Here is a 51,480-nt window from a genome sequence, read left to right on the forward strand (position 1 = left end):
AAACCCCGCCCTCCTCGACAAGATCGCCGAGATCGAGCAGGCAATTGACCGGCTCATCCTCACCGAGCCCGAGGGCTGACGCGCGCCGCGGCTGCCCCGACCGCCGCAAGACCAGCTGGTGGTGACAGGCCGGCTGCCCGATCCGCAGGTCCCGCACCTGTGGTGAGGGGAACCGCGCCAGCGTTTCCACCACCAACCCGAGAGGACGCCCCATGTTCGGACGTAAGAGCAACCCCGAGGCGCCGGCTGGCCGCGAGGTCGTGGCCCGCCGGCTTCAGCAGGCCGGCCTGACCGTGGCCGGCGAGCGCGGCGGCCGTGCCGCGAACCGGGTATCGGAGGCGCTCGGCTGCGGCCGCATCGACCTCTGCAACGACCCGAACTGCCTGGACTGCGCCCCCGCCAGCTGACCGGCTGCCCGATCCGCCCGTCTCGCACGGGCGGTGAGGGGAACCGCTCAGCGTTCCGCCACCTATCGAGAGGAACCGATCATGAGCTGGGGTAAGTCGATCGACCGCGTGGACGACGCACACGAGGCATACGTCAAGGCCTGCCAGACGCACGGCGCCGACTCGCCTCAGGCGCAGGCCGCCGACCAGAAGGCCGACGCCGAAGAAGCCCGCCACATCCGCGAGCACTACAAGCCCGGCTTCCGCCACTGACCCGAGACGGCTACCGCGTCCACCCACCCGTTGACCCGGCCAGCCGCCTCTACAGCAACCGACGCTGACCGGCTGCCTGCGGGCCCCGTCTCGAACGGGGCCCGTGGAGAACTGGCGCAGCACCACCCCACCGTCCCGTCTCGACCCCCGAAGAGGTCGCCATGATCCGCAAGCTTCGTTGGCCGCTGCTGGCCGTCGCCCTCGTCGTGATCGGCGTGTGGCCGGCCGCGGCGACCCCCATCGCGCTCGCTGCTGCCGGTGCCGCCACCGTCATCGCCGTGATCCCCGGCCCCGCGCTGCTCCTGCTCGCGGCCATCGCCTGGCTCAAGCACCGGCCCGCCCCCGCGAGGGCCGCCTGATGGCCACCTGGCGCAACGAGCAGACCGGCGGCTCCGGCCGCCCCGACGACCACCGCGGCCCCGGAAACGACCGCGGCTTCCAGGCCAGCGCCCCCGGCGACCACCACTGGAGCGGCCGCACCACCACCCCGGACGGCAGCCGCCAAGGCATCGACACCCGCATGTACCGACGCGCCCACGTCACCGCCAGCTAGACCGAGAGGACACCGAACAGTCATGAGCACCTTCGAGTACACGATCAGCTTCATCGCCGTCGTCATCAGCGTGATCATCGCCGTCCTGACGCCCTTTGTGATCGCTCGCACGAGGGCACCTCGCGCCCGGTCGCGCTTCGACCGGCACTCCTGGTAACCCCCCACCCCCGCCAGCGCTTCCGAAAGGACACCGATCACCGTGACCGCCACCTCCGTCGAGAGGGTCAACGGCACGCCGCTGCCCGCGGAGCCCCGGTTCGAGTACGACCCGGTCGCACACGCCGAGGCGGAGGCGATCCGAACCCGCGCCGAAGCCGAGCGCGAGGCCCTGCTCGTCGCCGCGCAGGCCAAGGCCGAAGCCGAGAAGATCCGGGCCGCCGAGGAGGCGGAGAAGCAGCGGATCGCCAACGAGCGGGCTGCGATGCGCCTGGAGAAGGAGCGCGCCGACCACGTCGCGCACCTCGCGAAGAAGGAAGCCGAGGCTGCCAAGGCCCACGCCGAACGCGAGAAGGCCGAGCAGGCCGCCGAGGACCAGGCCGCCGACGAAGCGGCTCGCGCCGCCGAACAGCAGCGCGCGGAGCGCTGGTGGAAGTGGGGTGCCCGCGGCATCTATGCCGTCGGCCTGATCATCGCCGCGCCGGTGCAGTTCATGCACTTCTGGGACCCGCACCGAAAGTTCCTCATCGCCGCACCGGCACTGCTCGAAGGCTTCGCCCTCGTCCTCGCGTTCGGCGCCGCCTGGGCAGTCGCCCACCGGCGCGACGTCCGCCCCTACCGCATCGGCATCATGACCGGCGCAGCGATCGCCGCCGGCATCAACCTGTACGGCGGCGTCACCGACAGGGCGATCGGCCTCAACGCCGGACTCATCGGCGCCATCGCCTCCCTCGGCGGACCGATCGTCCTCATGGCCTACGAGCACGGCATCGCCCAGAAGGTCGACGGGATCCCGTCCGCCCGCGAGCGCCGGGCGGCCAGCCGCGCCAAGGCCGAGGCGGACGCAGCCCGGGAGAAGGCGCGCACCGAGAAGCAGGCCGCCGACGCGAGGGCCGCAGCGGAGAAGGCGGCCCGCGATAGGGCGGCCGAGGAGGAGCAGCAGCGCCGCGACGCCGACCGCAAGCAGCACCACCCCGAGGTGTGGGCCGTCGCCGAAGCGCTCCGCTCCGCCCGCGGCTCGCAGTACGTCACCGAGCAGATCTGGGCCGAAGCCTGGCACCGGGTGACGGGCTGCAAGACCGTCGGGATCACGCTGGAGATGGAGGCCGCCTCCCGCGCCCAGCAGGCCCGCGTGAAGACCGCCACCGAGATGCCCATAGAGGGATCGTTCTCGCTGGTCGATTCCCATCGACCCGCGCGCGCCCCGCGCGACCCGGATGCCCCCGACGGGCGCCGCAACAACGGCGGCACTCCGCCCCGTCGCACGTCCGGCGACAGTCAGCCGCCCAGCCCCATCGCCCGCACCCAGGCGCGCCTTGAGCGCACCACCGAGAAGAAGGACTGAGGACCCGCCATGGCCACCCCGCTCCGTACCGAGCAGACCGTGTCGGTGCCCGTCCAGCCGACCGCGACCGCGCCCATGGACGCGGCCGTCGACAAGCGGCCCGCCACCCCCCAGCGGCAACTGCCCGCCTGGATCCACTCCAAGGCCACGCTCGCCCGCCGTACCGCCCGCGCGGTCGGCCACCACCCGACGGTCGTCTGGATCGGATGGTCGGCCCGCGGCTGGTGGCACATCGCCCGCATCGAGCACGACAAGATGGTCGGCGACTACCCGCAGATGATCCGCACCGCCCGTGCGCAGATGAAGGCCGCCAACGGTGACATGGGCAAGGAGGCAGGCGCCGAGGCCGTCATCCAGCGGCGCACCCAGCAGCTCAAGGAGCGCCGCAAGCGCTACCTCATCACCCGCGGTATCGCCGCCGCCCCCATCGCGGCCGCCGGTGCCTACAGCTTCGCCGGGCTCGGCGTGTGGGTGAGCGCCCTGTACGCGATGGCCGCCGTCACCGTCGGCGTGTGGCGAGGCCGGCCCGTGGGCGTGGACCCCGGACGGATCGACAACCTGCCCGCCGACGGCGACCCCTTCCCGATCGCTGACGCCCGCAACCGCACCGAAGCCGCCGAAGCCGTCCGCCGCGCGCTCGCCTCGGAGGGCATCGCGGTCAAGTCGGTGGAGGCCGACCGCAGACATGCCTGGGGGTGGGAGGTCACCGTGCACCTGGCGAAGGGGAAGCCCGCCGACATCGTCACGAAGGCGCCCGACCTGGAGACGCCGCTCGACCTGCCGGAGAACGGGCTGCTGTGCCAGCCGGTCCGCAAGTCGCGCGGGCGGGTGGTGCTGCGGCTCGTGCAGTCCGACCCGTTCGCGAACATGCCGGGCGCGCCGGAGCGGAAGGCGAACGGCTACCGGATGCGGGACAAGCAGACCATCGCCTACCGGATGGACGGGCAGACCTTCGACGTGTCCCTGCTTGGCGTGCACGTCATCGTCATCGCCTCGTCCGGAGGCGGCAAGTCCGTGATTATGCGGACCCTCGCCGACACGCAGACCGCCTGCTCCGATGTCCTCGTCGGCGACCTCGACCCCGGCGGCAACGGTCTCGCCCCGCTTGCCGAGGCGCTCGGCGTGCGGGAGGTCGGCATCGACGCCATGGGGCAGATCGAGGCCATTCTGGAACAGGCCCTGAAGATCGCCAAGGGGCGACCGGGCCTGTTCACGAAGCTCGGCATGAAGGAGAACTGGGAGCCCAGTCCGGAGCGGCCGGCGATCGTCCTCTTCATCGACGAGTATCCGCAGCTGTCCGACCGCGCTAAAGAGCTCGCCGTGAAGATCCTCCAGGTCGGCCGCAAGTCCCGCGTGCAGCTGGTCCTGGCCGCGCAGGAGGCGACGAAGGACTCCATCGGCAAGGCCATTGCCGACTCCATCGCGCTGCGGATCGTCGGTCCGTGCAGGCACCAGGACGTCATCCAGGTGTTCGGCGCGGGAGCGATCTCCGAGGGTTGGCGGCCCGACCGGCTCGACCCCGCCGAAGGCGACGCCGAGGGCGACGACCTGCGCGACGCCTCGCAGGCCTACATCCGCGGTGCCGGATCCCGGGAGCCGCTCAAGCACAAGTTCCTGTTCCTCGACGGGAAGGAAGGCGGTCGCCGGGCCCGCGAGCGGGCGGCCGCCGGCCGACCGTCCGTCGACGCCGAGTCGCTGGCTGCGGCCGGACTCGACCACTTCGGCGCCAGCGAAGCCGACCGGCTCCGCACCGACCTGCCGAAGATCGTGATGATGGTGCGGGGAGCTTTCGCCGCCGCCGACGACCCGAACTTCCTCTCCACGCTCACGATCTGGGAGTACCTCGCCGCGCACGACGCCGACGCCTGGGCGCTCGACCTCTTCGGGAACGACGAGATCAAGGCGCGGCGCGCGGCCGCACAGAAGGTGTCCGCCGAACTGAAGCGGGCCGTCGACGCCCTAGACCTGGACATCGACATGTCGACCGTCCAGGTCACCGGCGGGGCCCGCGGCTACCACCTCGACACGATCAGGCAGATCACCGGAGAAGCGGCCGCCGAAGCCGCCTGAGAGGTCGTGATGGGGTCGTGACGCCGCAGGTCAGGGTCGTGACGCCAGTCGTTATGGGCCGTGATTCGCAGCCCCGAGGTGGTGACCGCGTCACGACCCATCACGACCCCCATCACGGCCCTGACCTGCACCGTAACGACCCATCACGACCAGCGTCACGACCCGGAATGAGAGGGAGATCCCGAAATGGCCATCGAGTTGAAGATCGCGTCCATGACCATCAACGGGCACCCCCACACCTGCCCCGAGTGCTCCACCGCCGCCTTCACCCTCGACGGCCGCGGCCTCTTCGACGCCTTCCCCGCCTGGGGAGCCTGCTCCAACTACCACAGCTGGGAACACCCCCTTCTCACCGTCGGCGACCTCAAGCAGATCCAGGCCGCCCGCACCGGACGCGAACGCGCCGAGGACGAGGACACGTTCGCCGTCGAGATCGGCGGCGCAGTCCTCGCCGGGACCCTCCAGCCCGAACTCACCGCCGACGACATTCGCCAAGCCGTGAAGCGCGTGTACTGGCAGAAGCTCCTCAAGCCCGCCCTGCGCCGCCGCAAGCGGGCCGCGATCCGCGCCGTGAAGCGCCCCGCCAAGAACGCGGTCGCCGCAGCCAAGGCCGCAGCGCTCACCGCCGCCTGGGACCTCCAAGCCGGCGGCCACCAGCTGGACCCCGACCACACCCCCGAACCGATCAACCCGTGCCCCGCCTGCGACGGCAAGGGCCGCTTCAAGCTCGACAGCCACTTGCACGACACCACGACCGTCCGCTGCACCGTGTGCTCCGGCACCGGCGAAATCGACTAGGAGACCCCCGACCATGCACCAGCTGCCCGAGCCGCCCGCCGCCCCCGCGGCCGGGCAGACCCCCGACCTCTCCGACGCCGTGCTGCAGGCCGCCGTCGACCACGTCATCGAGGAAGCCAAGCGCCGCGACACCGCCCCCAAGGTCGTCATCGGCACCACGCCGCCCGTCCCGCAGCCGGGCCGGCCGCCGATGAGTCAGCAGGCGACCGACGTCAGCGCCCTCATGCTGTCCGGCAGCGTCCTCACCGCCACCCTCGGCGGATCCGCCACCGCCATCCTGTGGGCGTCCGGCCACGCCGACCCGGCCGTCGTCGCCGTGGTGTTCGGCGCGCCCGCCTTCCTCGCCCTCGCCATCGCACGCCTACTGAAGCGGGCCAAAGACGCGGCGCCGCCCGACGTGCACCACCACTACAACGGGCCCGTCACCCACCAGACCACCCACAGCCGCACCACCGGCGTGTGGGCCAAGACCGACAACCGGCAGTAGGAGAACCCGATGGAGCGCTACCACTCCCTGTACTGGATGTACACGATCCTCGCCCCGCTCATCCTGGGCGTGATCGCCCTCGTGCTGATCCTGCTCCCCGGAGACCCCAGCACCGCGGGCATGCTCATGGCGCTGGCCGTATACCTGTTGATCGCCGTCGTCGGCGGAGCGATCGTGACCCGGCGCATCGACCGCTGAGCCACACCGACAACCGGCAGCAGGGCGAGCCGCGTTGTCGGTGGCGATTGAGACCATCAAACAGAACCGACCCGAAGGAGACTGGCGTGCCAGGCGGACGACCCCTGATACCGCAGCACGAGCAGCGGCACCGCGCCGTACAAGGGCCATGGACGAGGTACCTCAAGTACTTCGACCCTGGCGATCCCGCCAAGCTCCCCATCCTCTACGCCTTCCGCGACCTCGAACTCGTCGGGGTGCCGGTCACGGCCGAGACGGCAGAGATCGCGGTCAAGCTCGGCCGGCTTCAGCACGAGAGGAACATGCAGCAGCGCGCAGAGCGGGAGCAGCAGCTGGAGGACGATCGGGCCGCCAACGCGGCCAGCGTCGCCTTCCAGAAGCTCCTCGAAGATCAGCCTGACGGAGTCGTCTACTACATTCGCCGCGGCAATCTCATCAAGATCGGCACGACTCGAGCCTTCGTCAACCGCATGCGCAGTCTGATGCCCGACGAGGTGCTCGCCATCGAACCGGGCAGCTACAGCCTGGAGAACCAGCGGCACCAGCAGTTCGAGGAGACCCGATTCGGGCGAGACCGCCGCGGGACCCGAAACGAGTACTTCCACCCCTCGCCCCGGCTGATCGATCACATCCGAAGTCTGCGGGCCCAACACGGCACCCCGGACCAGGGCATGCTCACGATCACAGACGGCCGGGCCTTGCTGAACGAGCAGGAAGCGTGAAGTAGTTGACAAAGGGATCGGAGCGAAGCGATCCTGTGCTCGCATAGAACTTCTGTCGCAGGGGCCACCTACGGGTGGCCCTTCGTCATTTCCGAGGAGGTGTCCATGCCTCCAGCGCTTGTCTCCGCGGCCGACGCCGCCTATTACGCAGGTCGCCCGGTCGGCACCATCTGGCGATGGGCGAGCGAAGGGCGCATCGGCCGCTACGGCAGCGGCAAGAGCGTGCGCTACAACGTCTTCGAGCTGAACAAGGCCCACCGTGACGAGTACACCGGTGAGCTGCTCGAACCCGGCAAGCCGCCGCAACTGCCCGCCGAGGCCCGCGCCGCCTGATCGTCCCGCCGTCCCTGCCACCCCGTCGCGGACGGCGGGACTGCAGTCTCCGCGAGCGGCACCCGCAGTACCACAGCCGACGCGAGCCTACGGCCACAGCGGACCTGACCGCACAAGGGCAGGTAACCCGCGTCCGCAGGGGCCGCACTGAATGCGGCAGCGGCGCTCACCGCCACAGGCGTCACAGTGCTTGGCGGTAGTGCAGGTCTGGCCGCCCTGGTGACGCTCACGGCCAGCGGCACGATCCTGTCCAACCATGACGATGTCGACGTCACCGTCGGCACGCCTTACGGTCCTTGGGTGGCGGGGCAGCCGCACGCAGGGGTAAGCGCCGTGCAGGCGCCCAGCTTGGGTAATTGGGAGGTGAGAGCGCCATGTTGATCCCTGCTTCCAGCACCGAGTACCTGCACGTCCCAGTCACGGCCCCGGTCGGGGTCGACATCACCGGGACGCCGCCCAAGCTGGCCCTCCTGCCCGTAACCAACCGCAGCAACCCGGAGCCGGGCGACTGGCACACCGGCACCTGGGGCGATGGAGAAGCCCTGCTCCTCGTCGGCCCCGGCGGTGGCGCCCTCACTCTCACCGCAGGCGACTACTGGGTCTACGTGTCCTTCGACCCGCCAGGCAGCGAGAACATCGTCCGCATGTCCGGCTACCTCGGGATCACCTAGCGGCAGTCAGCACAGCGACAGGCCCTTGTTGAGGACCTCGGAGATATCGACCTTCAGTCCGTAGCCCAGGTCCTTGTCCTCAGCCCAGATCGGGGAGATATCCGGATACCCGGCACCCTTCGCCGTTCCGTTCACCGCGTATCGCGGACCTCCCGCAGGCTCGAACGTCACAGCCCCAGCCTCACACTTCAGCAAGCCGGCACCCACTGTGAACGGCCACTCCGAGAACCGTGCTGCCGTGACCGGAAGCCCGCCTCCGTCAGCAGCCCTCGATCCTGTCGCGCGCGCCGGTCCGGGATCACCATCGTTCGTATTGGTGCTACCACCTGACCCAACCGATGAGCAGGACGCGAACGCCACCAGTATGACCAGCAGGAACACGCCCGCACTGATCCACTCACCACGGCTGTACTGACGTCTCTCAGTCATCCGATCCCCCTCGCAGTCAAGACCGTCACGTTACGGGCAGGAGGGTGATCACGATGGCCAGACGTGGAAGCTACCGGGTGTGCACCGTGCCTGGATGCCCGGAGTACACGACCGAGGGCCGCTGCCCCGAGCACCGGCGTGAGGCAGAGCAGCGGCGCGGCAGCGCAAGGCAGCGCGGCTACGGCAAGCAGCACGAGACGCGCTTCCGTCCTGCAGTCCTGGCCCGGGATCCGCGGTGCGTGTGCGCCGACGAGAGCCACGGCCACGGTGAACGCTGCGGCAAGCCGAGCGTCCATGCCGACCACTGGCCGCTCAGCCGGCGCGAGCTCGTCGACCGTGGCCTCGACCCCGACGACCCGAGGCACGGCCGCGGCCTGTGCGGCCCATGCCACAGCAGCAGCACCGCACGGGAGCAGCCAGGAGGATGGAACCGATGACCACAGCGAAGCCCAAGGCCGACGCAGTGGAGGCCACAGTAGAGCCGGCGACTGTCGAGGGGGCCGAGAGCCCGGTGCCGAAGTGTGGTGCCCCGCACTTCCTGCCGGCCCTCGCTCACGTGCGCTGCCAGCGAGACGCGCAGGACCCCGACCGCGCGCCGGGCGCTTCGGATCACCAGCATCGCCACCAGGACGGCGACACCCTGTACCAGTGGTGATCGCTTGGCCGGCGCCGGCCGCCTCACGGTGATTGTCACCGAGCGTGACGATCATGGTGGGGGGACCCCCTGATCCAAGATCCACGGGGGACCGCCGGGGAGGTGGCTCCTAGGTCTGCCGGGTTCAGAGGCTAGGTGATCATGCTCCGCCGTCACGCAAGGTGACGGCGCTTTCGCCGCGCAACGCGGCCAGTTGGAGTGATCGATATGCCGAAGGGTGGAGCACGCACCAGGTCCGGGCCGGCCCCCGACCCGACCGCGCTGCGGCGCGAGCGAGACGCCGGCGAGTGGACGATCCTGCCTGCCGAGGGCCGCGAAGGCGCAATGCCGGACTGGCCGTTCGAGGATGAAAGCGTCCGTGAAGCCGTGCTATGGGCCACGATGTGGGCAAAGCCCCAGGCTCTGATGTGGGAACGCTACGGCCAGGAACTGGAAGTGGCGCTGTACGTCCGTCGTCTCGCAGAGGCAGAGAAGCCGGAATCGGCAGTCGTTTTGTCGACGCTGGTCCGGCAGATGGCCGACTCGCTTGGCCTGACGACGCCTGGGATGCGTGGCAACCGGTGGCGCATCGACCGGCCCAGTGAGGGAGACGAGATGGCGACCGGCCCGAGCGCGTGCCCGAACGCGACACCGGCCTCGGCCCGTGCCCGCTTGCGCGCGGTGGCTGGAGGCGGCGCCTGATGGCCCGGCGACGAAAGGCAGCGGAGACGCGTGCAGTCTTGGTCAAGCCGGGCGACATTCTGCTGATCGGCAACGTGGGCGAGAGGGATCCGAATTCGCTGCGAGGATTGAACGTCCTCTGGGGGGAGCTCGGCATCCGGGTGGCCGTCTTCGAGAGCGACATCGACATAGACGCGGTGGCCGGTGGTAGCGGCTGACGACGGAACCTGGCCGCTCGACTTTCCGACATTGTTCGTCGTGCCCGACTGGATCACTCGGCACTGCAAGTTGCAGTCGGTGGGCGGACTGGACCCGGAGCCTCAGCCGTTCGAGATGTATGACTGGCAGCTTCGCATCACGGCGAACTTCTATCGGATCAGGCCGACGGCCGAGCCGGGCCAGCTGGCGACCGCGTTCCACTATCGACGGGCGCAGGCCGTGGCTCCCCAGAAGTCCGGCAAGGGCCCGTGGGCGGCGTCGATTGTCGCCGCCGAGGCTGTCGGACCGGTCCTGTTTGCCGGGTGGGCAAGCGGCGGAGAGAGGTACCGGTGTTCGGATCACCGATGCGGCTGCGGTTGGGTGTACGAGTATGAGCCGGGCGAGCCGATGGGCAGGCCCTGGAACAAGCCGCTGATTCAAATCACCGCGACTTCTGAGGACCAGACTGACAACACGTACAGACCGCTCCAGGAGATGATCCGTAACGGTCCGCTGGCCGAGGTCATGCGGGTGGGCGAGCAGTTCATCCGCCTGCCGAACGACGGCCGCATCGACGTCGTCACGTCCTCGGCTCAGTCCAGGCTGGGCAACCCGATCACGTTCGCACCGCAGGACGAGACCGGGATCTGGACCGACGGAAACGGCATGACCAAGGTCGCCACAACCCAGCGCCGCGGCCTGGCTGGCATGTCGGGCCGTTCGCTGGAGCAGACGAACGCCTGGGACCCCACAGAGAACTCCGTCGCCCAGAAGACGGCAGAGACCAAGGTCAAGGACGTCTACCGGTACCACCGGCTGCCGCCCAAGGATCTGGACTACGCCAAGAAGCCCGAGCGACGGAAGATCCACGCCTCGGTGTATCAGGGCAGCCGCCATATCGACCTCGACTCCATCGAGGGCGAGGCCTCGGAGTTGATGGAGAAGGAGCCGGCGGAGGCGGAGCGCTTCTACGGCAACCGGATCACGGCCGGTATGGGCACCTGGCTGCAGCAGGACCGCTGGGACGCCCGCATCGCCCTGGAGGACGTGCCGGACGGTACGGCCCTCGCGCTCGGTTTCGACGGCTCCGACGTCGACGACTGGACCGGTATTCGCGCCGAGACCCTGGACGGCTACCAGTTCACCCCGACCTACGGCCCAGACCGCAGGCAGTGCATCTGGGACCCGGAAGAGTGGGGCGGGCAGGTGCCGCGGCTGGAGGTCGACGCTGCGGTGGACGAGCTCATGGGCCGCTTCAACGTGGTCCGCATGTACGGTGACCCGCCGTACTGGACCAGCGAGATGGCGGCCTGGCAGGCCCGATACGGCGAGAAGCGCGTTACGGAGTGGCAGACGTACCGCGTCGCGCAGATGCATGCGGCCTGCGAGCAGCTGCTCACGGACGTCACGAAGAAGGACACGACCTTCCGTCATGACGGCTGCGAGACGACGTCCATCCACATCCGGAACACCCGCAAGGCGGCACGGCCGGCGAAGCGATACGTCCTGCGTAAGGCGACGCACGTCCAGAAGATCGACCTCGCTGTGGTCTCGGTCCTGGCCCACGAAGCTGCCTGCGACGCCATCGCCGCCGGCGAGGCCCGGACCAAGAAGCGCCGTGCGCGCGGATTCTGACGAGATGGGGGTCCGGATGCTTCAGTCGCCAGCCCAGTCCCCCGAGTGGTGGCGGGACCGCTTGTACGACGCACTGTGCAAGCGGTCGGAGGAGACGAAGGTCTTCGACGACTACTACGAGTGCGAGCACCCGCTGCCGCACCTGCACGAAAAGGCCCGGGCCCCTTTCCGGCGATTGCTGAAGATGTCGCGGGCGAACTACATGGAACTCGTCGTCGACGCCTTGGTGGGGCGGCTGGAAGTGGCCGGCTTCCAGTCGGACGTCGACGGGGACGCGGACCAGGCGGCGTGGGCGCTGTGGCAGGACAACAACTTGGACGGCGGCTCGTCGCTGGCGTTCCTGGAGGCCGCGATCCGCGGCAACGCCTACATGCTGGTGTCACCGGACAAGGTGCGCGGCTTCCGTATCACCCCGGAACACCCGACGCAGGTCATCACGGAGGGCAAGCCGGGGGAGCCCGGCGAGATGGCTGCGGCGCTGAAGTTGTGGGTGGACGACTGGACGGCCAAGCTGTGCTGCACCGTGTACCTCCCCGACCGGATCTACAAGTTCGAGGCGCCCGAACCCAAGTACGGAGAGAGGACCCAGAAGCCGAATTGGGTGCGCCGCGAGGTGGCTGGTGAAGAGTGGGGCGGCAAGAACGTCCTCGGCGAGGTCCCGTTCGGCGAGCTGGCGAACAGGCCCCGCATGCTGAAGCCGGGCGCCTCCGAGCTGCGGTCGGTGACCGGCATCCAGGACCGCATCAACAAGACGATCGCCGACCGGATGATGACCCAGGAGGGAGCGGCGTTCCCCGCGAAGTGGGCGACCGGCCTGGAGATCCCTGTCGACGAGAACGGCCAGGAGATCGAGCCGTTCGACGTCGCCGTGAACAAGATCCTGATCGCGGAGGAGGCGGGGGCCAAGTTCGGCCAGTTCGCCGCGGCTGATCTGACCGGCTACCTGAGGGCCAAAGAGGCTGACGTCCACGACATCGCCGCGATCACGTCGACGCCGCCGCACTACCTGCTCGGCTCGATGGTGAACCTCAGCGCCGAGGCGCTGAAGGCGGCCGAGGCGGGTCTCATCCACAAGATTTATCAGCGTCGCCGCTTCCTCGAAGAGGGGCTGGAGCGCACGATGCGCCTTGCTGGGTTCGCCTCCTCGCAGGCCCGCATCGTCTGGAAATCCCCAGAGTGGCGGACCGAGGGCGAGCTCGTGGACGCGCTGGTGAAGATGGGCACGCTCGGCGTTCCGCGCGAGGTGCTGTGGGAGCGCTGGGGCGCTACTCCGCAGGAGATCGAACGCTGGCGTCAGCTCAACGAGGACAGCCTCGATCGGGCGATGGCCGGGGATCTCGCCGCGGAGTACGGGCCGAAGCCGACCGAGGCGGCGCCTGGGCCCGTCGGGGAGTGACGCATGGCGCTGACCGGTCGCCAGATCGCATTGCGGCACTACCGCAAGCAGGCGCGCGTGGCCCGCCTGACCGCCAACCAGGTCCAGCGGCTGTGGAGCCTGCTGGACGCCTCGGATCTGAGCGGATCGTGGGATGCCCGGATCGGCCCGCGCATAGTCCAGGCCGTGACGGCCGGGCAGCTGCGGTCGGCGGCGATGGCAGACGACTACGTCGACGCCGTGGTGGACGCAGAGGGGGCAAATCCGCTTCGTGCCGGACGGGTGCGACCCTCGGCGTTCGCCGGGCTGGCTGCGGACGGGCGGGCTTTGGACTCGCTGCTGTACCTGTCGGTGATCACGACCAAGCAGGGCATCGCGGGGGGTATGGCCACGGAGGACGCCCTGACGCGAGGACTCAGGCAGGCGTTGACGCTGTCCAGTTCGGAGGTCACGCAGGCTGGCCGCGGAGCCGTGGGCGCCTCGATGGCCGGCAAGCGCACCATTCAGGGGTACGTGCGGGTGGTGCAGCCGCCCGCATGCAGCCGCTGCATCATCCTGGCGGGCAAGGAGTTCGGCTGGAACAGCGGATTTCAGCGACATCCGAAGTGCGACTGCATCCACCTGCCCACAACCCTCATTGCCCGCAACCAGCATCGCGGTCGGGTCGGCGGCGACAGCTTCACGCCCACGACCAGGCCGGGAACCGGCCCTCAGGGGTTCATCGACCCGCAGGCCTACTTCAGCAGGCTTTCTCGCGCCGAGCAGGACCGCGTCTTCACCGCGGCCGGCGCGAGGGCGATCCGCGAGGGCGCCGACATGAGCCAGGTCGTCAACGCCCGCCGCGGCATGTACACCACCACGACATACGGGCGCAGAGTGCGAGCCACCCGAGAAGGGGCCACGACGCGCGGCTTCTTCTACCGGCAAGAACGCAGCCGGGACATCGCGCGGGGCCGCGTGCCGGCCGACATCGGCCGCTCCTATCGGCTCACCAGCCCCCGCCTGCTGCCCGAGGAAATCTTCGAGCTCGCCGAGAGTCGAGACGAGGCGATCGCCATGCTGCGGCGCTTCGGCTACCTGACCTGACCGCGCGCAAGGCCCGGTCATTGATCCCGCAACGGGAGTGTTCCGCATGTCCGAAACCGCAACCGAATCCACCGCACCCGAGGGCGGACAGCCCTCCGAACCGGGCGGCCCCGCCACCCCAGCCGTCGACGCCCCGCTCGGCCCCGCCGGCGAGAAGGCGCTCGCCGAGTGGAAGCAGCGCGCGAAGGACGCCGAAAGGGCGAGCCGAACGCAGGCCGCTCGGCTGCAGGAGATCGAAGACCGCGACAAGTCCGAGGTCCAGAAGGCCAGCGAGCGGGCCACTGCGGCCGAGCAGCGCGCCGCCGCAATGGCGCAGCGCGCGGCCAAGGCCGAAGTCCGGGCCCTTGCCGCGTCGACGTTCGCCGATCCGTCGGATGCCGCCGCCTTCCTCGACCTGGCCGACTTCGTCGACGACGTGGGCGACATCGACAGCAAGGGCATCGAGAAGGCCCTCGCCGATCTGCTCAAGCGCAAGCCGCACCTCGGCAAGGAGCAGCCCGCTGCGCCTTCCTTCGACGGTGGCGCGCGCACGACCGCGGGCGCACCAACCGACATGAACGCCCTGATCCGCAGCAAGGCGGGCCTCGGCTGATCCATCCCCGGCAGGGCGAGGTCCGGCCGGCTGACCAGGAATGAGGAGGCCGGACCATGGCCTACACCAACGTGACCTCACGGACGGACGCTTCGGCGCTCATCCCCGAAGAGGTCTCCAAGGAGATGCTCGGCAAGGCGCTCGAGCAGTCCGCCACCCTGAGCCTGTTCCGCAGGGTGCCGGTGGGGCGTGCGCAGGTCCGGTTCCCGGTCCTGTCGGCCCTTCCGACCGCGTACTTCGTGTCCGGCGACACCGGTCTGAAGCAGACCACTGAGGTGAACTGGACGAACAAGTACCTGAACATCGAGGAGATCGCGGCGATCATGCCGGTCCCGGACAACGTCCTGGCCGACGTGGACGCCAATGTCTGGGACGAGGCCATGCCCCTCCTGACGGAGGCGTTCGGTCGCACCCTCGACGCCGCGGTGTTCTTCGGCACCAATGCGCCGTCCTCGTGGCCGACGAACATCGCCTCTGCGGCGACCGCCGCCGGCAACAACGTCACCGCCAACTCTGCGGCAACCGCCGGCGCCTTCTACGGCGACATCGACAACGCCTACGGCCTGGTCGAGGCCGACGGCTACGAGGTCACCGGCTTTGTCGGCGCGACCTCGGTGAAGTCGAAGCTGCGCAAGGCCCGCGACAGCCAGGGCCGCAAGCTCGACGAGACCCGCGTGGCGGGCAACCTGTCGTCCATCGACGGCATGCCCATCGTCTACCCGATGCGCGGCCTGTTCGGCACCACCACCGGCAGCCCGACGCTCTTCATGGGGGACTGGAGCCAGTTCGTCATAGGAGTCCGCCAGGACATCACGATGAAGATCCTCACCGAGGCCGTCATCCAGGACAACACGGGCGCGATCGTCTACAACCTGGCCCAGCAGGACATGACCGCCATCCGCCTCACCTTCCGGATCGGCTGGCAGGTCGCGAACACCATCAACAACGACCAGTCGGTCGAGGCCAACCGCTACCCGGTCGCCCGCATCGACCTGCCGTAACCCGACTCGCCCACAAGGAGATCATCATGGCGGACACCGCACCCCTTCAGCGGGTCCTGGAACAGGACGTGGCTCCTGTTGCCACGGCCGGCAACGACCTGGACAGCGTCGTTTCGCAGGCTCCCTTCGACTGCACCGTCACCAAGGTCGAGTTCGTGCCGGCCGCCGCGATTACCGGCGCCAACACGAACACTCGTTCCGTGACCCTCTTCAACAAGGGCCAGGGCGGGGCCGGCACGACGACGGTCGCCACTCTCCAGTTCGACTCCGGCGTCAATGCGTCCGCGAGCGACGAGAAGGCCATCACCCTGTCCGGCACGCCCGCGAACCTCGTCCTCGCAGCGGGGGACACGCTGCTGTGGCGGTCCCTGCACGTCGGCACCGGCATCACCGACCCGGGCGGCCTCGTCCGGGTCACCGTCACCCGGAACTGAGGAGCAGACCCATGGCAGAGCGCAAGTCCCAGCCGCCGCAGGACGCGGCGCAGAAAGAAGTGCAGAAGGCCGTCGACGAGGCCGAGGACAAGGGGTACCTCGGCGTCGAGGTCGATCCCACGCCTGACTCGCACTACACCGTGGCCGGCGTCCTGGAGGGCAAGCCGACTCCGGAGACCGACCCGGAGCATGCCCGCGAGGTCCGGCAGAAGCTCGACGACTCCGCGCGCCAGAGCTGACGGGGGAGGTCGCCGTGGCTCTTCCCCCGTTCGCTACGGCGGCCGAGCTGTCCGCGCAGATGCAGACGCCAGTCGACGCCGCGGCGGCCGATCTCGCACTGGCGTCTGCGTCTGCGGCGATCCGTCGGTGGACGCGCCAGACCATCAGTCGCGTCGCCGACGACGTCGTGTCCCTGCGAGTGGTCGACCCCTGCGCCCTGGTCCTGCCGCAGCGCCCCGTCGTCTCGGTGTCCCAGGTGCTGGTCAATAGCGTGACCCTGGTCGACTGGGTGCTTTCGGGGGAGCGGCTGCTGCGAACGGGCGGCTGGCATCATCTGCCGGGCACAAGCAGCTACCCCGATCCCGGCCTGGTGCAGGTGACCTACACCCACGGCTGGGAGGAGATCCCGGACGACGTGCGGGCTGTATGCCTGGACCTGGCTTCATCGACGCTCGCCAACCCGGCGATGCTCCGACAGGAGTCGATTGACGACTACAGCCGCACCTTCGCCTCGGAGACTCTGGGAACGGGGACTTTGTCGGCGACGCACAAGGAGATGCTCGCTGACTACCGGCGCCGCATCGGCACGGTAGGCCTGCGATGAGCAGCCTGGACACGCTGCTCGCCGCAGGCCGCAGAGCCGCCGAGGACCGCATGAGAGACACGGTCCGGCTGTACGCGCAGGCGGCAGACGGCTTCGACCGGACGACTGGCACCACGGTGCCGGGCGCGCAGACGGATCTCTACGCCGGCAAGGCGAGGGTGAAGGCCATCGCGGCGTCGACCGGCCAAGAAGCCGAGGCCGCGGAGCGGGAGATCGTGCTCCGCGAGTACGAAGTGCAACTGCCCTGGGCGACGCCGCTGCCAGAGGGGGCCCGGGTGCTGCCCGGGATGCGCATCGAGGTGGTCTCGTCACCGGACGCCCGCATGAGCGGGCTTGTCCTGTGGGTGACCGGTGCCGTGTTCTCGGACCAGACGACGGCCTGGCGGATCCGAACGGAGGATCGATCATGAGTGTGCGCTTCGACATGCGCGATGTCCGCCGTCTTGAGCGGCACCTGGCGCGCAGCGTCCCCCGTATCCGGCGAGACGCGCGCGCGGTGGTGAGGCGGGGCGCGGTCAACGTCAAGAAGGACTGGCGGGCCAACGCCCGCCAGACCGCCGGCAAGCACGGCCGCCTCTACCCCGGGTCCGTCGGCTTCGACTTGGCCGCTTACGGCCCGGACATCTTTGCTGCCACCATCGGCCCGAACAAGGCGGGCCCGCAAGGCGCACTGGGAAACCTCCTGGAGTACGGATCGGTGAAAAACCCTCCGCACAATGACGGCGGGCGCGCCCTGGCGTCGGAGCTGCCGCGATTCACCGCGCAGCTGGAGATCCTGGCCACGCGCGGTCTGGCCTGGTGGTGAGCGGATGCCGACGCCAGCAGCCCCGCAGATTCTGCCGCATGTGGACGCGGTACAGGCGGCGCTCGAGGCGGCCAGCCTCGTCGTCTATCTCGGCGGGACACCGACGTCGGCCGGGTGGTCGCCGCCGGACAAGTTCTGTGTTCTCTACCCGGACCCGGGAGAGGCCGTCCGTGAGTCCTTGGCCGACGCTCGGACCGACTTCACGACCACCTTTCAGGTGACGTGCGTCGGCGCTTCGATGGAGCGGGCTCTGTGGGTCGCGGACAAGGTCCGGCAGGCGCTCTCGGTGCAGCTTGCCGTGCAGGGGCGCGCCTCGTGGCGGCCGGAGGATCTCGGCGGTCCTCCGGTGCAGCGCGATGACGACGTCAATCCGCCTCTGTGGTTCGTGCCGGTGCAGTACCGGATCATGTCCATCCCTGCTTGATCGGAGACATTCCAATGGCGCTTCTCGCCCAGCAGGTCATTGCCCGAAGCGGCCTGACCCCGACCTACTCAGCTGCCGCCGCGTCTACCACCGTTACGTGTGGTGACCGCAGCTTCCTGCACGTCAAGAACACCAACGGTTCCAGCATGACCGTCACGGTCACGTGCACGGCCCTGGTCGACGGGCAGCAGGCCGCCGACCTCGTTGTCACGGTCCCTGCAACGACGGGCGACAAGATGATCGGGCCGATCACGAACAAGCTCTTCGCGTCCGCCGCTGACGGCGTGAGCGCGTCGATCACCTACTCGTCGACGACGAACGTCACGGTCGCCAGCCTCACCATCTGACGCACGCTCCAGTCCTGCCCGCCCCGTCGCGCGGGGCTTTTTTCATGCCCTGAGGAGGGTTCATGTCTGACCTGATCAGCGACGGAATGACCAAGGTGGTCTGGGCGTCGTCCATCTCGAACATCAACGCGCCGACCACGACCGAGCTGAACGCGGGCCAGGATTTCACGACCCGTGTCACCCCGGACGGCCTGAAGATCGACCCGTCAACGGCGGACGTCGACACGTCCTCGCTGGCGTCGACGTTCGACACGAAGACCGTCGGCCGTGTCGGCTACGACGCCGAGGTCACGTTCAAGCGCGGCACCACCGGCGGTGAGGATCTGCCGTACACGACGCTGAAGTACGGCGTGTCCGGCTACCTGGTTGTCCGCCGCGGCGTGGCTTACGGGACGGCGTGGGCGTCCTCGCAGAAGTGCGAGGTCTACCCGATCACCTGCGGCGAGCCGCAGAACAGCAGCCCGGCCGCCAATGAGGTGATGAAGTTCGTGTCCCCGATGAAGGTCACGGGCCCGCCCGCGACGGCCGCGACGGTGGCCTGATGCCCAGCATCCAGGACATCCTCCAGCAGGCGAAGCCCCGGGAGCGCACCGTCCAGGTGTGCATCCGGGGGGACCTGGCCAGCGAAGTCGAGCGACTCACGGACGAGCTGTCGAAGGTGTCGCAGGACTGGCAGCCGGAGAGCATCGCTGACGAGCACCCGGGTCGCAGGATCGCCGTCGAACTGCAGAAGGCCCGCGCCTCGGCCCGGGCCGCAGAGCAGCCGTTCGTGCTGCGCTACATCGGTGACCGCGCCTACCACGACCTGCTTGCCGCGCATCCGTCGGACAAAGACAACGAACTCTTCGACGACCACACATTCCCCAAGGCGCTGATCGCCGCATCGTGCGTAGACCCGCAGATGACCCCGGAGCAGGCGGACGAGCTCTTCGAGGTCATCAACCAGGGGGAGCAGAAAAAGCTGTTCGACGCCGCCTGGGAGGTCCACAACGGCGTCGGCGCCTCCCCTTTCTCGCTGGCCGCCTCCGCGCTCCTGGCGGGCCTTGGCGGCGACAAGTAGAAGCCGCCCGGGCGTGGGGCGTACCCCGCAGCGTCTTCATGGGTCGCATCGTCAGGGCGGGCGAGCCGCTGTGGCTGCCGGAAGATCGGGCCTGGGCGCTGGCTCTGCTGGAGGTCGAGGCCGACTGCTGCCCGGAGTGCCGACAGCCCTGGGGTGAGGCCACCGACCGGGACAACGAGTTTGCCTACAGGGTCGAGTTGATCCGCTGTCACGCGTGCACGGCATCCGCCAAGGCGGTGCGCGCCTACCAGGGCAAGGGCGGTTCCTCTGAGGGGCTCCACGTCCACATCGAGCGCACCAGGGGGTGACCTGTGGCGACTCGCACCGTCAATGTCCGCCTGGTCGCGGACGTCAGCAACTACACGCGTTCGATGCGGACGGCGGCCCGCAGTACGTCACAGATGGCCAACGCTGGCGCGATCGTCGGCACCGCGCTGGTGGCCGGGTTTGCTGTCGCCGCGGCTTCGGCGGCGAAGTTCGACAAGGCACTGTCGAACGTCAGGGCAGTGTCGGGGGCGAGCCGCCAGGAAATGGGGCAGCTGCGCGCGGCCGCACTGGAGGCGGGCCGGACGACGTCTTTCACCGCCACCCAAGCCGCTGACGCCGAGGCGGAACTGGCGCGTGCCGGCGTCTCGGTCGCGAACATCACCGGCGGCGCCCTGAAGGGCGCTCTGGCGTTGGCCGCGTCTGGGCAGGTCGACCTGACCGAGGCGGCCGTCGTCTCAGCACAGGCCATGAACACCTTCGGCCTGGCGGGCAAGGACGTCACCCACATCGCCGACCTGCTCGCGGCAGGCGCGAACAAGAGCGCGGCGGACGTCCACGGCCTGGCCATGTCGCTGCGCATGGGCGGCCTGCTCGCCCACCAGACCGGCCTGTCCATCGAGGACACGGTGGGCACGCTGGCTGCTTTCGCTGACCACGCCCTGATCGGCTCGGACGCCGGCACCTCGCTGAAGGTCATGCTGCAGCGGCTCGTGCCTCAGTCCAAAGAGGCCAAGGGCATGATGGACAAGATCGGCTTCTCTGCCTACGACGCCAACGGCAAGTTCGTGGGGCTCACGGAGATGGCCGGTCGCATGAAGACCAGCTTTAGCAAGCTCACGCCGGAGGCCCGCAACGCGGCCATGGCGACGATCTTCGGCGCAGACGCCGTGCGCTCCGCGACGATCCTCTATGAGCTCGGCTCCGACGGCATCGCCAAGTACGTCAACTCCGTCAACGACCAGGGTGCCGCCCAACGGATGGCCGCCGTCCAGACCGACAACCTGATCGGCGACTTCGAGCGGCTGCGCGGCGCGCTGGAGGTCGCTCTCATCGAGGGAGGGTCGGCCGCCAACGGGTCGCTGCGGACCATGACCCAGTGGATCACCCGGCTGATCAACGCCTACAGCAGCCTGTCTCCCGAGATGCAGCACGCCGTGACGCTCTTCATGGGCTTCGGCGGGGCCGCGTCCCTCGCTGCTGCCGGCGTGCTGCTCCTGCTGCCCCGCATCGCAGCGACCCGGGCCGCTCTGGTCTCCATGGGCCTGACGGCCGCCCGCACGCGGATCATCCTGGGCACGCTCGGGAAGGTCGGCGCGGTGGTGGCCGGCATGGAGCTGCTCTCCTACGCCTCGCAACAGGTTCGCGACCAGTTCAAGGACTCCCCGCCGTCGGTGTCCAAGATGGCTTCGTCGCTGGTCGATCTGGGCAAGAACGGCAAGGTCAGCGGCGAGGCCCTGGACAAGCTGGGCGGTCACCTGGACGGGTTCGGCGAGGCCGTGAAACGGGTGGCGCACCCTGATTGGGAGGCCCGCACCACCGACGTCGTCAACAGCCTCACCCTCGGCCTGACCAAGGGCATGATGGAATCCCAGATCCCGCTGGACGAGGCACACGACAAGATCACGGCGGTCGACGAGGCGCTGGCACAGCTGGCCCAGTCCGGGAACGCGCAGCTCGCTTCGGACGCGTTCAACCGGCTGGCCGGCGCGGCGGCCGCCGATGGCACCAGCAAGGAGAAGTTGCTCACGCTGATGCCCGAGTACACCGACGCCCTGGCGCAGGTGGACGTCCAGAGCAAGACGTCGGCGGTGTCCCAGGAGGCGCTGGCCAAGCAACTCGGGGTGACCGCCGACGAGCTGCAGGACCAGCGCAGCGAGGCTGAGAAGCTGGTCGACGCCCTGAAGGCCCTCAACGGGGTGAACATCAGCACGGCGGAGAAAGAGATCGGCTTTCGGCAGTCGCTCGCCGACTTGACCGAGGCGGTCAAGGACAACGGGCACTCCCTGGACGTGACCTCAGAGAAGGGCCGCAAGGTCAAATCGGCGTTCCTCGAGGCTGCGCAGGCCGCCATGGACCACGCCCAGGCGGTGGCCGAGCAGCAGCAGTCGCAGCAGGCCGGGCAGGCTGTCCTGGAGAAGGACATCAGCCTGCTGCGCCAGCAGATGCGGGCGGCGGGCTTCTCCAAGGACGCCATCGACAAGCTGGTCGGGGCCTACCTCCAGCTGCCCGTGTCGGTCACCACCGCCGTCAAGGCGGAAACGGGGAAGGCCGTCGCCGATCTGCAGGGAGTGCAGAAGCAGCTGCGGAGCACCAAGAGCCGGACCGTCACGGTCAGCGCACTGACGTCGACGGCCGAGAAGAACCTGATCAACCTGGGGTTCAAGGTCACCCACATGAAGAACGGGAAGGTGTCCGTCACCATCCCGACCGGCCCGCCGATCGGCGCCGTGAACTCCATCCAGGGCGCGATCAACAACATGTCCGGGAAAACCATCGGGATCGGCGTGCTCCGGACCGAGTACCTGACGACGGTGAGGAGGCCTCCCGTCACCAGCCCGACGAGTCCGTATGGGTTCGGGACCCCGCAGGCGAACGGCAGCGTGCTCTCGTTCTACGCCAACGGCGGCATGCGCGAGAACCACGTCGCGCAGATCGCTCGCAAGGGCTCATGGCGGGTGTGGGCGGAGGACGAGGCAGGAGACGAGGCCTACATTCCCCTGGCCCCTGGCAAGCGGCCGCGTTCACGGCAGATCGCCGCCGAGACGGTGAAGCGGCTCGGCGGTCAGGTGCAGTGGTTCGCCGGCGGCGGCTTGCCCGGCTTCACCTACGCACCGACCGGGTCCCCGGTCCTGGGCGGCCCGTCGGACGCCAAGAAGCGGTACGACGACCTGGTGGGCCGCCTCGCGGACGCGTGGAAGGAGTACCGGCAGGCGATCGCCGAGCGCGACAAGGTCCTCAAGGACAAGAAGTCAACGAAGGCGGAGCGGGCCGCCGCCCGCAAGGCGGTCGCGCAGGAATACGCGACCGTCAAGGGCCTCGACGCCGCTCTAGGCCTCAAGGCCGGCACGGCCGCGCCGAAAACGTTCAACCTGGCCTCGTACCAGAAGCAGCTGGTCAACTCGCTGAAGGCGACGCAGGCATGGCGGGCAAGCCTGACACAGATCGGCCGACGGGGCGGCGAGGAGGTCCGCGCCCTCCTGGAGGGGATGGGCGAGGACGGCTACGCCCTCGTCAACACCCTGGCCCGGGCGAACGATAAGCAGTTCCGGGACATCACCGCCCGCCTGAAGGCGACCGGCGAACTCGCAAAGGCAACCCTGGCCGACTTCACCAAGCAGCTCGGGGCGAGCACGAAGGAGTCGCAGGCCTTCTCCAAGGACCTGCAGACGCTCGCCTCGCGCGGCTTCGGCAACCTCGCCCAGGCCCTCGCCGCGCAAGGCGACTCTGCTGCCATGTCACTCGCCCACGAGGCAGTCGGCAACAGCAAGAGCGCCGCCGCCGCGGACAAGGCCGTCACGACCGCCCAGAGCGCCCTGAGTGGTGAAGACCTGGCCAACGCGGTGACCCTGCTGTCGACGCTGCGCGGCGGGCCCGGGCGCGGCTTCGCAGACCTCATCGCGGCGGGCCTGGACGTGGCCACCATCCGCGACCTGGTCCCGAAGATGACGGCGCAGATCAAGGCGCTGCCGGAGCTGAACCGGGCGACGTTCGTCCGGCAGTGGGTGCAGCAGGGCGGCAAGGCGATGGCGCTCGGCGGGATCCTCAACCGACCGAGCATGGTCCTCGGCGGCGAGGCCGGCGTGCCAGAGGCGTGGATCCCGCTGAACCAGTCCGGGCGCTCGCGGACGCTGCTGGCCAGGTCGGCGGCCGCCATGGGCTACCAGCTGGTACCCGCCGGCCGGTACAGCAGCAGCGACGCGCACACGGCCGCGGTGGCCCGCGAGGTGACGCGGCAGATCACCGTGAACCTGTACGGAGCCAAGCAGTCCACGGCCGAGCAGGCGCACGACGTCGCCCGCTACATGTCGTTCGTGGGCTGAGGAAGGGGCTTCAATGCCGTACACGCCGGGCATCTCCCTAGGCGGCCTCAGCGCCACGCTCGGCAGTGTGGCGCTGGGCACCGTCGACGCCAGCGGCGTCGCCTGGGTCCTGCAGACGCTGGAGGGCTGGGACAGCCCGGACGTGCGGGCGGAGTTCACGGATCGCGAGGGCGACCACGGGGCGTGGGCCTCGCCGGTCTACCTCGGTTCGCGCCCGATCACGCTGGCCGGAACGATCGTGGCTCCCTCGCAAGCCCTGCTTGAGGCGGCTATGGAGCAGCTGCGCGCGGCAGCCGGACTGACGGACACCCAGCTGACGGTGTGGGAGACCCTCCCGAAGCAGTGCACAGTGAGGCGGAGCGGCAAAGTGCTGCTCCAGTACGTCACCGACGTTACGGCGAGCTACTCGGTGATGGTGACGGCGGAGGATCCGCGCCGATACGGCACGACGCAGCAGTCGGGGGTGACCGGTCTACCGGTCACCACCGGCGGCCTCACCTTCCCCGCCGCAGTGCCGTTTGCGTTCTCGGCGTCCGGGGCGACGGGGACGATCGCCGCGGCCAACGCCGGGACCGTGGAGACCCGGCCCGTGCTGACCGTGGCAGGGCCAGTCGTCGCTCCGCTGGTGTCCGCCCTGTACCCGGACGGGACCGTGCGGCAACTGGCTTACTCGCAGACCCTGCAGTCCGGCGAGCAGCTCGTTATCGACACCGACGCGCGGACCGTGCTGCTCAACGGGGTCAGCAGGCGCCGCTTCCTGAGCGTCCCGGCCGGCTGGCCCACCATCCCGGCGGCGAGCACCGTCACCTACCAGTTCCAGTCCGGCACCTACAGCGCAAGCGCCTCGCTGACCGCCACCTGGCGTTCGGCCTGGATGTGAGGAGGCATTCATGCCGGTAGACCCGTGGGCCATCGACGGGCTCTCGCTGAGCGGCCTGGAGGCACGCACTTCCGACGCCGCGCTCATCATGTCCGACGGCACTGCGCTGGGCTCGCGCTCCGGCGTCCGCCCGGGCGACCCGGGCCTGACCGTGTCCCTGGCCGGTTCCACGATCAACGTATCCGCAGGCGTGGCGGTCGTCGCCTACTCCGGTCAAGGCGTCTACCGGGCCGCGTTCCCCTCCGGGGTGTCTCCCGGCACCCTGACGGCCGCGCACGCCACCCTCCCTCGCATCGACCTGGTGTATCTGCGGGTGTGGGACAACTCGGTCGACTCGTCCGGGCTCAACAAGGCCGACATCGTCTACCTGGCTGGTACGGCGGCGGCTTCCCCCGTCGCCCCGACGCCCGCAGGCACCCAGATCTACATGCCGCTGGCCACAGTCAACGTGCCATTCTCCGGCAATGGATCGCCCACGGTTTCGACCGCGGTCCGCCCCACGACCGTGGCCCCAGGCGGAATCCTGCCCTCGACGACCGCCCCCTCCACCCCGTACAACGGCCAGTACTGGGACGACGGGACCAGCTTGCGCCGGTGGAACGGCTCCGCCTGGCGGACGGTGTCGCCGCTCACCCCCCAGATCACTGCCCAGGTCAATCAGCCGCCTACCAGCCCGCTGTCCACCTTCACCGACTTCGTGACCGGCGACTGGCCGGCCGCCACCGTCGTCGTCCCCCCGTCTGGCATGGTCCGGATCACGATCGGCGGCGCGGTCGGCAACACCGACTCCACGACGGCTGCCGCATGGCTGGGCTGGAAAGCGGCCGGGGCTTTCTCGGAGACGACCAGCGAAGCCAACTCGGTGTCCGCGGTCGGCGGCCGCACCTACGCCTCCCGCACCGTCGTGCGCACCGGCCTCACCCCGGGTGCCTCGCTCACCATCACCCCGCAGTGGTGGAGTAACACGGCCGGGGCCGGGCGTCGTATCAGCAACGGCCAACTGATCGTGGAGCCGATGCCCGGATGACTGCCGTCGAACTGGCCTGGTATGGGGTGGATCTCAAGACGGGCGGCATCGTCGAGGACCTCCCGGCCCTGCGGCCGACCGGTGCACTGTCGCGCAAACTGGGCACACACACCACACTCCAGCTCGAACTGGCCCTCACCGGGTCCACGACGGACTGGGAGTCGGCGACGGCGCCTGGCCGCTCGCTGGTCGTCGCCGTCGACATGGCCACCGACCTGCCGGTGTGGGCGGGGGCCGTCCTGCCGCGCGACGGCGGAAGCTCCACCACCCTCCAGATCGGCGCGGCCACCCTCGAGGCCTACCTCGACGCCCGCTACCCCGGCACCCAGACCATGGTCGGTGTCGACCAGGCCACCGTCATCACCAACCTCGTCACCCCAGCCCTCACCGGCGGCCCGCCGATCCTCATCGACGCCGTCGCCACCGGCCAGGTCATGGACTACCTGACCAGCGACGGCGACGACAAAAGCATCCTGTCCTGCTGCCAGGAGGTCATGGGCCTCGAGGACGGCCCTGAGTGGACCATCGACGTCGCCTGGAACGCGAGCCACAACGGCTTTCAGTTCCCGCTGCGGGTCCGCTCCGCCATCGGTGACCAGAGCAGCAACCCGGAGGCCGTGTTCGACTACCCGGGCTGCGTCGCCGAGTACTCCCTCGGCGAGTCCTACGAGCAGGGCAAGGGTGCCACCCGCCTCATCGCCCGCGGTGAAGGGGAAGGGTCATCGCGGCTCACCTCCAGCGCCCACGAGGCGACGGCGCTGATCGCCGCCGGCTGGCCCATCTGGGAGCACCGCTATACACCGTCGACCGGCATCACCGACCCCGACCAGCTTGAGGCGCACGCCGCCCACGACCTGGTCCTGATGGCCCAGGGCGCGCAGGTGTGGACCATCCAGGGCGTCGCCTCCCGCTCCCCGCGACTGGGATCCGTGTGGGGGCTGGGCGACCGCGTCCGCCTGAGCGTGTCCAGCTCGCCCCGGCACCCCACCGGTGCCGACGTGGTGGCCCGCTGCTGGGCCTGGGAGCTGGACCCGGGCGCCGACCGCGTCCGCCCGATTCTCGTCGAGGAGGACTGACGTGCCGCGCCAGATCGACCAACTGCCCCCCGACGCCACCAGCCTGGCCCGCCGCATCCAGGCGCTGGAGCGGGAGGTCAAGGAGCTGCGTGCAGCCCGGCGGATGTCTGCGGCCACCGTCGGCACCATGCGCCTGTACTCTGCGGACGGGCAGACCCTCCTCGCCGAGCTGAGCCCGGAGGACGGGGCGGGCGGCGGCGGCCTGTGGACGCGCGGCCTGCAGTCCCCGATCCCCATGGCCGCCTACCTCAACTCGGGCCAGGTCCGGTGGCGTCCCGTCACGGACGGCATGGTGCAGGTCCCCGCGTCCGCCTACTACGACACCGACGCCTTCCAGTACTCCAACCTGACCTTGACGTCAGGCGCGGTGGGCGCGACCGACCACCGGGCCTTGCTCATTCTGGATTCCCTGTACGCGGGCCAGGTCCCATACGTGTACGTGCAGGGCGAGAACAGTACCCAGTGCAACTTCGATGTCCTGGGCGTCCTGACCGCGTCGAACATCGCGTTCGGCAGCGTCACGATCACCCCGTCCGCGGCCAACGTGCCGACATCAGCGACCGTCACCGGCCTCGGGCTCAAGGGCACCACCTTCATCGCGGTCGCGTCCTCGACCTCGACCGTGCCCGGCACCCAGGTCACCGGCGTGGCCACGTCCAGCGTCACCGCCGCCGGCCTGACTCTGTGGGTGACCCGCACCAACACCACAGCGACCGTCGTGAACTGGATGGTGATGGGCCTTTGAGCAGCATCGATCTCGAACCCGCGACGTGGTACGCGGTGACAGCCCGGGACGGCACCGAAGGGTGCCCCAACGGCGGCCAGGAGTTCGAGGTGAACCCCCTCTACTCCAACGCCGGAACCGCACACGTCGAATGCGGGCTGTGCCGGCAGGACATGACGATCCTGTCTGTCACGCTCCTCGACCCCCAGCCCGAGATGCCCTGAGGAGATCTAGTGCCCTATCTGTCCACGACCGGCCTCGTCCTGTCCGAGATCCTGGCCACCGACCCGTTCCAGCCCGCCTCCGGGGCGATGGCACTCGGCGCGCTGGAGACGACCGCGATCCTGGTCGACCTGTCGTCGTCGAGCTACCGGACGCTGTACCGGGTCGTGATGGGGCCGGTCGAGCCCGGGGACGCCCTCGATATCGACGCCGACGCCCGGGTCACCAACGACCTCGGCTACAACGTCGGCGTCGCCTGGCATCTGTGGATCTACGACTACAGCAACCCGCTGAAGACGAACGGGCCATGGACTCGCATCAGTGCCTTCAGCGGGGAGAACGTCACCCCGGACATGCACCACATGGCCATGCACATCTCCACCCTGTACCGGATGCCCGCCGACTGGCCGTCCGGGCACCGGCCGGTCGTCGTGATGCGCGCGGACGCCCACTCCACCGCCTGGCAGTCCGGCGACACGCTCACCGTCGACGCCGGGTACGGGCAGCTCACCGTCCGCCACTGGACCGCCGCAGCCGTCCCGCCAGCCGCCTGACCAGCCCCGTAACTGCCGCCCCGAGCCGAAGGCCGGGGCCTTTCTCATGCCCGGGAGGGCCCATGCCTGACCTCTGGATGCCGGGCGCGACCCGGCACGCCGTCGGCAACACCGGCGCCATGAACGGCGGCCCTGCGCGCGCCGTCTGGCACATCACCAGCAACGCCAAGGACTGGACGTTCAAAAACGAGCTCGGCTACTTCACCGGGGGCGGCGCCGACGTGGCCCCCCACCTGCTGTGGGAGCCGTTCACGGGCGAGGTGGCCCAGTTCTTCCCCGCCGACTCCCGGTCGCTGTCCCTGCAGAACGCGGGCACGCTGAAGACGAACCGCACCGGCAAGTACTGCATCCAGATCGAGACGGTGTTCACCGAGGGCGAGACCGTCAACGGGAAGCGCTACGCCACCGTGCGCGACACCCCGTGCAAGGGCCTGGATCAGATCATGGTCTGGCTGCGCAGCCTGGGGGTCGTCGACGCGTGGCCCGGCGGAGCACCGACCGGGTTCGCCCGCGACACCGTCTCCGCCGACACCTGGCTGAAGCTGGGCGGCCACTACGGGCACAACCAGGTTCCCGGCAACTCGCATGTCGACCCGGGACCGATGCCGGACCTTTTCGCGGCTCCGGTAGTCCAGCCGGCCACGAAGCCGAAGGTCTCGCTGGCGCACGTCGTCGCCGCGGCCCGCAAGGACCCGCCCGCCGCCGACGGCCACACCACCTTCAAAGCCGAGGTCCTCCTCGTCGAGAAGGCGCTCAAGGCCGAGGGCCTCCTCGCCGCCGACTACATCGACGGCAGCTACGGCACCAAGACCCTGGCGGCCTACGCCCGCTGGCAGCGCTCCCCGGCTGGCGGCGGCTACACCGGCGCCGACGCCGACGGAATCCCCGGCACCAAATCCCTCAAGCTGCTGGCCGCCCGGCACGGCTTCACCGTCACCACCTGACCTGGAAGGACCCTCCCATGAGAATCGCCAGCATCGCCAAGTCGCTCATCGCCGGCATCGCGGCGGGATCGGCAGCTGCGGTCACCGCCGCGCAGGACAACGTGTTCACCACCGGCGAGGTCGTCACCACCGTGCTCGCCGTGCTCGGCGCGTGGGGGATCACCTACGCGGTGCCCAACCGGCCGCCGACGGACACGCCGACCGGACCGACGGCGGTCTGAGTGCCCTGCCGGGCGGCCGGCTGGTTCAGCGGGCACCTCGGCAACCGCGGGCCCTTCCTCGTCTTCATGGGGATCGGAAAGGTCTGCTTCGGCGCCAGCTTCATCTTCGAACCGCCGGCCATCACCCAGGGGCTCGGCATGCTCACCCGGTGGGCGCCGATCCACTGCTGGGCGTGGGTGTGGATCGTCTGCGGCGCCGCCACCTTCTCTTCCGCCTGGCTGCGCTTCGGCCGGGACGGCTTGGGGTTCGTCACCGCGAGCATCCCGCCCGCGTTCTGGGCGTTCACCTACGGATGGGCCGGGATCCTCGGCGACTACCCGCGAGGGCTGTGGCTGTTCGGCTGGTACATCACATCGCACTGTGGGGTGATCTGGTGCGCGTCACGAGTCCCGCCTGATGCCGGACCACCCCGGACCCTCGGCCAGGCGGCTGAGGGGAGACCCGGATGAACGGAATCTGGGGACTGGTCGGGGCGGGCATCACATTGATCGGCGTTGCCGTGACCGGCTGGTTCACGTACCGGGGCACGCGGACTGCGGCGGCGATCCAGTCGGCGCCCGCCGCGAAGGCGCAGGACTTCGCCGTCCTGCAGGCGACCGTCGCGCGGGTTGACAAGGAGAACGAGCAGCTGCGGGTGCGGCAGTCGCGGCTGGAGTCGATCGTGCGGGCGTTCTCCTGGTCCTTCGACGACCTTCGCCGCTGGTCCCGGAACCCGGTAGGGGATCCCCCTGCCCCGCATCCTCTGGTGGACGAGTACAACCGAACTGGAGTGTGATCCATGGCTGCACCCACCCCGCAGGCCGTGACCCCGCGCCGGCAGGACGGGGCCGCTGACGTGGCGTCCCTTGTCGCGCTCGGCAAGGCGACCGCCCCGCCGACCCCGAAGGCGAAGACGTGACCGGGGGCGACGGCGACGACCAGCCGCCGTTCTGGCTGTCGCCGCGCCCGTTCCGCGAACCCGACTGGCCGCCCGACGACGAAGACTGACAACGCCCCGCCCCTGCCTCGGCTGGGGCGGGGCGCTTCGCTGCGTCCGGCGTTAGAACTCCAGCTGCTTCTTCACCTCGGCCAGGTTCGGTCCGGCATCCGCCGCCGGCATCTCCCAGCGGAACGCCTTCTCCTCACCGTCGATGTAGATCAGCGTGCCGCCCTTCGCCTGAGCCGTGGTCAGGTCGAATACCTGCGACCGCCACTGGTAGCCGCCCGGCTGCACCGGGTCCGCCTCGTTGTACTTGTCGAGGGTCACCATCGACGAGTCGCCGCTGTCCCAGCCGATCATCTGCCCGTCGGGGGCCATCCATTTCCATCCCCCGCCGGTGATGGGCGCGGGCTCGTCGGCGGCCACCGCGGTCACCGCCTTGTCCTTCATCGTGACGATGACGAACACCCCGTTTTTCGGCGCCTGGTCGCCCGCCTTTTTCGCGAACACGACCGTGTCAGGCGTGATCTCCAGGACGCCGGTGCCGCCGTCGCCGGTGGTCTGGGCTGGCTGGCCGAGCTTCAGACCCTTCTCGACCTGGCCAGGAGTCGGCGCGGCGCTCGCTGGAGCGCCCGCCGGCTTCGGCTTCGTCTCGGCGGTCGCGTCGTCGTTGCCGCTGCCGCCGCATGCGGTGAGCGCGGCGAGGAGTAGGGCGGCCGTGGCCGCGGTGGTGCGGATGCGCATGTGTCCCCCACAGGTTGAACGTCCAAGCACCGTAGGGCACGTGAACCCTACAAGTAGCCGTCCGTCACCGAGCCGTGACACGGCTGGGAATGCCCAGGCTCTCGATAACCCACACGTAGCACGGTCCAGAATCCCTGGCGATCACTCAACTCTATGGTTGATAATGACAGTTATCCCATACTGAGAGGATGTCAGTCATGACCACCAGGAAGCCGTCCAAGCCGTGGCGGGTGACCGTGACCGGCCCGGAGGTGACAGCCACCTCCTCGTTCACCAGTGAGGCGAAGGCCTTCGAGTTCGTCCGGACGTGCCTCGGAGGCGACAGCCCTGCTGATGCCGCGAAGGTCGAGCAGTGGGAGGGCGGCCGGTGGTGGCACTTCGAGACGGTCACCGCCGACGAGATCCAGGCCGCCCGGCGGTGACCGCCCTCGTCCCGCGCCAGTCGGCGGAGTTGTCGACCGACCGGCACGACCCCCGCGACGACTGGCCTGACGAAGCCCGCGCCCTCGCCGACCACCTCACCGCCATCTACGGCGACCGCGACCCGCTCCCCACCATCGCCGGAGGGTGGGTTGCCCGGCAGAAGTCCCGCCACACGCGGCGCGCCTACGTTCGCACCTTCAAGGCGTGGGAGGAGTACGCCCGCAGCACCGGCATCCACCCGCTCCAAGCGAAGCTGCCGCTCGCCGACGCCTACGCCAAGCACCTCGCCAAGATGCCCACCCGCAACGGACGGCCACCAGCCGAGACCACCCAGGCGCAAGCCCTCGCCGCCGCCGGGTCCTTCTACACCTACTCCGCCCGCCTCCAAGCCGTCGACAGCGATCCGTTCGCTGCCGTCAACCGGCCCTACGTCGACCCCGACTACAGCCCCACCGAAGGCATGACCGACGACGAGACCACCCGGCTCATCCAGACCGCCCGCGACTGGGCACCCCGCTCCTACGCCCTCGTCATGCTGCTCTACCTCACCGGCGCCCGCGTCGACGAGCTGCTCTCCCTCGACGCCAACCAGCTCGGCTACGACCGAGGACACCGCACCCTGCCCCTTACCCAGAAGGGCGGCAAGAAGCGGCCCGCTCCGGTGCCGCCGCTCGCCCTCGATGCGCTCCTCGCCTACCTCGGCGACCGCACCGACGGGCCCCTCTTCGCCACGGACTCCGGCCGCCGGTGGACGCAGCCCGAAGTCTGGAAGCACCTCCGCGTCCTCGCCCGCCGCGCCGGCATCCCGCAAGCCGCCACGATCAAGCCCCACACGCTGCGGCACCAGTTCATCACCGACAACCTCGCCAACGGAGTGCCGTTGCAGGACGTGCAAGATGCGGTCAGCCACTCCGACCCGCGCACCACCCAGCGGTACAACCGGCGCCGTCGCCAGCTCGACAACCACCCCGCCTACCAGCTGGCCGCCAAGCTGGGGGAGCGACTGCAGCAGGGCGACGCCTGAACACGGCAACGCCCCCGCAGCCGGTCGGCTGCGGGGGCGTTGTGCTGTGCGGGCTCTAGCCCCACCACGTGTCGCTCATCGCGCCTCCCCGGGAACGTAGGTGCGGCCACCGAGCGCCCCGAAGGGCACCACCCGGAGGTGGCTGCGAACTGCGGTGGCCGCCCCGACACGGTACGCGGAACCTGGTCGTCCCGTCACGGGGTCGTGCGAGACTGACCGCACGCCCGCCAGGCCTCCCCCGTCCTGGCGGGCTTCTGAGTGTTCGCCCCGATGACTTCCGGCCGTGATCTATCCAACTGGCCGGATTCTGGTGCATGGTGTGGGGGTGGGTGCCGTCGCTTCCCAGGTGGAGGCCCCCTCTCGGGTCCTGCCGCGCGTTGCCGTTGCGGCGGGGCCCGCCGCCCCTCCCGGCTCCCCACGGGAGGCCTTGCGGCGTTTGCCTGACGACTGTCGGCGCCTCACGTCATTGCGAGATCGACCTCCGGCCTTCTTGGTCGGGGCATTTTCACCTTGTTCTGCACCGGACTCGCCACCGCCTTGACTTTACAGTCTCAGACTGTAAGGTTGGAGGCATTAGAGGGAGCCAGGGGGAAACGATGAACACCACCACCGCAGCCATCCAGGCCGGAGTCACCGCCGACACCATCCGCACCTGGTGCCGCCGAGGCGTCATCACCGCCACCAAGCAGGCCGGCCGCTGGACCATCGACCCCGCCTCCCTCGCCCGTCGCATCGAGATCGGACACAGGAAGGACCGCATGACCACCTACCGCATCGAACAGGGCACCACAGTCCAGTACCGCCAGGAGCACACCACCTGGACCATCGTCCGCACCGACGGAACCCCTGCCGGCTTCGGACCCGGCAAGGACTCCCGCATCTGGGACGCCACCTTCTTCAGCAAGAAAGCCGCCGAGTTCTACGCGTACTTTTACGAGCACACCGACAGCGGCTACCGCATCGAGAAGACCATCCCCCGCGCGGGCCGTATGGACCGATCCACCTACTGGCGGATCACCGGCGCCCCCGAAGGCGACCCGCGTAACCTCGACATGAGGATCAACGCGGACACCGACCCGTTCGACACCGCCAAAGCAGACATCCTCATCTCCTGGGCCAAGCAGCACACCGAGGGGGCAGCCCAGCGCATCCAGAAGAAGGCCGAGCAGGACGCCATCAAGGCCGCCGAGGACGCCGTCCGCGAGGCACGCAAAGCCCAGCTGGACGCCGCCCGTCAGCAGAAAGGCGAGCTGGCCACCGAGCGGCAGGTCAACTACATCCTCCAGCTCCTGGCCGCCCGCGACCGCTCCGGGGAAGGCGGCGGATTCTTCACCGGGCCGACCGACCGCGCCGGCATCGAGACGCTGTCCAAGGCCGAGGCGTCCATGTACATCACGTCGCTCAAGGGCGACTACTGACCAGCAGGACGGTCCCGCCCATCGATAGTGGGCGGGACCGCCTACTGATCATAGGAGCACGCATGAACGCTGTTGAGGAGTGGACCGCCACGCAGTGCGCGCAGGCCTGGGGCGTACAGGTCCGCACCTGGCACGGATACGTCGCCAGGAAGCGAGCCCCACGACCCATTCGCCATGTCGGCCGGACCCCCGTGTGGGACGCTGCCGCCGTCAAATCCTGGCCCCGCCCCGGCCAGGGCGCCCGCACCGACATCACCACCACGAGGGATGACGCATGACCAACCCGCTGGAAGGCCTCTTCGGGCAGATCATCATGTCCGGCTGGATCGGCACCGATCCCCGCGACGGGCAAGACATCGCGTTCGTCTACGTCGGCACTCCCGGAGACGGATCCACGGGGGCAACCGCTTCCGAGGTGATGCCTGCCGTGGCGAAGGTGCTCGGCCTGAATCCGCAGGCGGGCACCATGACGGAGCAGCCGTCCGCTGACACGCACGTGACGTTCACCGCGGACGGGTGGATCGATCTTCGGTTCCCCAACGGTGAGGGCGTCCAGCACCCCGGAAGCGCGGAATGGCGCGCCGTCGCACAGCGGCGCGGCGAGGTGGTCCTGACCCTCACCTATCTCCCGCTCAGCTCAGCACTGGGCGTTGAGGAGCACTGCGACCGGAGCGTGGACGCCGGACAGTTCTCCCTGGGCCTGGTGCCGGTGAAAACGTCATGATCGGCGAAGAAGGCGAGCAAAAGAAGATCTGCTGCGTCTGCCAGAAACCGATCCACGGGATGGTGTACTCCGACACGATCACGGGCGAACCGATGGATGTCCGCTGCTGGGACCGCGAGAGCGAGTACTGAACCCGAAGCCCCGCCACGCGCGGGGCCTCGGCACGTCTACGCCCGCTACCCGCCCAGGTACCCCAGCTCGCTGTCGGGCCGGCAGTGCGTGCAGGCGACCACGCCCTCGGCGAGCCACCGCAGCGCATCCGCGCGCCCGATCCCGCGCGACCGCTTGCCCGCCATGTGGCAGCCGCCGACGTGGATCATGTTCGGGGGGGAGTCGCGGTTGAGCCCCATCTCCAGCAGCCAGTCGGGCGCGGGCGGCCGGGCCTGCTCCCCGCGCTGGCGCTCCTGCTCGCGGCGCTCGGCGTCGGCGATCTGCTGCCGGACGCGGTCGAGAGTGAGCACGAGCCACGTCTCCAGGGTGCGGAGGCGCGGCAGGTCCGGCGGCAAGTCGTGCATGCGTTCGATTCTAGGATGGTGGGGTGAACGAGCAATCCGGCGGTCCCCGCTTCCACCTCACCCTCTTCTCCGGCGGCCGGCCTATGCAGCACGGCTGGTGGGCGAGCGAGGCCACAGCCCGACGGAAATGGACGGCCTGGATCGGCGAGCACGGCAGCCTCCCCGACGCTCGCGTCACCCTCGTTGACGAGGGGACGGGCGAGACGCTGACCGAGTGGCCCGGCGCTGTCAGTGGCCGGGAGTAGCCTGATCGCATCGTTGTTCGTGTCTGCGGACTAGGGCAACTACTCAGAGAGCGCCCCGTCGGAGTGATGCCCGGCGGGGCGCTGTGACGTCAAGCCGCGGTGGCCACGTCCCCTTGCTCGACCTGCCGCAGCTCGGCGAGGAGCCGCCGGTACTCTTCCCGCTGCTCGTCGGTGAGCCGCGCGGCCGGATGCGACCACAGCGCGCGGATCGCCGCGTTCAGCTCCGCAGCGGACCGCACGACACCCTCAGGCGGGGGAGTGGGGGACATGGCGATCAGTCTAGATCCGGGGTCTGACACCGGGCTATGAGCTGGCCGGGTCAGCGATGTAGCTACCCTTCGCCGGCAGGGTGACGACGAGACCGCGCGACCGCAGCTCGTCCATGGCGCGCCGCAACGTCCCCACCGCGACGCCGAGCTTCTCCGCCAGCTCCCGCTCACCCTCCAGGCGCGCGCCCGCTGGCAGCGTGCCCGCCTCGATCTGTGCGGCGATGTGGTCGGCGACTTGCACGTAGGCGTAGACCGGCCGACCGGGATCCACTACAGGCTCTTGATCACCCATGCTTCGAACGTAGAGCCGCAGCCCACACCGCACCTCGCCCGGTAGCGGCACACTGCTGCATGTAGCGGTATGGAGCAGTGTGGAGGGGTAGCCTGCAATTGCACAGACCCCCGCGACCGTGCGACCGGCCCGGGGGCATGGACGACGAAGGAGCCGTCGACATGGACGAGCGTAGAGACCCGTACCCGCCAGCCCAAGGCGGCCGGCCGCCGTTAGCCGCCGCGAGCCGCCTCAGCCCCGTCCAGCAGGCCTACGGCGCCTACGCCGGGCACGCCATCGCCTGCGACGCCTGCCGCGACGTCGACCGCACCTGCGCGGACGCCGGGCGGTTGTGGAAGGCCTGGAAGGCGCTCGCCGATGACGCTTTCGACCAGCTGGCGAACGAGACCGGCTGACGAAAACCGGCCACGGCCACCACGCGTCCCGCCGTGTTACCAGCAGGAACGTTTGGCCAGGGCTCGACCTGCGGTTACCTAGGTGGACGGCGCATGAACAGAAAGTCAAACAACCTGCATGGGACACCTTCACTCACGGCCAAAAGTGGGCTTTACTCGTGACACCAGGCGCCCCACACGCCAGGGACGAAAGCGCTCACTGCTCACGCATGGGCGCTAACCGAACGAGCCAGCGATCCATCGGCAGGATGAGATCAGAAGTCTCCAGGGGGCGGCCGTGTTGGTCGAAGCGAGTGCGAACGACGCGGAAGGCCACGGCATCCACGAGCAGGCCCAGCGCGTGAGCCTGCTCCGCCGTGAGCTCTGCGCACCCCAGCTCGGCCGCGTAGGACGCATGCGGCTGGCGTCGTCCGCGCCACCACGACGACACCAGCATCGCCGACCGGCCGCCCGGGTCCAGGCATTCGACGGTCTCGTGCTGCAGGGTCGCACCGACGTGGACGCCAAGCCGCTCGGCAAGTTCCACCGTGGCAGTCCGAGGGCGGGTGTCGGTGGTCTCGCTGGAGTGCGGCCACTCGGCGTCCGGGTCGGTGAGAGTGCGCATAGCAGGAGGATGCGCCACATACACAGCTTTACGCTCCTCGCCCTCCAGGACGCCGGTGCGGCGTAGGAGGACGTAGGCGAGGCGCACTGTCTGGGGATGCACGCCGAGTTCGGAAGCTAGCTCGGCACGCGAGGGGAGAGCCTGCCCCGGCCGCCATTGGCCGGCGGCGATGCGGCGGCGGATGTCAGCGGCGATGCGCCGGTGGCGCGCTTCTGGCATCGGGACCCCTGGCGTCGATCATGACGTGAGGTCTGAAGCTAGGCACACCGACCCAGGCTGGATATATCCAGACCCGCCCAAGGGCGTTGACAGTTGAAGAGTTGAGGATTCGGCACCGCGGAGTTCAGGTTTCCGCGAGGCCGAGCGGCTGGTCGCACATTGCGCACCCCTCGATGAAAGCGGTCAGCCCACCCGGATACCCGGCAAGACGGAGCGGGTATCCACCCGAACGGGTGAACTATTTCGCATGCTGCGCGAGGTGGTCGCTCGTTGACAATAGAAGCCGGGCCCGGCTCCCCGTCCATCGCCTCCGAGGGCGTCCCCAGGGGAGCCGGGCCCGGCGCTTTTTTGTGTGCCGCCGCGCCCAGTCTGCCACTGGGAAACGAGTGGGAAAGAAGCGTGGCAACACCTGGCTACCCCTGTCCATGACTGGGCATCCCTGTCGGGCATAGATGCTGGCCTAGGCCTTGCGTAACTTGAGAGCCTGAGATGAGCGGTCCGCCCGAATGATCTGAACCGACTTCATCTGGAACTTCAACAGCTTCGCCCTGGTCTACGTGCTGACCAACGGCGGACCCGGCGGCCGTACCCGGCTGCCCATGCTCTTCGCCTACGAGGAGGCCTTCCGCTACGGCCAGTTCGGCTACGCGGCGGCGATGGGCTGCGTCATGGTCGCGGTGATCTCGGTGTTCCTCGCCCTCTTCCTGGTGGGCCGGATCAGGGGAGGCGACGGAGCATGAGGACCCGCCCCGCGGCCCGCGCCGGCCAGTACACCGCTCTGCTCGCCTATCTCGGCTTCCTCGTCTTCCCGTTCCTGTGGCTGCTGTCCGTCGCGTTCAAGCCGCCCCGCGACCTGGGCAGCCTGCACCCCACCTGGATCCCGAAGGACCCCACCCTCGCCAACTTCCGCCAGGCCTTCGACGAACAGCCGCTGCTGCATGCCGCGTTCACCTCGCTGTCCACCGCGCTGAGCGCCGCCGTGATCGCCGTCGCGCTCGCCACGCCGATGGCGTACGTCATGGCCCGCCGGCGCACCCGGCTCGCGAGGGCCGCGTCCGCGTGGGTGGTGGTCAGCCAGGCGTTCCCCTTCGTGCTGGTGATCATCCCGCTGTTCCTGGTGCTGAAGACGCTGCGGCTCATCGACTCCGTGCCGGGACTGGTGACGGTGTACGTGGTGTGGTCGCTGCCGTTCGCGCTGTGGATGCTCGTCGGACACGTCCGGGCCGTCCCCGTCGAACTGGAGGAGGCGGCGGCGATCGACGGCGCGGGCCGGCTGCGTACGCTCGTCTCGGTGACCGCGCCCCTGCTCGCTCCGGGGATCGTGGCGACGGCGCTGTTCGCGTTCATCACGGCCTGGAACGAGTTCTTCTTCGCCCTGGTGTTGCTGAAAACGCCTGAGAAACAGACGCTGCCGGTCGTGCTGACCCACTTCATCGGGGCGGAGGGGGCGGCCGACCTCGGACCGTTGGCCGCCGCCGCGTTCCTCGCCACCCTGCCCTCGCTGGTCGTCTTCGCGCTCATCCAGCGCCGGATCACGGGCGGCATGCTCGCCGGGGCGGTGAAGAGCTGATGCGCGCGAGAGTGCTCACCGTGGTGCTGCTGCTCCTCCTCGCGGGCTGCGCCTTTGACGGCGGCCGCGACGACGGCCCCGTCACCCTGCGCTTTCAGTCCCTGGCCTGGCAGGAGGAGTCCGTCACCGCCAACAAGGAACTGGTGGCACAGTGGAACGCGACGCACGCGGACGTCAAGGTCGAGTATGTGCAGGGTAGTTGGGACAGCGTGCACGACCAGCTGCTGACCTCCTTCGAGGGCGGCGAGGCGCCCGACGTCATCCATGACGCCTCCGACGACCTCGCCGACTTCGCCTACGGCGGCTACCTCGCCGACCTGACCGACCTGCTGCCCGCCCGCCTCAAGTCGGACATCCCCTCTCGCAGTTGGCAGACGACGACGTTCGGCGACGGCGTCTACGGCGTGCCGTTCCTGCAGGAACCACGCGTCCTCGTCGCCAACGCGTCCTGGCTGAAGCGCTCCGGCGTGCGGATCCCCACCCCCGAACACCCCTGGACCTGGCCGGAGTTCCGGCGGATCACCCGCCGGCTCAGCGGAGACGGAAAGTACGGTGTGGCCTGGCCGCTGAAGGAGCCCGTCTCCGCCACCCTCAACCTCTCCCTGTCGGCCGGCGGGCAGCTCTTCCACCAAGACGCGGACGGCCGGGTCACCGTCCGCTTCGAGGACGGCGACGCGGTCGTCCCGCGCACCGTCCACGACCAGGTCGGCGTCGACCGCAGCGCGTCGCCCACCACGCTGGGCAGCGGCGGCTCCGACACGCTGCCGGGGTTCTTCGGAGGCCGGTACGCGATGGTCCCGCTCGGGTTCTCCTACCGCCAGCAGATCGTGCAGCAGGCGCCGAAGGGGTTCGACTGGCAGGTGCTGCCCGCCCCGGCGGGCGCCGACGGAACCGCCCAGGGCGTCAGCCCGCAGACCCTGTCGGTCGCCCAGGACAGCCGTCACCAGAAGGAGGCCGCGGCGTTCATCGACTTCCTGCTCCGGCCGAAGAACATGGTGCGCCTCGCGCTGGGCGACTGGATGCTTCCGACCGGGGCCCAGGCGCTCGCCGACCCCGCCCTGCACACCTCGAAGGACGACTGGGCCACCGGCGCCGCCCTCGCCGCGCACCTGCGCCCGGCGCCCGCCCAGTTCGTGCGGGGCTACCCCGAGTGGAAGGACAAGGTCGCCACCCCCGCCTTCCAGGAGTACTACAGCGGGGCGATCGGCCTCGGCGAACTGCGCGAGCGCCTGGAGAACGACGGAAACCTGGTACTGGCCCGTTACCAGCGCTGAGCAGCCGGTGCGAGGCGACCCGGGTCGGTGCGGGGCGGGGCCGGTGACACGGGTCGTTGCGGCGGGGCGACCACCCCCATCCAGTTGCACGAGACGTATCGTCTCGCATACGGTCGATGCCATGTCCAGTCGCCCCGCCCATATCGCCATGTTCTCCATCGCCGCGCACGGCCATGTGAACCCGAGCCTGGAAGTCATCCGTGAACTCGTCGCACGCGGGCACCGGGTGACGTACGCGATCCCGCCCGTCCTCGCCGAGAAGGTCGCCGCCACCGGCGCCGAGGTCAAGCCGTGGAACTCCGTCCTGCCCACGCCCGACGACGCCCCGGCCGCCTGGGGCAGCACCCTCCTCGACAACGTGGAGCCCTTCCTCGACGACGCGATCCAGGCACTGCCTCAGCTGATCGAGGCCTACGACGAGGACCGTCCGGATCTGGTGCTGCACGACATCACCTCGTACCCGGCCCGCGTCCTCGCCCACCGCTGGGGCGTCCCCGCGATCTCCCTCTCGCCCAACCTCGTGGCCTGGGAGGGATACGAGGAGGAGGTCGCCGAACCGATGTGGGCCGAACCGAGGCAGACCGAGCGCGGAAAGGCTTACTACGCCCGTTTCCAGGCCTGGCTGGAGGAGAACGGGATCACCGAGCACCCCGACCCCTTCACCGGTCGCCCCGCCCGCTCCCTCGTGCTGATCCCCAGAGCGCTCCAGCCCTGCGCCGACCGGGTCGACGAGAGCGTGTACACGTTCGTCGGCGCGTGCCAGGGCGACCGGGCCGCCGAAGGGGAGTGGACCCGGCCCGCCGACGCGGAGAAGGTCGTTCTCGTGTCCCTGGGATCGAGCTTCACCGACCGGCCGGACTTCTACCGGGAGTGCGTGCGGGCCTTCGGCGACCTGCCCGGCTGGCGCCTCGTGCTCCAGATCGGCAGACACGTCGACCCCGCGACGCTGGGCGACGTCCCCGAGAACGTCGAAGTGCACTCCTGGGTGCCGCAGTTGGCGATCCTCAGGCAGGCGGACCTGTTCGTCACGCACGCCGGGGCCGGCGGCAGCCAGGAAGGCCTCTCCACGGCCACGCCGATGATCGCCGTACCCCAGGCCGTGGACCAGTTCGGCAACGCCGACGTCTTGGCGGGCCTCGGCGTGGCCCGGCAGATCCCGACGGCCAAGGCGACGGCCGAGGCCCTGCGGGAGGCCGCCCTGGCACTCGTCGACGACGCCGAGGTGGCGCGTCGACTCCAGGCGATCCAGGCCGAGATGGCGACCGAGGGCGGCACGCGCCGCGCCGCCGACCTCATCGAGGCCGCGCTCCCCGGCTGACGAGGAGATCGCCGACCCGAACGCGGCGACCGCTGTGCCCGCAGCGACGAGTGAGGGCTCGTCGACTCCCGCGGGGAGGTCGACGAGCCCTCGGCTTTCGGGCTCCGGCGGGTCAAACCGTCAACCGCTCGCCCTCGTCGTCGCGGGCCGCCGGAGCGATCGCCTCGGGCGCCTCGTCGTGGGTGAGGTCGGGCAACCGGTGCAGCCACTTCGGCAGGAACCAGTTGCGCTCGCCGAGCAGCGCCATCACGGCCGGCAGCAGCACGCCCCGGATGATCGTCGCGTCGATCAGGACCGCCGCCGCCAGGCCCACGCCCATCTGCTTCATGGACTGCATGGACAGCGTCCCGAAGATCGCGAACACCGCGACCATGATGACGGCGGCGCTGGTGACCACGCCCGCCGTGGTCACCACGCCGTGCCGGATCGCCTCGTTCGTCGTACGCCCCCGCAGCCGCGCCTCACGGATCCGCGAGACCACGAACACGTGGTAGTCCATCGACAGGCCGAACAGGATCACGAAGAGGAACAGCGGCAGCCAGGTGACGATGGCGCCGACGCCCTCCGCCCCCACCAGCGACGCTCCCCAGCCGTGCTGGAAGACGGCCACGAGGATGCCGTAGGCCGCGCCCACCGACAGCAGGTTCAGCACGATCGAGGTGATCGCGATCGTCAGCGAACGGAACGACAGCAGCATCAGCAGGAAGGCGAAGAGCACCACGAACGCGAAGACGGGCGCGACGGCTCCGGCCAGCTGGTCGTTGAAGTCCTTCGAACCCGCCACCTGTCCGGTGATCGGCGCCTGCACACCGTCGACCTCGCCCAGCGTGGCGGGTCGCACCTCGTCGCGCAGCCTGTCCAGGCTCGCGCCCGCCTTGTCCAGATCGGAGCCGCCGACCAGCGGTACGTACACGTACGCGACGTTCTGCGCGTCGTGCAGCTTGATCTCGACCGGGCCGCGCGAGGCGCCCGAGCTGACCGCCTGCCGCCGGAACTGCTCCAGCGCCGTCTGCACCTCGGGAGCGTTGATGTCGTTCGCCTTGACGATCACCTCGGCCGGATCAGAGCCGCCCGGGAAGGCGTCGTTGACCCGGTTGTAGGTCTGCACGATGGGCAGCGAGCCGCCGAACTCCTGGTCCAGGGTGAGGTTCTGGGTCTTCATGCCGACCGCCGGAGCGGCGATGGCCAGCAGCGCGCCGGCCGCCACCACCAGCGAGACGCCGGGCTTGGCGAGGACGACCTTCAGCACCGCGCTCCAGAACCGGCTGCCCTCGTCGCTCGGTCGGTGGCCCGCCGTGCGGCGGCGCCGGTCCGGGTGCAGAAACGGAAGCCGCCCCTTTTCCACCCGCTCGCCGAGCAGCGACAGCAGCGCCGGCAGCACGGTCACCGATCCGACCATGGCGACCGCGACCACCATCAGGGAGGCCAGGCCCATCGCCTCGAACGTGGCGAGCCCGGTGAACAGCATGCCCGCCATCGCCACGCACACGGTGACCCCGGACACGATCACGGCGCGGCCGCTGGTGGCGGCGGCGATCCTGAGAGCGGTTTCCGGATCACGTCCCGCCGCTCGCTCCTCGCGCTCGCGGCGCAGGTAGAACAGGCAGTAGTCGACGCCCACGGCCAGGCCGACCAGCAGCATCACGGAGCTGGCGGTGTCGTCCATCGGCTGGAAGTGGCTGACGATGCTCATCAGACCCGTCGTCGCCATGATCGCGGTGATCGCCAGGGCCACCGGCAGCAACGCCGCGACCAGCGCGCCGAAGGCGATCAGCAGGATGCCCAGCGCCACCGGCACCGCGGAGTACTCGGCCTGCTGGAAGTCGTCGCCGAACGCGTCGTCGAACGTCTTCGCCATGCTGGCGCCGCCGATCTCCTCGATCCGCAGCGAGGAGTGCTCCTTCTGGACGCCGTCCACGGCGTCGAGCACCGGTTCCACCCGGTCGCCCGCGGTGTCGGAGTCGCCGCGCATGTCGAACCGGACGAGCGCGCTTCGCCCGTCCTTGGAGATCGTCTTCGTGTCGTACGGCGAGGTCACGTCGGTGACCCGGCCGGTCTTGTCGACGGCCGTGACGACCGCGGTGACGGCGGCCCTGAACTCCGCGTCCGTGGCCTTGACCGAGCCGTCCTTCGACTGGATGAGGACCGTCTCACTGGCCGGCTCGTCGATCCCGGCGTCCTCGATGATCCTGGCCGCGGTACGGGTCTCGCCCCCGAGCTGATCGCTCTCCTTGACCTCGACCGTCCCCGCCGCCGACCCGATCCCCATGGCCAGGACGACGAACAGCACCCAGATGCCCACCGCGGCCCATCGATGCCGGGCGCTCCAGCCGCCGGCCCGCGCGGCGATGCCCCGCACCCGTATGTCTCCGTTCCCCATGACGGGCCTGCCCCCTTGTGGTTCGGTGCCGACTCCCTGCCGCCACCTTTCGATCCAAGGTATGGGCCGAATAAGGCCATCTCCTCGTGCTGCCCGGTGACGTGCGGGCCGCTCGACTCCTCCCGTCGGACCCCGTCGTCTCACCGCTGGGGAGGACGGCGGCCCCTTACATCTATCCGGCGACCTCGGGGACGGCGATCAGGGTGCAGTCGACCGCCGACGGAGGGATCGGTGATTGCGGGAGTTTGTTCAACGCGTCACAGGCCTGTGGAGAAGTCCGCCGGGTGTTGATCCGCAGCCCGCCGATCGGCCAGAGTCTCGTACCGGTTCCCCGCCCCGGCCGCGGCCGTCGCGCCCACCCCCACGGGGCACGACGGCCGCCTATGGTGGGCGGATGACGACGACGTACGCGGCCCTGCTGCGGGGCATCAACGTGGGCGGCAGCAGAAAGGTCCCGATGGCCGACCTGCGCGCCCTGCTGGAGGAACTCGGCCACGGCGACGTGCGTACCTACCTGCAGAGCGGTCAGGTCGTCTTCTCCAGCGCGCACGGCGACGAGGACAGCCTCGCGGCCGGTCTGACGGCGGCCATCGAGAAACGGTTCGGCTTCGCCGTCGACGTGATCGTCCGCGACCACGCTTATCTGAATACGGTTGCTGAAGCTTGCCCGTTTCCCGCCGCCGAGCTGACGGCCAAACAGCTCCACGTCACCTACTGCTCCGCCCCCCTCGACGAAGAGCGCTACGCCGACATCGACCGGGCCGCCCTCCTCCCCGAGGAGTTCCGACTCGGTGACCGCGCCCTGTACCTGTACGCCCCCGAGGGACTGGGCCGCTCCAAACTCGCCGAGCAACTGGCCAGGCCCCGCCTGAACAAGGGCCTCATCGCCACGACCCGCAACTGGAACACCGTCGTGAAACTGGTGGAGATGACGCGACCTTGACGCTGGGTGCTGGGTGCTGGGTGCCGGTGAGCCGGTGAGCCGGGTTGCCGTGGTGCCGGGGTGCCGGGTGCCGGGGTGCTGAGGGCTGGGCCGTGGCGGTGGAAACCGGTTACGAATCACTGCAGGGGGAGGGGTGCTGGGCTGTGGAAGAAAGCGGTTTCACCTCGCTACAGGCCGAGGGGCGGCGGATCGCGACGGTGGAAGCGGTTGACCGCCCTTACTGGTGAGGGTGAGGTGACGGATCGCCCTGCTGTGCACGCGCACGGCATGCCCGGCGATCGGGCATCGACCCGCTTCCCGAACGGCGTCGCATGCGCCGGCGCGGCTGTGCGAGGCTCGTCCCATGCGCTACATCATCATCGGGGCAGGGGCGATCGGCGGAACGGTCGGCGGGCGGCTGGCGGAGTCCGGGCAGGAGGTCGTCCTGGTCGCGCGCGGCGCGCACCGGACGGCGCTCGCCGAGGGCGGACTACGGCTCAGAGTGCCCGAGGGTGAACTGACACACCGGTTGCCCGTGGTCGCCGGACCGGACGAGCTCGGCACGTTGCGAGCCGACGACGTCCTCGTCCTCGCCGTCAAGACCCAGGACAGCGAGGCGGCGCTTCAGGTCTGGGGCCCGGCTCCGGTCGCGGGCGGCGGCACGGCGGCCGAGCGACTGCCGTTGGTCTGCGCCCAGAACGGAGTGGAGAGCCCGCGGCTGGCCCTGCGCCGCTTCCGGCACGTCTACGCCGTCTGCGTCTGGCTGCCCTCGACGCACATCGAACCCGGTGTGGTCTCCGCCGCGGGCACGCCGCTCACCGGCATCCTCCATCTCGGCCGCTACCCGCACGGCACCGACGACACGGCCCGCCGCATTGCCGCCGACCTGGAGAAGGCGCACTTCGAAGCGCCCGTCGTACCGGACGTCGCGCGCTGGCAGTACGCCAAACTGCTGTCCAACCTCGGCAACGCTCTGGAAGCGGTGAGCGGGCCGGTCGCCGACCCCTCCGCCGAGGCGCTGTTCGCCCGGGTCCGGGCGGAAGGCGCGGCCGTCCTCGATGCGGCGGGCATCGCGTACACGGGTGCAAAGGAACAGCGGGCGGTACGCGGCGACAAGGTCACCCTGGTCCCCCTCGACGGCGTCCCCCGCGGCGGCGGCTCCTCCTGGCAGTCCCTCAGCCGCGGCGCGGGCAGCATCGAGGCCGACCACCTCAACGGCGAGATCGCCCTCCTCGGCCGTCTCCACGGCGTACCCACCCCGCTGAACGAATTGCTGCAACGGCTTGCCAACGAGTTCGCCAGGGAGCGGAAGGCGCCGGGTTCCCTGCCGCTGCCCGACCTCATCCGCTTGGCGGACGACGCCGTCGGGTCAGTGCAAGCGGGCTGACGGCAGACCGGCCGAGTGGCGGTCGAGGCGAGGGGGGACGGCCCAGCGGGCTGAAGGCTGGCCGGCTGAGTGACAGTCGAGGCGGGGCCGGGGACGGTTCAGGCGTCGCGTCCGGCCTCGGGGTCGAGCGGCGGGGTGGGCGGTCCGGGTCGGGTCCCGGCGCTGGTGGTGGGGGAGGCGGTAACGGGTTGCGGGCGGCGGCGGTCGGTCTGGCCGTAACCGATTACGAAGGGTTGCGCGCAGCAAGAAGCCCGCAATGGGTTGCTGACTTGTTGCCCGCTCGCCGCTCGCCGTGCTCGCCACGCAGAAATCGTCGGCGCCCTCAGCCTGAGCCCAACCTTGCGCCCCGCGTCTTGAGATAACGGGTTGCAGTCGGCGGGGAAGTGGGCCCGAACAGTAACCGGTTACGTGGGTTGCGCCAGCAAGCCGCCTGGAACGGGTTGCTGAACGTTAGCCGCCCGCCGCCTGTCCCCGAGGTTCGTAACCGCCTGCCGCAAGACTTTCCTGCGCCGTCCTCTGTCGGCGTCCGCTGTCAGCAGTTCCTCCCCGCGCGAGGGCAGCGGCGCCGCGTGCGCGCCGGCCGGCTGACCGGCCGGTCAGGCTCCGATCGCCGCCAGCACCGGCGTCCGCGCCGAGTCGTAGCGCCGCAACAGAACCCGCGCCACCTCCGGTGCCGGGCCCAGGACGTCGGCCAGGACGTCCGCCTCGGCCGCGCCGCGCGCGATACGGTCCGGCAGGAAGCCGGGAGCCAGGACGTACGGTGCGACGGCGACACGCGGGCAGCCCAGTGCCCGCAGTTCCCGGACCGCGTCCTCGGTGCGCGGAAGAGATGCGGAGGCGAACGCAGGCCGCACGGCACACCAACCGGTGCGCCGCCACTCCCGCGCGATGTCTGCGATCACTGCGATCGCCTCTGGGTCCGTGGACCCCGCCGAGGCCAGCACGACCCCGGTCGAGGACTTTTCGGCGGGCGTCAACCCCGCCTCGCGCAGACGCCGTTCGAGGGCGTCGAGCAGCAGCGGAGACGGGCCGAGTACGTCGGCCTGCCGGATCCGCAGCTGCGGAGGCGCGTCCCGCAGGACCGCCGGGATGTCCGCCTTCGCGTGGAAGGCGCGGGTCAGCAGCAGCGGCAGAGCCACCACCTCACGCACGCCCTCCGCGGCAAGCGACTCCAGCACCCCGTGCACGGACGGGATGTTGAAATCCAAGAAACCGGTCTCCACGCGCAACCCGGGCCGCAGGGACCGTACCCGCCGCACCAGGGCGTCGACGGTCGTCGCGTGCCGCGGGTCGCGGCTGCCGTGGGCGATCACCACGAGGACGGGGAGAACCGGTTTCCTGGACATGGGACCTCAGCTCTTCACCAGCAGACCACGACTGCGCAGTACCCACCGCTCCAGGGGACTGAAGATCAGCAGATCGATGGCGATGCCGACGAACAGGATGAGGAGGATCGCCTCGAAGACCATTGACATGTCACTGGCGTTGCGTCCGTTCTCCAGCAACTGGCCGAGGCCGACGCCGAGGTCGGGGAATGACGCGATGATCTCCGCTGCCATCAGCGAACGCCACGAGAACGCCCAGCCCTGCTTCAGACCCGCCACATATCCCGGCAGCGCGGCCGGCAACGTGATGTAAACGGTTCCCCGCATCCCTGTCGCGCCCATGGTGCGCCCGGCGCGCAGGAACAGCGGGGGCACCTGGTCGACGCCGGACACCAGCCCGTTGGCGATGGACGGCACCGCGCCGAGCAGGATCACCGCGTACATCATCGAGTTGTTCAGACCCAGCCACAGCACGGCCGGCGGCACCCAGGCCACCGACGGCAGCGACTGCAGACCCGACAGGATCGGCCCGATCGCCGCGCGCACGAACTTCACCCGCGCCACCACCAGACCCAGGGGAGTGCCGATGACGAGGGCGAAGAGGAAACCGAGCAGACCGCGCGAGACACTGGTCCAGATGTAGCCGAGCAGCTCGCCCTGGAGCCAGGCGTCCCGCAGCGTGCGCCAGACGTCCAGCGGGGAGACCAGCTTCGTCGGGTCGTCGACCACCTTGAAGGTGATCTGCCAGACGACCAGCAGCAGCACGGTCGCGATGATCGGCGGGAGGATCTTGTCGACGAACGTCCGCCGGAAAGGGACGCGAGCGGTGGGCGTCACGACGTCCAGCGCGTCGAGGCCCGCCTCGACACCGGCCAGCGCGGTGGAGACCGGCTTCGTGGGCTCCGTCGTCTTCGTCTCAGTGCTGGCCATGACGGCGGATCTCCCCACGCAGGACTTCGGTGATCTCGATGGACAGTTCCGCCACGGGGGCGTCCTCGATCCGGCGCGGCTGCGGGATGTCGACCGTCCACTCGCGCGCCACCCGCCCGGGCCGGGAGGACAGCAGGACGACGCGCTGGGCGAGCCGCACCGCCTCGCGGACGTTGTGCGTGACGAAGAGGACGGACAGTCCCGTCTCCTGCCAGATCCGGGTCAACTCGTCGTGCAACACGTCGCGCGTGATGGCGTCCAGCGCTGCGAACGGCTCGTCCATCAACAGCAGTTGGCTTTCCTGCGCCAGCGCGCGAGCCATCGCCACGCGCTGCCGCATACCGCCGGAAAGCTCGTGAACACGCTTTCCGTACGCGCCCTTCAGCCGGACCAGTTCGAGGAGTTCCTCGGCCTTGCCGCGCCGGTCGGGCTTCGCGACTCCCCTGAGCTTCAGGGCGAGTTCGATGTTCTTGCCGGCGGTCAGCCAGGGAAAGAGGGCGTGCTCCTGGAACATCAGCGCCGCACGGCCGTCCGTGGTGATGGAGCCGGCGGTGGGCTCGTCGAGCCCCGCCACCAGGTTCAGCAGCGTGGACTTCCCGCAGCCCGAGGCCCCCAGGAGGGTGACGAACTCGCCGGGAGCGACATCGAGAGTGATGTCGTCCAGGACGAGCTGCTGCCCGCCCGGTCCCGCGAAGGACTTCGAGACGTGCTCAAGGCGTGCCGCGTAGTCCACCGATTCAGCGGACTCGGCGGCCTTGGCGAGGGTCGTGGCCATGGTCGTCACCTCCTGGGAACTCATCGGATGGGATCAGCTGGCGCCGAGGCCGGCGTCATCGACCGCGGCCTCGCCCTCGGCCTTGAGGACCTTGTTCAGGATCGTCAGGTCGTAGATGCCCTTGAGATCGGGCTGCTTCAGCAGGCCCGCCTTGACCGCGTGCTCCGCCTCGGTGTTGAGCGTGGCGGCCAGCGGGTCGTTGATGAACTGGATCGACGTCCACGCCGGGTCCAGGACGTTCGCCGGCAGCGCCTTGCCGGAGTCGGCCTCCAGCTGCTTGTTCGCCGAGGCCTTCGCCTTCGCCGGGTTGGCGTTGATCCACTTGTTGGCCTCGACCGAGCCCTTCAGCACGGCCTCGACGACCTTCGGGTGCGCCTTGAGGAACTTCTGCGACACGATGATGTTCGTGATCACGAACTTCTTGTCGGGCCACAGCGAGGCCTCGTCGAGCAGCACCTTGCCGCCTTCGGCGACCAGCTTCGACGCGGTCGGCTCCGGCACCCAGGCGCCGTCGATCGAGCCTGCCTTGAAGGCGTCGGGCGTCACCTTGTTGTCACTGCGGACGACCGTGACGTCACCCTTGCCGCTCTGCGCGTCGACCTTCCAGCCCTGCTCCGCGACCCAGTTCAGAAACGCGACGTCCTGCGTGTTTCCGAGCTGGGGGGTAGCGATCTTCTTGCCCTTGACGTCCTTGACGGACTTGATCTTGTCCGGGTTGACGACGAGCTTCACGCCGCCGGACGCCGAACCGCCGATGATGCGCAGACTCTTGCCGTCGGACTTGGTGTAACCGTTGATCGCCGGGGACGGGCCGATCCAACCGATGTCGATGGAACCGGCGTTCAGCGCCTCGATCTCGGAAGGACCCGCGTTGAAGGTCGCGTACGACGCCTTGGTAGCGCCCAACGCCTTCTGCAAGATGCCCTGATCACGGCCGACCAGCGCGGTCCCGTGGGTGAGGTTGCCGAAGTAGCCGATCTTGACGGTGTCGAGACCCTCGATCTTCTCCGACCCGGCGACGACCTTCTCGTTGGCGTTGTCGTCCTTGGCGTCGGAGCCGTAGCCGCAGGCGGCGAGGGTGAGCAGAGGGAGGGCTGCTGCGGCCGCGAGGGAGCGGCGAAGAAGAGCAGAGCGGTTGGCAGGCACGGGAGGGGTTCCTCTCGTTGGCCCGGCGGTCACGGCCTCTCAGGTCGTGGCCGGGAAATCGGCATAGGGTCTTCGTCGCTTCCGGGGTGCGGATCCCCTCGCCTGCGAGCGAAGTGGAGCATGGGGGGAAGGGTGGGGGGACGGGGCGCGCAGGCAGTGCGCGTACGTCAGAGCGCACATCGGGCCACCCCGCCCTGCCCGCTCCCGAGGGCGCCGCTGCCGACACGGCCGCCCTCCTTCGCGAACGTCGAGTAGAAATCGGTTGAGTGCATGATTCAGAAGTCCCAGCCGTCGTCGTCGGACAGGTCCTTGACCGGCTCCGGCGCGGCGAACGATTCGCCGACCATGCCCGCGGTGAGCGTGGTGCCGTCGGACGGGTCGATCAGGATGAAGGAGCCGGTGCGGCGGGAGTCGGCGTAGGAGTCCACAGGCAGTGGCTCGGCGGTGCGGATCTTCACCCGGCCGATGTCGTTGGCGACGAGGTGTCCCGGGTGCGGGTGCAGGGACAGGTCGTCGAGCGTGAGCCGGGACGGGATGTCCTTGACGATCGCCTTGACCGTGCGGGTGCCGTGTTTGAGCAGGACCCGGTGGCCGATCGTCAGCGGCTGGTCGGCCACGTGGCACACGGTCGCCTCCACGTCCTGCGTGGTGGGTGGGGCGTCCTTGGTGGGCACGATCAGGTCGCCACGCGAGACGTCGATGTCGTCCGCGAGCAGCACGGTCACCGACTGGGTCGTCCACGCCACGTCGACCGGCTCGCCCAGCAGGTCGATCCCGGAGATCGTCGACGTACGGCCGGACGGCAGCACCGTGACCGGCTCGCCCACGCGGAACGTGCCCGCCGCGATCTGGCCGGCGTATCCCCGGTAGTCGGGGTGCTCGGCGGTCTGCGGCCGGATCACGTACTGGACGGGCAGGCGGGCGTGACCGTGCGTCTGGTCGTGGCCGACGGGCACGGTCTCCAGGTGTTCCAGGAAGGTCGGCCCGCCGTACCAGTCCATGTTCGGCGACGGATCCACCACGTTGTCCCCGGCGAGCGCCGAGATCGGAATGGCGGTGACCTCGGGAACGCCCAGTTCGCCGGCGTACGCCGTGAACTCCTCGGCAATCGTTGCGAAAACGGCTTCGCGATATTCGACGAGGTCCATCTTGTTGACGGCGAGCACCACGTGCGGGACGCGGAGCAGGGC

At 69.6% G+C, this 51,480-nt stretch carries 67 protein-coding genes and 2 pseudogenes; 56 read left to right on the forward strand and 13 right to left on the reverse strand.

Annotated features, from left to right (window positions below):
• On the reverse strand, positions 1-193 hold a 193-nt coding region (locus tag ACFVYK_RS26240), incomplete at its 3' end, for a hypothetical protein (protein WP_389778223.1).
• 19 nt (positions 194-212) lie between these two features.
• Between ACFVYK_RS26240 and ACFVYK_RS26245 the strand changes: the two genes are divergently transcribed.
• The 13 genes from ACFVYK_RS26245 to ACFVYK_RS26305 all read left to right on the forward strand — a co-directional run bounded on the left by ACFVYK_RS26245 (position 213) and on the right by ACFVYK_RS26305 (position 7,992).
• Positions 213-407, forward strand: a complete 195-nt coding sequence (locus tag ACFVYK_RS26245) for a hypothetical protein (protein WP_389778225.1) — start codon at positions 213-215, stop codon at positions 405-407.
• Positions 408-488: 81 nt separating this feature from the next.
• Positions 489-659 carry a hypothetical protein gene (locus ACFVYK_RS26250; RefSeq protein ID WP_389778226.1) on the forward strand — a complete coding sequence of 57 codons (171 nt, stop codon included), beginning with the start codon at positions 489-491 and terminating at the stop codon, positions 657-659.
• Between the two features lie 161 nt (positions 660-820).
• Positions 821-1,018, forward strand: coding sequence for a hypothetical protein (locus ACFVYK_RS26255; RefSeq protein WP_389778227.1), 198 nt, complete (start codon positions 821-823; stop codon positions 1,016-1,018).
• Positions 1,018-1,212, forward strand: coding sequence for a hypothetical protein (locus tag ACFVYK_RS26260; protein WP_389778229.1), 195 nt, complete (start codon positions 1,018-1,020; stop codon positions 1,210-1,212). Before ACFVYK_RS26255 ends, ACFVYK_RS26260 begins: the two co-directional genes overlap by 1 nt.
• Before the next feature lie 22 nt (positions 1,213-1,234).
• Positions 1,235-1,369 carry a hypothetical protein gene (locus ACFVYK_RS26265; protein WP_389778230.1) on the forward strand — a complete coding sequence of 45 codons (135 nt, stop codon included), beginning with the start codon at positions 1,235-1,237 and terminating at the stop codon, positions 1,367-1,369.
• 42 nt (positions 1,370-1,411) lie between these two features.
• Positions 1,412-2,713: a hypothetical protein gene (locus ACFVYK_RS26270; RefSeq protein ID WP_389778232.1), complete on the forward strand. Its 1,302-nt coding sequence runs from the start codon at positions 1,412-1,414 to the stop codon at positions 2,711-2,713.
• A gap of 9 nt (positions 2,714-2,722) precedes the next feature.
• Entirely contained in the window at positions 2,723-4,783 is a 2,061-nt protein-coding gene (locus tag ACFVYK_RS26275) for a hypothetical protein (protein ID WP_389778233.1), read from the forward strand.
• Between the two features lie 186 nt (positions 4,784-4,969).
• Positions 4,970-5,581: a hypothetical protein gene (locus ACFVYK_RS26280; protein WP_389778235.1), complete on the forward strand. Its 612-nt coding sequence runs from the start codon at positions 4,970-4,972 to the stop codon at positions 5,579-5,581.
• Between the two features lie 13 nt (positions 5,582-5,594).
• Positions 5,595-6,068: a hypothetical protein gene (locus ACFVYK_RS26285; RefSeq protein ID WP_389778236.1), complete on the forward strand. Its 474-nt coding sequence runs from the start codon at positions 5,595-5,597 to the stop codon at positions 6,066-6,068.
• Between the two features lie 9 nt (positions 6,069-6,077).
• Positions 6,078-6,266, forward strand: a complete 189-nt coding sequence (locus ACFVYK_RS26290; RefSeq protein ID WP_389778237.1) for a hypothetical protein — start codon at positions 6,078-6,080, stop codon at positions 6,264-6,266.
• An 86-nt stretch (positions 6,267-6,352) separates the two neighbouring features.
• Positions 6,353-6,988, forward strand: coding sequence for a hypothetical protein (locus ACFVYK_RS26295; RefSeq protein ID WP_389778239.1), 636 nt, complete (start codon positions 6,353-6,355; stop codon positions 6,986-6,988).
• Positions 6,989-7,093: 105 nt separating this feature from the next.
• The gene (locus tag ACFVYK_RS26300) at positions 7,094-7,321 is read left to right on the forward strand and encodes a DNA-binding protein (RefSeq protein WP_389778240.1); all 228 of its coding nucleotides are present in this window, start codon (positions 7,094-7,096) and stop codon (positions 7,319-7,321) included.
• 374 nt (positions 7,322-7,695) lie between these two features.
• The gene (locus ACFVYK_RS26305) at positions 7,696-7,992 is read left to right on the forward strand and encodes a hypothetical protein (RefSeq protein WP_389778242.1); all 297 of its coding nucleotides are present in this window, start codon (positions 7,696-7,698) and stop codon (positions 7,990-7,992) included.
• A gap of 6 nt (positions 7,993-7,998) precedes the next feature.
• On the opposite strand, the gene ACFVYK_RS26310 is transcribed toward ACFVYK_RS26305, so the two are convergent.
• On the reverse strand, positions 7,999-8,421 hold the full coding sequence (locus tag ACFVYK_RS26310; RefSeq protein ID WP_389778243.1) for a hypothetical protein: 423 nt from the start codon (positions 8,419-8,421) through the stop codon (positions 7,999-8,001).
• Positions 8,422-8,474: 53 nt separating this feature from the next.
• On the opposite strand from ACFVYK_RS26310, the gene ACFVYK_RS26315 reads away from it, so the two are divergent.
• From ACFVYK_RS26315 to ACFVYK_RS26455, 29 genes are all read left to right on the forward strand, one after another.
• On the forward strand, positions 8,475-8,858 hold the full coding sequence (locus ACFVYK_RS26315; protein WP_389778244.1) for a holin: 384 nt from the start codon (positions 8,475-8,477) through the stop codon (positions 8,856-8,858).
• The gene (locus ACFVYK_RS26320) at positions 8,855-9,076 is read left to right on the forward strand and encodes a hypothetical protein (protein WP_389778245.1); all 222 of its coding nucleotides are present in this window, start codon (positions 8,855-8,857) and stop codon (positions 9,074-9,076) included. The genes ACFVYK_RS26315 and ACFVYK_RS26320 overlap by 4 nt, the downstream gene beginning before the upstream one ends.
• A gap of 207 nt (positions 9,077-9,283) precedes the next feature.
• Positions 9,284-9,757, forward strand: a complete 474-nt coding sequence (locus ACFVYK_RS26325; RefSeq protein WP_389778246.1) for a hypothetical protein — start codon at positions 9,284-9,286, stop codon at positions 9,755-9,757.
• Positions 9,758-9,994: 237 nt separating this feature from the next.
• Positions 9,995-11,569 carry a hypothetical protein gene (locus tag ACFVYK_RS26330; protein ID WP_389778248.1) on the forward strand — a complete coding sequence of 525 codons (1,575 nt, stop codon included), beginning with the start codon at positions 9,995-9,997 and terminating at the stop codon, positions 11,567-11,569.
• A gap of 16 nt (positions 11,570-11,585) precedes the next feature.
• Positions 11,586-12,965 carry a phage portal protein gene (locus ACFVYK_RS26335; protein WP_389778250.1) on the forward strand — a complete coding sequence of 460 codons (1,380 nt, stop codon included), beginning with the start codon at positions 11,586-11,588 and terminating at the stop codon, positions 12,963-12,965.
• A 3-nt stretch (positions 12,966-12,968) separates the two neighbouring features.
• On the forward strand, positions 12,969-14,030 hold the full coding sequence (locus tag ACFVYK_RS26340) for a hypothetical protein (RefSeq protein ID WP_389778251.1): 1,062 nt from the start codon (positions 12,969-12,971) through the stop codon (positions 14,028-14,030).
• Positions 14,031-14,067: 37 nt separating this feature from the next.
• Positions 14,068-14,622, forward strand: a complete 555-nt coding sequence (locus ACFVYK_RS26345; protein ID WP_389778252.1) for a hypothetical protein — start codon at positions 14,068-14,070, stop codon at positions 14,620-14,622.
• Between the two features lie 56 nt (positions 14,623-14,678).
• Complete coding sequence (locus ACFVYK_RS26350; protein WP_389778254.1) at positions 14,679-15,623, forward strand: phage major capsid protein; 945 nt, start codon at positions 14,679-14,681, stop codon at positions 15,621-15,623.
• 26 nt (positions 15,624-15,649) lie between these two features.
• On the forward strand, positions 15,650-16,057 hold the full coding sequence (locus tag ACFVYK_RS26355; RefSeq protein ID WP_389778255.1) for a hypothetical protein: 408 nt from the start codon (positions 15,650-15,652) through the stop codon (positions 16,055-16,057).
• Between the two features lie 11 nt (positions 16,058-16,068).
• A complete protein-coding gene (locus ACFVYK_RS26360) occupies positions 16,069-16,296 on the forward strand; it encodes a hypothetical protein (RefSeq protein WP_389778257.1) in 228 nt (75 codons plus the stop codon).
• A gap of 14 nt (positions 16,297-16,310) precedes the next feature.
• Positions 16,311-16,880 carry a hypothetical protein gene (locus ACFVYK_RS26365; RefSeq protein WP_389778258.1) on the forward strand — a complete coding sequence of 190 codons (570 nt, stop codon included), beginning with the start codon at positions 16,311-16,313 and terminating at the stop codon, positions 16,878-16,880.
• The gene (locus tag ACFVYK_RS26370) at positions 16,877-17,290 is read left to right on the forward strand and encodes a DUF6093 family protein (RefSeq protein WP_389778259.1); all 414 of its coding nucleotides are present in this window, start codon (positions 16,877-16,879) and stop codon (positions 17,288-17,290) included. The genes ACFVYK_RS26365 and ACFVYK_RS26370 overlap by 4 nt, the downstream gene beginning before the upstream one ends.
• Positions 17,287-17,685 carry a hypothetical protein gene (locus ACFVYK_RS26375; protein ID WP_389778260.1) on the forward strand — a complete coding sequence of 133 codons (399 nt, stop codon included), beginning with the start codon at positions 17,287-17,289 and terminating at the stop codon, positions 17,683-17,685. Before ACFVYK_RS26370 ends, ACFVYK_RS26375 begins: the two co-directional genes overlap by 4 nt.
• A gap of 40 nt (positions 17,686-17,725) precedes the next feature.
• A complete protein-coding gene (locus tag ACFVYK_RS26380) occupies positions 17,726-18,109 on the forward strand; it encodes a hypothetical protein (protein WP_389778262.1) in 384 nt (127 codons plus the stop codon).
• Between the two features lie 14 nt (positions 18,110-18,123).
• Positions 18,124-18,456, forward strand: coding sequence for a hypothetical protein (locus tag ACFVYK_RS26385; protein ID WP_389778263.1), 333 nt, complete (start codon positions 18,124-18,126; stop codon positions 18,454-18,456).
• A 62-nt stretch (positions 18,457-18,518) separates the two neighbouring features.
• Positions 18,519-18,998: a hypothetical protein gene (locus ACFVYK_RS26390; RefSeq protein WP_389778265.1), complete on the forward strand. Its 480-nt coding sequence runs from the start codon at positions 18,519-18,521 to the stop codon at positions 18,996-18,998.
• Positions 18,998-19,516, forward strand: a complete 519-nt coding sequence (locus ACFVYK_RS26395; protein ID WP_389778266.1) for a hypothetical protein — start codon at positions 18,998-19,000, stop codon at positions 19,514-19,516. Before ACFVYK_RS26390 ends, ACFVYK_RS26395 begins: the two co-directional genes overlap by 1 nt.
• 38 nt (positions 19,517-19,554) lie before the next feature.
• Entirely contained in the window at positions 19,555-19,824 is a 270-nt protein-coding gene (locus ACFVYK_RS26400; RefSeq protein WP_389778268.1) for a hypothetical protein, read from the forward strand.
• A 3-nt stretch (positions 19,825-19,827) separates the two neighbouring features.
• The gene (locus ACFVYK_RS26405; RefSeq protein ID WP_389778269.1) at positions 19,828-23,823 is read left to right on the forward strand and encodes a phage tail tape measure protein; all 3,996 of its coding nucleotides are present in this window, start codon (positions 19,828-19,830) and stop codon (positions 23,821-23,823) included.
• 13 nt (positions 23,824-23,836) lie between these two features.
• Complete coding sequence (locus ACFVYK_RS26410; protein ID WP_389778270.1) at positions 23,837-24,703, forward strand: phage distal tail protein; 867 nt, start codon at positions 23,837-23,839, stop codon at positions 24,701-24,703.
• Between the two features lie 10 nt (positions 24,704-24,713).
• Complete coding sequence (locus tag ACFVYK_RS26415) at positions 24,714-25,730, forward strand: hypothetical protein (RefSeq protein ID WP_389778271.1); 1,017 nt, start codon at positions 24,714-24,716, stop codon at positions 25,728-25,730.
• Positions 25,727-26,806: a hypothetical protein gene (locus tag ACFVYK_RS26420; protein ID WP_389778273.1), complete on the forward strand. Its 1,080-nt coding sequence runs from the start codon at positions 25,727-25,729 to the stop codon at positions 26,804-26,806. The genes ACFVYK_RS26415 and ACFVYK_RS26420 overlap by 4 nt, the downstream gene beginning before the upstream one ends.
• 1 nt (position 26,807) lies before the next feature.
• Positions 26,808-27,551, forward strand: a complete 744-nt coding sequence (locus ACFVYK_RS26425; protein WP_389778275.1) for a hypothetical protein — start codon at positions 26,808-26,810, stop codon at positions 27,549-27,551.
• Positions 27,548-27,754, forward strand: coding sequence for a hypothetical protein (locus ACFVYK_RS26430; protein ID WP_389778277.1), 207 nt, complete (start codon positions 27,548-27,550; stop codon positions 27,752-27,754). Before ACFVYK_RS26425 ends, ACFVYK_RS26430 begins: the two co-directional genes overlap by 4 nt.
• Before the next feature lie 9 nt (positions 27,755-27,763).
• A complete protein-coding gene (locus ACFVYK_RS26435; RefSeq protein ID WP_389778279.1) occupies positions 27,764-28,306 on the forward strand; it encodes a hypothetical protein in 543 nt (180 codons plus the stop codon).
• Positions 28,307-28,368: 62 nt separating this feature from the next.
• Entirely contained in the window at positions 28,369-29,250 is an 882-nt protein-coding gene (locus tag ACFVYK_RS26440; protein ID WP_389778281.1) for an endolysin, read from the forward strand.
• A gap of 17 nt (positions 29,251-29,267) precedes the next feature.
• Positions 29,268-29,471, forward strand: coding sequence for a hypothetical protein (locus ACFVYK_RS26445; RefSeq protein WP_389778282.1), 204 nt, complete (start codon positions 29,268-29,270; stop codon positions 29,469-29,471).
• Positions 29,472-29,537: 66 nt separating this feature from the next.
• The gene (locus tag ACFVYK_RS26450) at positions 29,538-29,921 is read left to right on the forward strand and encodes a hypothetical protein (RefSeq protein WP_389778284.1); all 384 of its coding nucleotides are present in this window, start codon (positions 29,538-29,540) and stop codon (positions 29,919-29,921) included.
• Complete coding sequence (locus ACFVYK_RS26455) at positions 29,918-30,247, forward strand: hypothetical protein (RefSeq protein WP_389778286.1); 330 nt, start codon at positions 29,918-29,920, stop codon at positions 30,245-30,247. The genes ACFVYK_RS26450 and ACFVYK_RS26455 overlap by 4 nt, the downstream gene beginning before the upstream one ends.
• A 264-nt stretch (positions 30,248-30,511) precedes the next feature.
• Here ACFVYK_RS26455 and ACFVYK_RS26460 read toward each other — a convergent pair whose 3' ends face one another.
• Positions 30,512-31,135 carry a hypothetical protein gene (locus tag ACFVYK_RS26460; protein WP_389778287.1) on the reverse strand — a complete coding sequence of 208 codons (624 nt, stop codon included), beginning with the start codon at positions 31,133-31,135 and terminating at the stop codon, positions 30,512-30,514.
• Positions 31,136-31,332: 197 nt separating this feature from the next.
• Between ACFVYK_RS26460 and ACFVYK_RS26465 the strand changes: the two genes are divergently transcribed.
• From ACFVYK_RS26465 to ACFVYK_RS26490, 6 genes are all read left to right on the forward strand, one after another.
• Complete coding sequence (locus ACFVYK_RS26465; protein WP_389778288.1) at positions 31,333-31,557, forward strand: hypothetical protein; 225 nt, start codon at positions 31,333-31,335, stop codon at positions 31,555-31,557.
• The gene (locus tag ACFVYK_RS26470; RefSeq protein ID WP_389778290.1) at positions 31,554-32,582 is read left to right on the forward strand and encodes a tyrosine-type recombinase/integrase; all 1,029 of its coding nucleotides are present in this window, start codon (positions 31,554-31,556) and stop codon (positions 32,580-32,582) included. The genes ACFVYK_RS26465 and ACFVYK_RS26470 overlap by 4 nt, the downstream gene beginning before the upstream one ends.
• A gap of 596 nt (positions 32,583-33,178) precedes the next feature.
• Positions 33,179-34,000 (forward strand): helix-turn-helix domain-containing protein, encoded by an 822-nt coding sequence (locus tag ACFVYK_RS26475; RefSeq protein WP_389778292.1) that lies wholly within the window; start codon positions 33,179-33,181, stop codon positions 33,998-34,000.
• 62 nt (positions 34,001-34,062) lie between these two features.
• Positions 34,063-34,278 carry a hypothetical protein gene (locus ACFVYK_RS26480; protein ID WP_389778294.1) on the forward strand — a complete coding sequence of 72 codons (216 nt, stop codon included), beginning with the start codon at positions 34,063-34,065 and terminating at the stop codon, positions 34,276-34,278.
• Entirely contained in the window at positions 34,275-34,724 is a 450-nt protein-coding gene (locus ACFVYK_RS26485) for a DUF5949 family protein (RefSeq protein WP_389778295.1), read from the forward strand. Before ACFVYK_RS26480 ends, ACFVYK_RS26485 begins: the two co-directional genes overlap by 4 nt.
• Entirely contained in the window at positions 34,721-34,855 is a 135-nt protein-coding gene (locus tag ACFVYK_RS26490; RefSeq protein ID WP_389778297.1) for a hypothetical protein, read from the forward strand. Before ACFVYK_RS26485 ends, ACFVYK_RS26490 begins: the two co-directional genes overlap by 4 nt.
• A 45-nt stretch (positions 34,856-34,900) precedes the next feature.
• Here ACFVYK_RS26490 and ACFVYK_RS26495 read toward each other — a convergent pair whose 3' ends face one another.
• Positions 34,901-35,239, reverse strand: coding sequence for a DUF6233 domain-containing protein (locus tag ACFVYK_RS26495; protein WP_389778298.1), 339 nt, complete (start codon positions 35,237-35,239; stop codon positions 34,901-34,903).
• A gap of 23 nt (positions 35,240-35,262) precedes the next feature.
• Here ACFVYK_RS26495 and ACFVYK_RS26500 point away from each other — a divergent pair, with 23 nt between their 5' ends.
• Positions 35,263-35,484, forward strand: coding sequence for a hypothetical protein (locus ACFVYK_RS26500; RefSeq protein ID WP_389778300.1), 222 nt, complete (start codon positions 35,263-35,265; stop codon positions 35,482-35,484).
• A gap of 89 nt (positions 35,485-35,573) precedes the next feature.
• On the opposite strand, the gene ACFVYK_RS26505 is transcribed toward ACFVYK_RS26500, so the two are convergent.
• Both ACFVYK_RS26505 and ACFVYK_RS26510 read right to left on the reverse strand, forming a co-directional pair.
• Positions 35,574-35,753 (reverse strand): hypothetical protein, encoded by a 180-nt coding sequence (locus ACFVYK_RS26505; RefSeq protein ID WP_389778301.1) that lies wholly within the window; start codon positions 35,751-35,753, stop codon positions 35,574-35,576.
• A 34-nt stretch (positions 35,754-35,787) separates the two neighbouring features.
• Positions 35,788-36,045 (reverse strand): GntR family transcriptional regulator, encoded by a 258-nt coding sequence (locus ACFVYK_RS26510; protein ID WP_389778303.1) that lies wholly within the window; start codon positions 36,043-36,045, stop codon positions 35,788-35,790.
• 161 nt (positions 36,046-36,206) lie between these two features.
• Here ACFVYK_RS26510 and ACFVYK_RS26515 point away from each other — a divergent pair, with 161 nt between their 5' ends.
• On the forward strand, positions 36,207-36,440 hold the full coding sequence (locus ACFVYK_RS26515) for a hypothetical protein (protein WP_389778305.1): 234 nt from the start codon (positions 36,207-36,209) through the stop codon (positions 36,438-36,440).
• A gap of 196 nt (positions 36,441-36,636) precedes the next feature.
• Here ACFVYK_RS26515 and ACFVYK_RS26520 read toward each other — a convergent pair whose 3' ends face one another.
• On the reverse strand, positions 36,637-37,263 hold the full coding sequence (locus ACFVYK_RS26520; RefSeq protein ID WP_389778307.1) for a GntR family transcriptional regulator: 627 nt from the start codon (positions 37,261-37,263) through the stop codon (positions 36,637-36,639).
• Positions 37,264-37,781: 518 nt separating this feature from the next.
• Here ACFVYK_RS26520 and ACFVYK_RS26525 point away from each other — a divergent pair.
• The 4 genes and pseudogenes from ACFVYK_RS26525 to mgt form a co-directional block, all read left to right on the forward strand.
• Positions 37,782-38,003: pseudogene (locus tag ACFVYK_RS26525) on the forward strand (sugar ABC transporter permease); the annotation flags it as partial.
• On the forward strand, positions 38,000-38,833 hold the full coding sequence (locus tag ACFVYK_RS26530; RefSeq protein ID WP_389778308.1) for a carbohydrate ABC transporter permease: 834 nt from the start codon (positions 38,000-38,002) through the stop codon (positions 38,831-38,833). The pseudogene ACFVYK_RS26525 and the gene ACFVYK_RS26530, both read left to right, overlap by 4 nt.
• Positions 38,833-40,107: an ABC transporter substrate-binding protein gene (locus ACFVYK_RS26535; protein WP_389778309.1), complete on the forward strand. Its 1,275-nt coding sequence runs from the start codon at positions 38,833-38,835 to the stop codon at positions 40,105-40,107. Before ACFVYK_RS26530 ends, ACFVYK_RS26535 begins: the two co-directional genes overlap by 1 nt.
• A gap of 78 nt (positions 40,108-40,185) precedes the next feature.
• A pseudogene (gene mgt / locus ACFVYK_RS26540) lies at positions 40,186-41,425 on the forward strand (macrolide-inactivating glycosyltransferase).
• Between the two features lie 112 nt (positions 41,426-41,537).
• Here the strand turns inward: mgt and ACFVYK_RS26545 are convergent.
• Positions 41,538-43,805 carry an MMPL family transporter gene (locus ACFVYK_RS26545; RefSeq protein ID WP_389778310.1) on the reverse strand — a complete coding sequence of 756 codons (2,268 nt, stop codon included), beginning with the start codon at positions 43,803-43,805 and terminating at the stop codon, positions 41,538-41,540.
• A gap of 394 nt (positions 43,806-44,199) precedes the next feature.
• Between ACFVYK_RS26545 and ACFVYK_RS26550 the strand changes: the two genes are divergently transcribed.
• A complete protein-coding gene (locus ACFVYK_RS26550) occupies positions 44,200-44,748 on the forward strand; it encodes a DUF1697 domain-containing protein (RefSeq protein WP_389778312.1) in 549 nt (182 codons plus the stop codon).
• A 343-nt stretch (positions 44,749-45,091) separates the two neighbouring features.
• On the forward strand, positions 45,092-46,114 hold the full coding sequence (locus ACFVYK_RS26555; RefSeq protein WP_389778314.1) for a ketopantoate reductase family protein: 1,023 nt from the start codon (positions 45,092-45,094) through the stop codon (positions 46,112-46,114).
• Positions 46,115-46,710: 596 nt separating this feature from the next.
• Here the strand turns inward: ACFVYK_RS26555 and ACFVYK_RS26560 are convergent.
• The 5 genes from ACFVYK_RS26560 to ACFVYK_RS26580 all read right to left on the reverse strand — a co-directional run.
• Entirely contained in the window at positions 46,711-47,460 is a 750-nt protein-coding gene (locus tag ACFVYK_RS26560; protein ID WP_389778315.1) for a sirohydrochlorin chelatase, read from the reverse strand.
• Between the two features lie 6 nt (positions 47,461-47,466).
• A complete protein-coding gene (locus tag ACFVYK_RS26565) occupies positions 47,467-48,369 on the reverse strand; it encodes an ABC transporter permease (RefSeq protein WP_389778316.1) in 903 nt (300 codons plus the stop codon).
• Positions 48,356-49,168: an ABC transporter ATP-binding protein gene (locus ACFVYK_RS26570; protein ID WP_389778318.1), complete on the reverse strand. Its 813-nt coding sequence runs from the start codon at positions 49,166-49,168 to the stop codon at positions 48,356-48,358. Before ACFVYK_RS26570 ends, ACFVYK_RS26565 begins: the two co-directional genes overlap by 14 nt.
• A 9-nt stretch (positions 49,169-49,177) precedes the next feature.
• Positions 49,178-50,290 carry an aliphatic sulfonate ABC transporter substrate-binding protein gene (locus ACFVYK_RS26575; protein ID WP_389778319.1) on the reverse strand — a complete coding sequence of 371 codons (1,113 nt, stop codon included), beginning with the start codon at positions 50,288-50,290 and terminating at the stop codon, positions 49,178-49,180.
• 275 nt (positions 50,291-50,565) lie between these two features.
• Positions 50,566-51,480, reverse strand: a 915-nt coding sequence (locus ACFVYK_RS26580) for a hypothetical protein (RefSeq protein WP_389778321.1), incomplete at its 5' end; no start/stop codon positions are given.

The organism is Streptomyces sp. NPDC058291 (assembly GCF_042880855.1).
GTDB lineage: Bacteria > Actinomycetota > Actinomycetes > Streptomycetales > Streptomycetaceae > Streptomyces.

What these genes read in the sequence shown, in the direction of transcription:
- ACFVYK_RS26245 (WP_389778225.1), top strand. Translation starts at nt 213, where the DNA reads ATGTTCGGACGTAAGAGCAACCCCGAGGCGCCGGCTGGCCGCGAGGTC.
- ACFVYK_RS26250 (WP_389778226.1), top strand. Translation starts at nt 489, where the DNA reads ATGAGCTGGGGTAAGTCGATCGACCGCGTGGACGACGCACACGAGGCA.
- ACFVYK_RS26255 (WP_389778227.1), top strand. Translation starts at nt 821, where the DNA reads ATGATCCGCAAGCTTCGTTGGCCGCTGCTGGCCGTCGCCCTCGTCGTG.
- ACFVYK_RS26260 (WP_389778229.1), top strand. Translation starts at nt 1,018, where the DNA reads ATGGCCACCTGGCGCAACGAGCAGACCGGCGGCTCCGGCCGCCCCGAC.
- ACFVYK_RS26265 (WP_389778230.1), top strand. Translation starts at nt 1,235, where the DNA reads ATGAGCACCTTCGAGTACACGATCAGCTTCATCGCCGTCGTCATCAGC.
- ACFVYK_RS26275 (WP_389778233.1), top strand. Translation starts at nt 2,723, where the DNA reads ATGGCCACCCCGCTCCGTACCGAGCAGACCGTGTCGGTGCCCGTCCAG.
- ACFVYK_RS26280 (WP_389778235.1), top strand. Translation starts at nt 4,970, where the DNA reads ATGGCCATCGAGTTGAAGATCGCGTCCATGACCATCAACGGGCACCCC.
- ACFVYK_RS26285 (WP_389778236.1), top strand. Translation starts at nt 5,595, where the DNA reads ATGCACCAGCTGCCCGAGCCGCCCGCCGCCCCCGCGGCCGGGCAGACC.
- ACFVYK_RS26290 (WP_389778237.1), top strand. Translation starts at nt 6,078, where the DNA reads ATGGAGCGCTACCACTCCCTGTACTGGATGTACACGATCCTCGCCCCG.
- ACFVYK_RS26300 (WP_389778240.1), top strand. Translation starts at nt 7,094, where the DNA reads ATGCCTCCAGCGCTTGTCTCCGCGGCCGACGCCGCCTATTACGCAGGT.
- ACFVYK_RS26305 (WP_389778242.1), top strand. Translation starts at nt 7,696, where the DNA reads ATGTTGATCCCTGCTTCCAGCACCGAGTACCTGCACGTCCCAGTCACG.
- ACFVYK_RS26310 (WP_389778243.1), bottom strand. Translation starts at nt 8,421, where the DNA reads ATGACTGAGAGACGTCAGTACAGCCGTGGTGAGTGGATCAGTGCGGGC.
- ACFVYK_RS26315 (WP_389778244.1), top strand. Translation starts at nt 8,475, where the DNA reads ATGGCCAGACGTGGAAGCTACCGGGTGTGCACCGTGCCTGGATGCCCG.
- ACFVYK_RS26320 (WP_389778245.1), top strand. Translation starts at nt 8,855, where the DNA reads ATGACCACAGCGAAGCCCAAGGCCGACGCAGTGGAGGCCACAGTAGAG.
- ACFVYK_RS26325 (WP_389778246.1), top strand. Translation starts at nt 9,284, where the DNA reads ATGCCGAAGGGTGGAGCACGCACCAGGTCCGGGCCGGCCCCCGACCCG.
- ACFVYK_RS26335 (WP_389778250.1), top strand. Translation starts at nt 11,586, where the DNA reads ATGCTTCAGTCGCCAGCCCAGTCCCCCGAGTGGTGGCGGGACCGCTTG.
- ACFVYK_RS26340 (WP_389778251.1), top strand. Translation starts at nt 12,969, where the DNA reads ATGGCGCTGACCGGTCGCCAGATCGCATTGCGGCACTACCGCAAGCAG.
- ACFVYK_RS26350 (WP_389778254.1), top strand. Translation starts at nt 14,679, where the DNA reads ATGGCCTACACCAACGTGACCTCACGGACGGACGCTTCGGCGCTCATC.
- ACFVYK_RS26355 (WP_389778255.1), top strand. Translation starts at nt 15,650, where the DNA reads ATGGCGGACACCGCACCCCTTCAGCGGGTCCTGGAACAGGACGTGGCT.
- ACFVYK_RS26360 (WP_389778257.1), top strand. Translation starts at nt 16,069, where the DNA reads ATGGCAGAGCGCAAGTCCCAGCCGCCGCAGGACGCGGCGCAGAAAGAA.
- ACFVYK_RS26370 (WP_389778259.1), top strand. Translation starts at nt 16,877, where the DNA reads ATGAGCAGCCTGGACACGCTGCTCGCCGCAGGCCGCAGAGCCGCCGAG.
- ACFVYK_RS26375 (WP_389778260.1), top strand. Translation starts at nt 17,287, where the DNA reads ATGAGTGTGCGCTTCGACATGCGCGATGTCCGCCGTCTTGAGCGGCAC.
- ACFVYK_RS26385 (WP_389778263.1), top strand. Translation starts at nt 18,124, where the DNA reads ATGGCGCTTCTCGCCCAGCAGGTCATTGCCCGAAGCGGCCTGACCCCG.
- ACFVYK_RS26390 (WP_389778265.1), top strand. Translation starts at nt 18,519, where the DNA reads ATGTCTGACCTGATCAGCGACGGAATGACCAAGGTGGTCTGGGCGTCG.
- ACFVYK_RS26395 (WP_389778266.1), top strand. Translation starts at nt 18,998, where the DNA reads ATGCCCAGCATCCAGGACATCCTCCAGCAGGCGAAGCCCCGGGAGCGC.
- ACFVYK_RS26400 (WP_389778268.1), top strand. Translation starts at nt 19,555, where the DNA reads ATGGGTCGCATCGTCAGGGCGGGCGAGCCGCTGTGGCTGCCGGAAGAT.
- ACFVYK_RS26410 (WP_389778270.1), top strand. Translation starts at nt 23,837, where the DNA reads ATGCCGTACACGCCGGGCATCTCCCTAGGCGGCCTCAGCGCCACGCTC.
- ACFVYK_RS26415 (WP_389778271.1), top strand. Translation starts at nt 24,714, where the DNA reads ATGCCGGTAGACCCGTGGGCCATCGACGGGCTCTCGCTGAGCGGCCTG.
- ACFVYK_RS26420 (WP_389778273.1), top strand. Translation starts at nt 25,727, where the DNA reads ATGACTGCCGTCGAACTGGCCTGGTATGGGGTGGATCTCAAGACGGGC.
- ACFVYK_RS26440 (WP_389778281.1), top strand. Translation starts at nt 28,369, where the DNA reads ATGCCTGACCTCTGGATGCCGGGCGCGACCCGGCACGCCGTCGGCAAC.
- ACFVYK_RS26445 (WP_389778282.1), top strand. Translation starts at nt 29,268, where the DNA reads ATGAGAATCGCCAGCATCGCCAAGTCGCTCATCGCCGGCATCGCGGCG.
- ACFVYK_RS26450 (WP_389778284.1), top strand. Translation starts at nt 29,538, where the DNA reads ATGGGGATCGGAAAGGTCTGCTTCGGCGCCAGCTTCATCTTCGAACCG.
- ACFVYK_RS26455 (WP_389778286.1), top strand. Translation starts at nt 29,918, where the DNA reads ATGAACGGAATCTGGGGACTGGTCGGGGCGGGCATCACATTGATCGGC.
- ACFVYK_RS26460 (WP_389778287.1), bottom strand. Translation starts at nt 31,135, where the DNA reads ATGCGCATCCGCACCACCGCGGCCACGGCCGCCCTACTCCTCGCCGCG.
- ACFVYK_RS26465 (WP_389778288.1), top strand. Translation starts at nt 31,333, where the DNA reads ATGACCACCAGGAAGCCGTCCAAGCCGTGGCGGGTGACCGTGACCGGC.
- ACFVYK_RS26475 (WP_389778292.1), top strand. Translation starts at nt 33,179, where the DNA reads ATGAACACCACCACCGCAGCCATCCAGGCCGGAGTCACCGCCGACACC.
- ACFVYK_RS26480 (WP_389778294.1), top strand. Translation starts at nt 34,063, where the DNA reads ATGAACGCTGTTGAGGAGTGGACCGCCACGCAGTGCGCGCAGGCCTGG.
- ACFVYK_RS26485 (WP_389778295.1), top strand. Translation starts at nt 34,275, where the DNA reads ATGACCAACCCGCTGGAAGGCCTCTTCGGGCAGATCATCATGTCCGGC.
- ACFVYK_RS26490 (WP_389778297.1), top strand. Translation starts at nt 34,721, where the DNA reads ATGATCGGCGAAGAAGGCGAGCAAAAGAAGATCTGCTGCGTCTGCCAG.
- ACFVYK_RS26495 (WP_389778298.1), bottom strand. Translation starts at nt 35,239, where the DNA reads ATGCACGACTTGCCGCCGGACCTGCCGCGCCTCCGCACCCTGGAGACG.
- ACFVYK_RS26505 (WP_389778301.1), bottom strand. Translation starts at nt 35,753, where the DNA reads ATGTCCCCCACTCCCCCGCCTGAGGGTGTCGTGCGGTCCGCTGCGGAG.
- ACFVYK_RS26510 (WP_389778303.1), bottom strand. Translation starts at nt 36,045, where the DNA reads ATGGGTGATCAAGAGCCTGTAGTGGATCCCGGTCGGCCGGTCTACGCC.
- ACFVYK_RS26515 (WP_389778305.1), top strand. Translation starts at nt 36,207, where the DNA reads ATGGACGAGCGTAGAGACCCGTACCCGCCAGCCCAAGGCGGCCGGCCG.
- ACFVYK_RS26520 (WP_389778307.1), bottom strand. Translation starts at nt 37,263, where the DNA reads ATGCCAGAAGCGCGCCACCGGCGCATCGCCGCTGACATCCGCCGCCGC.
- ACFVYK_RS26530 (WP_389778308.1), top strand. Translation starts at nt 38,000, where the DNA reads ATGAGGACCCGCCCCGCGGCCCGCGCCGGCCAGTACACCGCTCTGCTC.
- ACFVYK_RS26535 (WP_389778309.1), top strand. Translation starts at nt 38,833, where the DNA reads ATGCGCGCGAGAGTGCTCACCGTGGTGCTGCTGCTCCTCCTCGCGGGC.
- ACFVYK_RS26545 (WP_389778310.1), bottom strand. Translation starts at nt 43,805, where the DNA reads ATGGGGAACGGAGACATACGGGTGCGGGGCATCGCCGCGCGGGCCGGC.
- ACFVYK_RS26550 (WP_389778312.1), top strand. Translation starts at nt 44,200, where the DNA reads ATGACGACGACGTACGCGGCCCTGCTGCGGGGCATCAACGTGGGCGGC.
- ACFVYK_RS26555 (WP_389778314.1), top strand. Translation starts at nt 45,092, where the DNA reads ATGCGCTACATCATCATCGGGGCAGGGGCGATCGGCGGAACGGTCGGC.
- ACFVYK_RS26560 (WP_389778315.1), bottom strand. Translation starts at nt 47,460, where the DNA reads ATGTCCAGGAAACCGGTTCTCCCCGTCCTCGTGGTGATCGCCCACGGC.
- ACFVYK_RS26565 (WP_389778316.1), bottom strand. Translation starts at nt 48,369, where the DNA reads ATGGCCAGCACTGAGACGAAGACGACGGAGCCCACGAAGCCGGTCTCC.
- ACFVYK_RS26570 (WP_389778318.1), bottom strand. Translation starts at nt 49,168, where the DNA reads ATGAGTTCCCAGGAGGTGACGACCATGGCCACGACCCTCGCCAAGGCC.